This is a genomic window from Aeromicrobium sp. PE09-221 (assembly GCF_002174305.1).
Lineage (GTDB): Bacteria > Actinomycetota > Actinomycetes > Propionibacteriales > Nocardioidaceae > Aeromicrobium.
Window position 1 is genome coordinate 112334 of sequence record NZ_MIJB01000019.1, and the last position, 45667, is coordinate 158000.

Below are 45667 nucleotides of genomic sequence, written 5' to 3' on the forward strand. Positions count from 1 at the left end.
GGCTTCCATCTGACCTTCCTGGTCCAGCACTGGCTGGGTGTGGCGGGCATGCCGCGTCGTTACGCGGACTATGGGCCGAATGACGGCTTCACGACCCTCAACGAGATCTCCACGATCGGTGCCTTCCTGCTCGGCGCCTCGACGATCCCGTTCTTGTACAACGTCTGGAAGTCGCGCAAGGCCCCGCTCGTCGGCCTCGACGACCCGTGGGGCTGGGGCCGCACGCTGGAATGGGCGACGTCGTCCCCGCCGCCGCGGCACAATTTCACCCGTCTGCCGCGTATCCGCTCCGAAAGCCCGGCCTTCGATCTGCATCACCCCGAGCTCGCGGCCCTGGAGTTGAAGCAGAACCCTGATGAGAAGTCCGCGCTCGCCGATGCGCCGAATGTGGACAATCGCGAAGAGGCCCTCGGGCATCGCAAGGATGGTGAGTGATCGATGAAGGCCGAATTCTGGATGATGCTCGGCGTGGGCGTCTTCTTCGTCTTCGTCACGCCGGTCTACTGGGTGCTCTCGGGCGACCCGACGGGCACCACGGCCCTCGTCATGACGCTGCTGCTGTGCTTCATGCTGGCCCTGTATCTCGGGTTCGTCGCTCAGCAGGTCAATCCGCGTCCGGAGGACCGCAAGGACGGCGACATCATCGACGGTGCCGGTGAGCTGGGATTCTTCCCGCCCTTCAGCTGGTGGCCGCTGTGGTGCGCGCTGGTCTTCGGCGTGCTGATGCTGGGCATCGTGGTGGGCTGGTGGCTCTTCCTGTTGGCACTGCCGTTCGGCGCGATCGTCGTCGTGGGCTGGGTCTTCGAGTACTACCGCGGCGTTCACGCACACTGAGTGCTACGACCTGAGATCACCGTGACTAGAATGTCACGGTGATCTCGTCATTTTCGCGCATCATCGTCGCCCTGATCGCGGCGATCGTGTTGGTGGGCTGCAGCGACAGCGGTTCCTCTGCCCCCGAGCCCACGGCCAGCCCCGAGCCGGCGCTCGCCGCCAATATCGCCGATGGGCAGACCGATGTGCCGGTGGAGACGATCCTCACGGTCGACGTCGAGGATGGGGAGCTCGGCGAGGTGGTGGTCCGTGGCCCCGAGGACGACACCGTCATCGACGGCACCATCGACGGGACGCAGTGGACGGCGGCCGAACGTCTGGAGCCGGGTGTCGCCTACACCGTTCAGGCGACCGCGACGGGCGCGGACGGCCAGCAGAGCCGACTGGAGTCCAGCTTCACCAGCCAAGCGCTGAGCCTCGACGAGCAGACCTATCCCTCCGTCGCACCCTTGCAGGGTGAGACCGTCGGCGTCGGTATGCCCGTCATCGTGAACTTCGATCTGCCGGTGGAGGATCAGGCCACCTTCGAGCAGCACATGGCCGTGACCTCCGAGCCTCAGGTCGAGGGCGCGTGGAACTGGATCAGCGACCGGGTGGTGCACTGGCGCCCGAAGGAATACTGGCCCGCGGGCACCAAGGTCCACGTTGATCTGCAGCTGAACAGCCTGCCGGCCGGTCAGGGCATCTACGGCCAGCAGGATCAGGTCGTGGACTTCGAGGTCGGTTCGTCGGTGATCTCCACGGTCGACGTGAACGCCCACACGCTCACGGTCGATATCGACGGCCAGACGGCCCGGACCATCCCGGTCTCCAGCGGCGCGCCTCAGTGGGCCAGTCGGGAGGGCACCAAGATCATCATGGAGAAGTTCGACACGGTCGACATGGACGCTGCGACGACCGGGGTGGATTCGTCCGATCCGAACTACTACAACATGAAGGGCGTCAAGTGGGCCATGCGGCTCACGAACTCCGGTGAGTTCATCCACGCGGCGCCCTGGTCCGCCGGTTCCCATGGTCGCGCGAATGTCAGTCACGGGTGCGTCGGCATGGGCACTGAGGACGCCGCTTGGCTCTACCAGAACTCCAAGCGCGGTGACGTGGTCAACTTCGTCGGCAGCACCCGGGCCCTCGAGCCGCAGAACGGCTGGACGGACTGGAATGTCGATTGGGAGACCTGGCGGTCCGGCTCCGCGCTCGCCGGAGCCTAGGCCGTGTTGGGGGATGGCGAGGCATCCCGTGGATGCGGCGCTCGCAACGGTCCTGGACTACCAGACACGGCCTCGTCGCGCCGCCCGGCCGTGGCCGTCTCGGATCGCACGAGGGTTCTCCACCGGGACTTGAAACTGACGTAGCGTCAGGGTCTAGCGTCGATCTCGTCGCGCCGGCCGGTGCGGCCCAGGAGGACGAGCATGGACGAGACAGGACTACGAGTCGGCCAGGTGGCGGAGCGTTCGGGACTCACGGTGCGCACCTTGCACCACTACGACCGGCTGGGTCTGGTGTGCCCCAGCGATCGCACGAGCGGCGGCCATCGGCTGTACGGCCCGGCTGACCTCGAGCGGCTCTACATCGTGGTGGGACTGCGGGAGTTAGGGCTGAGTCTGGAGCGTGTCGGCGAGGTCGTCAGCGGAGCCCTGACGGTCGCGGAGACACTCGAACACCAGCGCGTGGCGCTCGACCTGCAGATCGCAGCGCTGACACGCGCGCGGGACCGAGTCCTGCACGCCCAGCGCGCCGATGGTGAGCTCGACCTCCTGGAACTCATGAAGGAGGTCGTCATGTCCAACACATTCGAGCAGTACTTCGACGCCGACCAGATCGTGCAACTGCAGCGTCGTCGCGCGGAGATCGGCGAACAGCGGATCGCCGAGGTCGAGAACGCTTGGCCCGAGCTGATGGCGCGGGTCGACGCAGCGATCGCCGCGGGCACCGAGCCGCAGAGCGAGGAGGGCCGAGCGCTCGCGGGGGAGTGGGCGGCGTTGCTGGAGGAATTCCACGGCGGCGACCCGGGCCTGCGCGACTCGCTGTTCCGCATGTACGAGGAGAACCGGTCCCAGATCGAGACCGAGTGGTCCGGGCCCTCTCAGAGGCAGCTGGACTTCATCTCCGCGGCTCAGCGCTGACGCCAACGGTCGGCCGGTAAGCCCTCAACCTCTCGTTCTCGAAGGACCCTCGTAGAGGTACGGCCTCGACGCTATCGGAGATCACGGGTTGACGGCCTACCGCCCCCTGAGGTCGATGGCCTGCCGCCACCCGGGCGTTAACGACGCGACGAGGGCCGCTCCCCGGGTAGGGGAGCGGCCCTCGCTCTGTGTCGTGCCAGCGGTCAGTGGACCCGCGGGACGCCCGTCTCCGAGACGCCCTGGAAGTCCTCGCCCAGGTCGACCGGGTGCTGCCCCGCATCGCGCAGATGCTCCTCGGCGTGCTGCATCTCCTCGACCGTCGGCTTGTCGAACGCACCGGCGTAGTACCAGCGACGCAGACGCGCACGCAGCTTGGCCTTGCGGCCATTCGGCGCGTCCACACCATTGGCATCGACAAGCTCGGGTGCCTCGATCGCCACCGTGGCCGGCTTGGCGCTGGTGAGCGCGTACTGCGCGTCCACCGGCAGGGGAGCGTGCCGCTCGGAGTACCCGCCGTCGGGCGAGCGGTCGATGACGCCCGTCTCGAAGCCGTGGGTCAGCACCTCGTGATCCTTGCGCTGCAGGCTGATGCAGATCCGCCGCGTGATGATGAACGCGATGATCGGGCCGAGGAAGAACATCACCCGCAGGAAGTACGTGATCGCGTTCAGATCCAAGCCGAAACGCAGCGCGATGACGTCATTGCCGCCGCCGATCCAGAGCAGGCCGAAGGCCGTCATGCCGGCGACGCCCAGCGCGGTGCGCGTCGGAGCATTGCGCGGACGGTCGAGCAGGTGATGCTCGCGGTCGTCACCGGTGATCCAGCGTTCGACGAAGGGCCAGGCGCCGAGCAGCGTGAACAGGATGCCCAGGGCACCGAGGCCCGGGATCAGCACGCTCAGTGGCCAGGTGCTGCCGAAGATGTTGAACTCGAGCGGCGGGAAGATGCGCAGCGCGCCCTCCGCGAAGCCCATGTACCAGTCCGGCTGGGATCCCGCCGTCACCTCGGCCGGATTGTAGGGGCCGTAGATCCAGATGCCGTTGACCGTGAAGGTCGCCGACAGGAAGGCGATCACGCCGAAGACGATGAAGAAGAAGCCGCCCGCCTTGGCCGCGTACACCGGGAGCATCGGGTAGCCGACCACGTTCTCGTTGGTGCGTCCGGCGCCAGGGAACTGTGTGTGCTTGTGGTAGACGAGCAGCAGCATGTGCGCCGCGATCAATCCCAGCAGAAGGGCCGGGATCAACAGGATGTGCGCCATGTAGAGGCGCGGGATGATCTGATCGCCGGGGAACTCGCCGCCGAAGAGGAAGAACGAGATGTGCGTGCCCACGAGCGGGATCGACTTGATCATGCCGTCGGCGATACGAAGACCCGTGCCCGAGAGCAGGTCATCGGGCAGCGAGTAGCCGCTGAAGCCGGCCAGGATGCCGAGGGTCAGCAGACCCAGGCCGATGAGCCAGTTGATCTCGCGGGGCTTGCGATACGCGCCGGTGAAGAACACGCGCAGCATGTGCACCATCATCGCGGCGATGAACAGGTGCGCGGCCCAGTGATGCATCTGCCGCAACAGCAGACCGCCGCGGACATCGAAGCTGATGTCCAGAGCCGAGGCATAGGCCACCGACATCTCGACGCCGTTGAGCGGACGGTACGAGCCCGTATAGACGGTCTCGGCCATGCTGGGGTCGAACCACAGGGTCAGGAAGACACCGGTGATGAGCAGGACGACGAAGGACCAGAGAGCGATCTCGCCGAGCATGAACGACCAGTGCTCGGGGAAGACCTTGCGCAGGTTCTTCTTGCCGAGGGCGGCCAGACCGAGGCGCTCGTCGAGCCAGCCGACCGGGCCGGCGAGCTTCTTGCCCGTCTTGGTGTCCTCGACGGGGGTATACGTGCTCATGCCGTCACCTGCCTGGAAGAACGCGTGATGGTAGGCAGAAGCCGGCATGAGGCCCCGCCGATGATTCGTTCGCTTCGCTCACTCATGCGTTCTCCTCGTCAAGCCGCTTCTGATCCCGGTCGAGGAAGGAGTACGAGGGGCCGACGATCTCGGGGAAGTCGCTCACCGCGATCAGATAGCCTTCGTCGTCCACCGCCAGTGGGAGCTGGGGGAGCGGCCGGTATGCCGGGCCGAACACGACCTTGCCGTTGTCGGCGAGGTCGAAGGTCGACTGATGACACGGGCACAGCAGGTGGTGGGTCTGCTGTTCCCACAGGCTGATCGGGCAGCCGACGTGGGTGCAGATCTTGGAATAGCACAGGATGCCGTCGATGCCCCAGTTCTCGCGGCCCTCGGCGGGCGTGATGTCCTCCGGGCGCATCCGCACCAGGATGACCGCGGCTTTGGCCTTGGCATTGAGGACATCGTGGCCGTGCATGACGGCGTGACCTTCGTCATCGGTCTCGTAGAAGATCGCGGGCTGGCCGTTGACCAGCTGTCCGACCTCGATATCGGCGGGACGCAGCGGCTGCCCCGAGACATCGTTGACGACCCGCATGCCGGGCTCCCACACCGTGTGCGCGAGCGTGTCGCCGGGCAGCGGACCCATATCGCGCAGCATGACGATCGCCGGGAGGCCCATGGCGCCGAGGGCACCGAGCAGGCTATTGCGGATCAGCGGTCGGCGCCCGATGCCGGACTCCTCGATGCCGTCGTTGACGGCCGCCATGGTCGCCGTGCGGTCCTCGACCGAGGAGGCCGCCGGGTGACGCATCTCGATCATCTCGTGGTCGCCCATGAGCTTCTTGGCCCACTGGATGATGCCGACGCCGATGAGCAGCAGGGCACCGGCGAGGGTGATGCCGAGCGTGAAGTTGAGGGCCGACCAATTGGTGCCCGGAATGACGATCAGCTGGTCCTTGCCGATCGTGAAGTAGGCGACGCAGAAGCCGATCAGCAGCAGTGTGGCCACGCCGAACATGCCGGCGATCTGACGCTCCGTGCGCTTCTCCTGTGCCGGATCGACGTCCTGCGGACGGTACTGGTGCGCCGGCAGGCCGGGGTCGGCGATCGGGTCGCTGACAGGGGTGCGCTGTTCGATGTCGCTGCTCATGCCGCCACCGCCGAGGAGAAGACAGGGTATGCCGGTGTCGGCATGAGGTGCCTCATCATTCTCTCGCTTCGCTCGTTCATGCCTTCTTCTTCTTCGTTCTCGTGCCGTGCCAGCCGATCCAGGTGGCGAATCCGACCAGGCCGCCGATGCCGATGACCCATACGAACAGGCCGTCGCTGACCGGTCCGAAGTTGCCGCCGCTGAATCCGCCGTAGTCGGGCTCGGTGCTCATGGCCCGGACATAGCCGATGACCGCGAGCTTCTCCTCGGGCGTGATGACATCATCGGAGAAGACCGGCATCTGCTGGGGACCGGTCTGCATGGCCTCGTAGATGTGCTTGGCCTCGACACCGTGCAGGCTGGGCGCGTAGCGGCCGTTCGGCAGCGCGCCACCGGCGCCGACGGAGTTGTGGCAGGCCGTGCAGTTGGTGCGGAAGAACTCGCCGCCCCGCGCGATCTCCTCATCGGAGAGGCTCTCGTAGTCCAGGTAGCGCTCGTCGGGGATCTGCGGCCCGGGAGCCAGCGACGCGATGTATGCGGCGACCTGCGAGATCTCCTCCTCGGAGTACTCGATCTTCTTGCGGGGAGCCTGTGGCGCGGTCTGGGCCATCGGCATCCGGCCGGTACCCATCTGGAAGTCCACCGAGGCAGCGCCGACGCCGATCAACGAGGGTCCATAGTTGCCCGGCTGGTCATCGGTACCCTCGGTCACGATGCCCTGCGCGTTGACGCCGTGGCAGCTCGCGCAACCGACCAGGAAGAGCTGACGCCCCGCCTCGATGTCGTCGATCGACGTCGTCTCGGCCGTCGCCGCCTTGGGGGCCACCGCGGCGTACAGGCCACCTGTGATGAGCAGGCCCACCGCGAGAACTAACAGGCCCGCCAGCGGGTGGCGGCGTCTGGTCGACAATGTGCGCACCGAGAACCTCATTCCTCAACGATTTTCGTCAGCGTATCGGTGATAACGCGGGGATGTGACGGTTAGGTGAGCCTTGCTCACTGGATCAGGTAGATGGCCGCGAACAGCGCGACCCAGACGACATCGACGAAGTGCCAGTAGTACGAGACGACGACCGCCGAGACGGCCTGTTCGTGCGTGAACTTGCGGGCCGCATAGGTGCGCCCGATGACCAGCAGGAAGGCCAGCAGACCACCGATGACGTGGATGCCGTGGAAGCCGGTCGCCAGGTAGAAGAGGCTGCCGTAGGCCGAACTCTGGATGGTCAGGCCGTGCTCGACCAGCTCGGCGTACTCGAAGGCCTGGCCTCCGATGAAGATGGCGCCCATGATGTAGCTGAGGATGAACCACTCGCGCATGCCCCACTGGCCGATCTGCAGCAGTGAGCCCTCGCGTCCGGCGCGGCCGCGGACAGCGGCGAAGACACCGAACTGGCAGGTGAACGACGACAACACCAGGATCGTGGTGTTGGCGGTCGCGAACGGCAGATTGAGGAGCGCGGTCTCCTGCGCCCACAGCTCCGGAGCCGCGCTACGTACCGTGAAGTACGCAGCGAACAGCGCCGCGAAGAACATCAGCTCGCTGGAGAGCCAGACGATCGTTCCGACCGTCACATACGACGGCCGTCCTTCGACGCCGTGGAGCCGGGACGCGGGGATCGCAGAAGTAGTCGCCACACCCTCATTATGTACGATTCGATTGTGACCGGTCACGACACCCTGCGGGTCCTTCTGTACAGCGATGATCGCGACGTTCGGATGGCGGTCAAAACCGCCATCGGGGAGCGTCCGCACCCCGATCTCCCGGCCGTCGAATTCGTCGAGGTCGCCACCGAGCCGGTGGTGCACCGACGGCTCGACGAAGGGGGCATCGACCTCGTCATCCTCGACGGCGAGTCGGTCCCCGCGGGCGGCATGGGCATCGCCCGGCAGATCAAGGACGAGATCTTCCACGCGCCTCCGGTGATCGTCATCACCGCCCGCGAACAGGACGCCTGGTTGGCGACGTGGTCGCGGGCGGAGGCGGCCGTACCGCAGCCGATCGATCCGCTGCGCATGGCCGACGTGTTCTGCGAGGTCGCCCGCGGCCTCGCCACCGCTCCGCGATGAGCCACACCTGGCCGCGGGTCCTGGCATCGCTCGTCGCCGGCACCGATCTGGACGCCGACACCGCGCAGTGGGCGATGGGACAGATCCTGTCCGGTGAGGCGTCCGCCGCTCAGATCGCCGGCTTCGCGGTCGCGCTGCGTCAGAAGCAGGAGACGCTGCCGGAGGTCGAGGGCCTCGTGGCGGCGATGTACGCCGAAGCCACCACTCTGCGGATCGACGATCGAGTCGTCGACATCGTCGGCACCGGGGGCGACATGGCCAAGACGGTCAACATCTCCTCGATGTCGGCGGTCACCATCGCCGGTGCCGGTGTCGGCGTCGTCAAGCACGGCAATCGTGCCGCGTCGAGTCAGTCGGGGACGGCGGACGTGTTCGAGCGGCTGGGCATCCGTCTGGACGTTCCCGCGGAGCGGATCGCCGATGTCTACGCCGAGGCCGGCATCACCTTCTGCTTCGCCCCGGTGTTCCATCCGGCGCTGCGGTTCGCGGGTCCGGTGCGCCGGGAGATCGGGATCCCGACGATCTTCAACTTTCTCGGGCCGCTGACCAACCCGGCCCGCCCGGCCGCATCGGCGATCGGCTGCGCCGACGCGCGCATGGCTCCCCTGATGGCCGGCGTGCTGGCGAGCCGGGGCTCCGAGGCCTTCGTCTTCCGCGGTGATGACGGTCTTGACGAGATCACGGTATCCACCACCACGCGCGTGTGGCTGCCGGGACCCGATGGGGCGATCGTGGCCGAGACCTTCGATCCCCGCGATCTCGGCTTCACGCTGGCGGCCCCCGACGCGCTGCGCGGCGGCGATCCGGGCTTCAATGCCGATGTCTTCGCCCGTGTCATCGATGGCGAGACCGGGCCGGTGCGCGATGCGGTGCTGCTCAACGCGGGTGCGGGGATCGCCGCGCACGCCGCGGCGCCCGGCACTTTCACCGAGCGGCTCACCGACGGTGTTCGACGCGCCGCCGAGTCGATCGACTCCGGTGCCGCGCGTGCCACGCTGGATCGTTGGAGTCGGGTCACCCAGCGTCTCGCCGGCTGATCTTCTCCGGCCCTCTGGAATCGGGGTCCGCGCCGGGTGGGTGTTAGTCGAGGCCGATGGAGAAGGCGTCCTCGAGATCGTGCCGGCTGAACGCACGGTAGGCGATCTGGGTCTGGGTGCTGAGCACGCCGGGCACCTTGTTGATGCGGTCGGGGACGACACGGGCGATCTCGTCGTGGGAGCGCACCCGCACCATCGCGATGAGATCCAGCTCGCCGGTCACGGAGTAGACCTCGCTCACCCCGGAGATCTCAGCGATCTGCTGGGCGATCTCGGAGATCTGCGAGACCTCGGCCTCGATGAAGACAATCGCGGTGATCACACAGTGAGCATAGATCGATCGACCTCATAGCGGTCGAGGTGACGTGCCGTGCTCCAACGCGGAGACGCCCAGGTCCCCTCGATGAGCCGCACCCCGGGCTGCTCGAGCCAGCGGAGCACCGCCTCGGACTCCTCGATGAGGGCCGATGGCGCCGGCCCCGTGGGGGCGGCGACCGATTCGGCGGTGGCCACGAGAGCCTCGATCCACGGCCAGGTCGCCGCGCCCCGGGGGAGGACTCCCGCAGCCGCCAATCGGCCATGACGGACGACATGCACCTCCCAGCCGTCGGTGCGGGGGGCCGCCGCGATCAGCTGGGGGATGCCGGCGACTCCCGCGAGCCGCTGGGCTCGCCTGCTCCCGCGCAGGAAGGCCGTGAGCCGATCGCGCCAGACTCCGGCCTGCTCGTATCGCTCGCGCTCAGCCTGCTCGCGCATCTTGGCATCGATCCGCTCGACGACAACGGCATGCTGATCGCCACGCAGGGCGTCTCGCAGCCGCTCCACCTCCCCGGCGTACTCCGCTGCGCCGACCGAACCGTCGCAGGGAGAGAGGCAGCGACCGATGTCGGCGAGGGCGCACGGTGACCGGCGCGGCTCTTTGCCGAATCGCGTGGCGCACTGGCGTACGCGGAAGGTCTCGTGCAAGGCGGCGACGGCCGCCTCGGCGGCGGCCCGGCGGAAGGGCCCGATGTAATCGGCATCATCGCTGACCCGGGTCACGATCGACAGCCGCGGCCAGGGCTCGCGGGTGAGCTTGATCCAGGATTGCCGCTCAGGGAATTTGGAGCGCTTGTTGTAGGGCGGGCGATGCGCGTCGATGAGCCGCAGCTCCCGGACAGCCGCCTCGAGCGCGGTGCTGCACGACACCGTGTCGACGCGCTCGGCGATCGCGAGCATCTCGCCCATGCGTGAGCGGGTCTCAGAACGGGTGAAATAGGTTCGCACCCGCTTGCGCAGGGATCGTGAGGTGCCGACATAGAGGACGCGGTCGTCGCGATCGCGGAAGAGGTAGACGCCGGGGCCGTCGGGCAGTCCGTCGGCGAGGTGGCGCCGTCGACGCTGTGCCGGGGCGACGGCGGCGGTGAGATCGCGGACCTCCTCGAGCGTGTCCACGCCGAGCGAGCCGAGCCTCTCGAACAGCGTGTGCAGGACGTCGACGGTGGCCCGTGCGTCGGTGAGCGCACGGTGATCGGGCACGACATCGGAGAAGCGCGCCGCGAGGGTGGCGAGTTTGACATTGGGGACCTCGTCGCGCAGGAGTGCGCGTCGAGCGATCACCGCGGTATCCAGGACCTCGAAGCGGGGCCAGGGTAGCTCGAGCTGGGCGGCCGCGTGCTTGAGGAAGCCCGTGTCGAAGGGAGCGTTGTGGGCGACGAGCACACAGCCCTGTGCGAACTCCAGGAAGCTCGGCAGGACCTCGGCGATGCGTGGCGCGTCGATGACCATCTGATCGGTGATGCCGGTGAGCACCGTGATGAACGCCGGGATCGACTCATCGGGGTTGACGAGGGTCTGGAACTCTCCGAGAACCTCACCGCCGCGGACCTTGACCGCGCCGACCTCGGTGATCTTCGCGCCCTTGGCGGGGGAGCCGCCGGTGGTCTCCAGGTCGACGACACAGAAGGTGACGTCGTGCAAGGGACGGCCGAGGTCCTCGAAGCTTGGTTGGAACACGCGGATCACCCTAGGGTCGGCCACCGTCAATTCCGCGTGGGCCGCGGGAGGGCCACCTCCTGCGACACGCCGGACCGAAAGTGTCAGTGGGTCTGCTTAGTGTCGGGCACATGAAGGACATGAGCTTTGCCACACCGCTTCCTGGGCCAGGTGCGGACCCGCTCGTCGTGGACTGCGACAGCTGCGTCGTGCGCAGCCCCGGGGCCTGCGGCGATTGCGTCGTCAGCGTCTTGCTGGGTCCGCCACAGGATGTCGTCGCCCTCGATGACGCCGAGCGTTCCGCCCTCGGCGCCCTCGCCGATTCCGGACTCGTCCCCCCACTTCGGCTGATGACCCTCGATGATCCGCCGACGCACCGCGACGCGAGTTGAATCAGCCCCGCTCGTTGCCTAGAGTGAGGCCTTGTGTCATCGATGAACTCCGTCGACCGATGGGGGCGATGGCACCGCCGAATCGCCCTCGGGCGGACCGGGGAACCAATCAGTGTGGGGTGAATCCTCGCCGGACATGTCCGACGAGGTAGGGCAGCCTTGAGCCCGAATCCGTCAGCTCACCCGGTAGGCGTCGAGGTATCGAGCAGGAGTTGATCCGTGCCACGCACGCATCGCACGACGCGCCTTCGCGCGTTCGCCGTCGGAACGACGTCATTGGGCCTCGCGGCCGTCATGTCTCTGACGTCGGCCCAGGCTGACCCTCAGGTCACCGCCGACGACGTCGAGAAGGCCTTCCACGCCGCTGAGGCGGCCAATGAGGAGGTCAACCAGCTCACCGAGGACCAGGAGACGCTGCAGCGCCGCATCGACGCGCTCACCCAGGAGATCGAGCAGGTCCAGTCGCAGTACGACGCGCAGCGCACCGAGCTCGAGTCCGCCATCGTCCAGCAGCATCTCGATGCTCCGCTGGGCCCGACGGTCAACCTCATCGCGAGCAAGGACGCCCAGGTCTTCCTCGACGGCCTGAGCGCCGTCGACGCGCTCAACACCTCGCGCTCGGAGGCCCTCGACGCGTTCTCCGACACCCATCGCGACCTGAAGAACCGCCAGAAGCAGCTCGAGCAGCATCGCGCCAAGCTCGAGGCCGCGGTGGCCGAGGCCGAGGAGAAGCAGGCCGAGGTCCAGAGCGCCTACGAGCAGGCCCAGGCCGATCTCGAGCGTCTCGATGCCGCGCAGCAGGAGCAGATCAACGCGCCGGGTGAGACCGAGGCGCCCGATGTCGAGATCCCTCCGGGGAGCGGCAATGCGCAGGCCGCGATCGAGTTCGCCCTCGCCCAGCTGGGCGACCCCTACGCTTACGGCGGCACCGGTCCCGACAGCTGGGACTGCTCGGGTCTGACCCAGGCCGCGTGGGCCGCCGCCGGCGTCTCGCTGCCTCGCGTCGTCGGCCCGCAGATCAATGCCGGCACCCGGATCCCGCTCAGCGAGGTCCAGCCTGGCGATCTCGTGGCGTACTCGAGCATGTCGCACATCGGCATGTACATCGGTAACGGCCAGGTCATCCACGCGCCGCGTCCAGGTAAGACCGTTGAGATCGTCGGTCTCGGCGGATTCGACGTCGCCGCGCGCGTCGGCTGATCGACCGACGCCATGCCTGAGGGGCCCGCAGCGGGCCCCTCGCGGGTGGTGCGAGCCAATGTGTTCGCCCTCGCCGCGCTGATCGTGATGGGCGCCGGGGTGCTGCTATGGCAGCAACCCTGGCGCCCTTCCTCGTCTGCGGACGAGGTGTCGTATCCCGATGCCCCTACGCGAGTCATCGATCAGCAGCTGCGGGCGATGAGCGATACCACCGGGGAGGAGCTCATCGCCGCTGCCGGCCGTACGGGGACGGCGAAGCGAGCCGTGGAGGTCCTCGATCTCCTCGGCGGCAGGGAGGTCCGCTTCGGCTATGTCGACGGGGGACAGGCGCCCACGCGCGACGACGGTTCGACGACCGTCACCGTCCGGGTCACCTGGCAGACCGATGGCTCGGTGCTCCCCGCCGCGGAACGTGCCAGTGAGGTCGAACTGGTGATGCGCCCCGACGGGGATCGCTTCGCCTGGACCGGCACGGATCGCCGGGACGGCGAGCCGCTCCCGCTGTGGCTGGCCGGGGAGATCAGCGTGGACGTCAGGGGGGAGGCGGTGGTCGTCGCGGTCGGGGACGCGCGGTCCGAGGAGATCGCCCCGTCGGCCGTAGACGCCGCGCGACGCGCGCGAGAGGAACTCGGGGACACCGCGGGAGACCGGCTCGTCCTCGTCGTCCCCGCGACCGACGCGGGGCTCGGGCGTCTCGCCGGACGGGCTCCCGACGAAGCCGCCGCGATCGCCGCGGTCACCACCCGGCTGGACGCCACCTCGGACGCGGGGGCGGTCGTCGCCCTCAACCCCGCGGTCTTCGCCGAGATGGACGAACGCGGCCGACGCATCGTCTTGGTCCATGAGGCCGTGCACCAGCTGACGCAGGTCGTCGGCGCGCGTGTGGAGATGTGGGTGGCCGAGGGCTATGCCGATGAGATCGCCCTGCGCGGAGATACCGCGGACGTGGACACGAGTGCGGGACGGATCCTGGGCCAGGTGCGACGTGAGGGGCCGCCCTCGGCCTTGCCCGGCCCCCAGGACTTCGGCGATGCCGAGCGGGTCACCGCCGTCTACGAGTCCGCTTGGCTCGCGGTGCGCATGCTCGTGGAGGAGTACGGCGACGCCCGGGTACGGGAGTTCTACGATGCCGTCGTCGCCGGGTCACCGGTGGACACGGCCCTGGCGGACGTCCTCGGCACGGACCTGGACACCGTGACGACGCAGTGGCGGGACTACCTGGTCACGCTCGCCTCCTGACGGACCGCCGCCGGATGAGGGCGCTCAGCGGACGTACAGGGACTCGACCAGATCGTGGAAGTCGCGCAGCACGACGGGCCGCTTCACCTTGAACGAGGGTGTCAGGTAGCCGTTGTCCTCAGTCCAGTCCTCATCGAGGATCACGAACTTGCGGATCGACTCCGCCCGCGAGACCTGGGTGTTGGCCTCGTCGACGGCGCCCTGGATGGCGTCGCGCAGCTCATCATCGTCCAGCGAACCCTCCCAGTGCTCCTGGTCGATCGTCACGAGGGCACCGATGAACGGCTTGCCATCGCCCACCACGAGGCACTGGCTCACATACGGATGGGCCCGCACGCGATCCTCCAGGACGCTCGGGGAGACGTTCTTGCCGCCCGCTGTGACGATGATCTCCTTCTTGCGCCCGGTGATCCGGATGAAGCCGTCGTCATCGATCTCACCCAGATCGCCGGTGTGGAACCAGCCGTCCTCGGTGAGCACCTGCGCCGTGGCCTCCGGGTTGTTCCAGTAGCCGCCGAAGATCTGCGGCCCGCGGAAGAGCAGCTCGCCGTCCTCGGCGACCCTCACCTCGGTATCGGGGAAGGGCAGCCCGACGGTGCCCATGCGCTGCCGCTCGATTCGGTTGGCCGCGAGGGCGGCGGTGCTCTCGGTCAAGCCATAGCCCTCCAACACGATGACGCCGATGCCGCGGTAGAAATGGCCGAGTCGGTCACCCAGCGGGGCGCCTCCGGAAATCGCATAGCGGGCCTTGCCGCCGAGCGCGTCGCGCAGCTTGCCGTACACGAGGCGGTCGAAGAGCGCGTGCCGCAGACGCAGTCCGAGGCCCGCGCGACCGCCGTCCTCGGTGGCACGGCTGTAGGCGATCGCCGCCTGCGCGGCGCGATCGAAGATCCTGCCCTTGCCCTCCGCATAGGCCTTGGCGCTGGCTGAGTTGAAGACCTTCTCGAACACGCGGGGCACGCCGAGCACGAAGGTGGGCTGGAACTCGCCCAGATGCTCCACGAGATCGGGGATGTCGGCGGTGTGGCCGAGGACGGCGCCGGAACGGATCGCGCCGATCTGGATGATGCGCGCGAAGACGTGGGCGAGGGGCAGGAAGAGGAGGGTCGAGGCGTCGGGCTCGGCGAACATCTCCGGCAGCACCTCGATCGCGCCGCCCAGCTCCGCCCGGAAGTTGCCGTGCGTCAGCTCGCAGCCCTTGGGACGTCCGGTGGTGCCCGAGGTGTAGATGAGAGTGGCGATCGACTCCGAGGACAAGGTCGCGAGGCGCTCGTCGACGGTGGCGTCGTCGATCTCCTCGCCCGCGGCGGGCAACGCCGCGAGGACATCCTCGATGGGGCGGATGCTGCGGACGGCCGGGGCCTCGGTCCGCGCCTGCTCGACGCGGTCGCGATGCTCCTCGGTCTCCACGAAGACGTGCGTGGCACCGGAGTCAGACAGGATCCACGCGATCTGCGAGGCCGAGGAGGTCTCATAGACCGGCACGCTGACAGCACCCGCCCACCAGATCGCGTAGTCGAGGACCGTCCACTCGTAACGGGTCTTGGCGATGATGGCGACCCGGTCGCCGGCTTGCACGCCCTCGGCCACCAGGCCCTTCGCGGCGGCTACGACCTGCGCGTGGAACTCGCGGGTGGTGACCTCGGTCCAGGCTCCGTCGATCCGGCGGCGCAGCGCTATCTCGTCGGGTGCCTCGACGACTCGGTCCAGCAGGTCGTGCGAGAGGTTGCCGAGGTCACTGGCGGGTGCTGCAGTACTCACAGTCCGTCACCCTACCTCCGGCGACCACTAGGCTGTACGGGGAGCGATGCTCCCCGCCGTTCACCACTGACCCAGGAGGATCGATGGCGCGCACCGAGAGCAGCATCGTCGTGGCCGCGCCGGCGGCCGATGTCATGGCCGTCATCGCCGACTTCGAGCACTATCCGCAGTGGGCCACCGGCATGCAGGAGGCCGAGGTCGTCGCCGATGGTCCTGCCGGTCGCGCCCGCGACGTGCGCTTCGTGCTCGCCGCCGCACCGATCAGCGATGAGTTCACCTTGCGCTACGACTGGGACGGCGACCGCGGTGTCTCCTGGAGTCTGCACGGTGATGCCTCGATGCTCACCGCGATGGACGGTGCCTATCTGCTGCGCCCGGTCGACGACGGCACCGAGGTGACCTACCAGCTGCGCGTCGACGTCAAGGTGCCGCTGCTGGGCATGTTGAAGCGCAAGGCGGAGAAGGTCATCGTCGACACGGCGCTCAAAGGCCTGAAGAAACGTGTCGAGGGGATCGCCGGGGCGAGCGATGGCTGACCGGCTCGCGATCGGCATCGACATCGGCGGCACCAAGATCGCCGCCGGGGTCGTCGACGAGGATGGCCGCCTGCTGGCGCAGAGCCGACGTGAGACGCCCACCACCGATCCGGTCGCGATGGTCGACGCGATCGCAGAGATCACCGCGGCGTTCCGCGACGACTGGCCCGTGCGGGCGCTCGGGGTCGGAGCGGCCGGCTATGTCGATGCCTCGCAGTCCACGGTCGTGTTCTCCCCGCATCTGGCGTGGCGGCATGAGCCCTTGCGCGATGCCATCGCCCGGCGGACCCGCTTGCCGGTGCTCGTCGACAACGACGCGAATGCGAGCGGCTGGGCCGAGTGGCGGTTCGGCGCCGCCCAGAACGAGGCCGATCTGGTGATGGTGACCCTCGGGACCGGTATCGGCGGGGCGATCGTCATCGATGGCCAGCCCTATCGGGGCCACTTCGGCATCGCGGGAGAGTTCGGGCACATGCAGGTGGTTCCCGAGGGCCGGCCCTGCGAATGCGGCAACAGAGGCTGCTGGGAGCAGTACGCCAGCGGTCGCGTGCTCCAGCGGCACGCCCGGGCAGCGGTCGAGGAGGCGACGCCCTTCGGCGCCGCGCTGCTCGCCGCGGCGGACGGCGACCCCGCGCGGGTCGACGGTGCGCTGGTCGGTCGCTTCGCCGCGCAGGGCGAGGAGGAGGCGGTGTCCTGGCTGACGGAGGTCGGAGACTGGCTCGGAGTCGGGCTGGCCAATGTCGCCGCCGCCCTCGATCCGGGGGTCTTCATCGTGGGCGGGGGAGTGAGTGCGAACGGAGACCTGCTGCTGGGTCCGGCGCGGGCTGCCTTCGCGAGGAGCCTGACCGGACGCGGCTACCGCGCCGAGGCGCGCATCGTCGGGGCGCATCTGGGGCCCGAGGCCGGTCTCATCGGCGCCGCCGACATGGCCCGGATCACAGCTCGGCGCCGTCGTCTGGCCAGTCCCGGTGCGAGGGTCCGCGTTCGGGGAGCCGCCAGAACAACCAGGCCACCGAGACGATCGAGGCGACCGTCAGCAGAGCAATGAGCCAGCTGGCGACCCAGAAGTCGAAGAGGAAGGACGCGACGACCAGGACGGGCGCCGCGAGCACGCCGGCCCAGGCCAGTCCGGTGCCCGGTGCGGGGCGGACACGGGCGGGAGGCACCTGGCGGTAGAACGGCACCTCGTCGTCGCCCTCGTCCTCGCGCAGCTCCGGGGGGAGATCGTCATCGAGGTCGGCGGGACCGGCAGGGACAGCGTCCTCCGTCTCGCGTTCGCGGGCATGACGTTCGGCGGCCTCGTCGAGGTCGGGAAGGTCGCTGAGATCCAGATCCAGTCCCTCGACGATCCGATCGAATGCGTCGCGCTCGTCGCGCTCGTCCATGGCGACATCTTCGCACCAGTGGGGCCGCGCGGGCCAGGGGAGGTATGGTTCCGTCGTGCTCTACTGGTTCTTGAAGTACCTGGCGTTGGGCCCGCTGCTGCGCGTCATCTTCCGTCCGTTCGCCGAGGGGCTCGAGAACGTGCCGTCCGAGGGCCCGGTGATCCTGGCCGTCAACCACCTCTCCTATAGCGACTGGCTGTTCATGCCGCTCGTGATGCCCCGCCGGGTGACCTTCGTGGCGAAGGCCGAGTACTTCGAGGCGCCGGGCGTCAAGGGTTGGCTGCAGAAGAAGTTCTTCGGGGGCACGGGCCAGGTCCCCATCGACCGCACGAGCGGATCTTCAGCCGCCGGGGCGCTCAAGACGCAGCTGCGGCTGCTGTCTGAGGGAGAGGTCTGCGGCATCTTCCCCGAGGGCACGCGCTCGCACGACGGCAAGCTCTATCGCGGGCGCACGGGCGTCGCCCGGGTCGCGCTGGAGGCCAAGGTTCCGGTCATCCCCGTCGCGGTCATCAATACCGATGTGATCGCCCCTCCGGGCAAGATCTTCGGACGCTTCGCCAGGCCCGGCGTGCGTTTCGGCGAGCCCCTCGACTTCAGCCGCTATGAGGGACTCGAGGGCGATCGCTTCATCCTGCGCGCGGTCACCGACGAGATCATGTACGAGATCATGAACCTGTCCGGACAGGAGTACGTCGATCTCTACGCGCAGGACGCCAAGAAGCGCGACAAGGAACGTGCCGATGCCGAGCGTAAGGCCGAGGAGAAGGCCGCCGTCGACGAGGTCTGGGACGAGATCGCCGAGTAGCCGAAACCGTGATTCGGGCGCCGATGGCGACCGCGTATCCTAGTGCGGTGAGCATTCCCAGCCTTGACGACCTGCGCGCGATCGGCGCCGCACAGCAGCCGACTTATGCCGATTCGATCGACCGTGACCGCACGGTCGACACGCTGCGGAAGATGCCGCCGCTGGTCTTTGCGGGCGAGTGCGATGCCCTGCGCGACAAGATGGCCGCCGTCGCTCGCGGCGAGGCTTTCCTGCTGCAGGGCGGGGACTGCGCTGAGACCTTCGAGGGTGTGACGGCCGAGAACACCCGCAACAAGTTGCGGGTGCTGCTCTCGATGGCTGTCGTGCTGACCTACGCCGCGAGCGTCCCCGTGGTCAAGGTCGGCCGCCTGGCCGGCCAGTTCGCCAAGCCGCGCTCGAGCGATGCCGAGACCCGCGACGGCGTCACGCTGCCCGCCTACCGCGGTGATGCCGTGAACGGCTTCGAGTTCACCCCCGAGGCCCGTCGCCATGATCCCCAGCGCCTGCTGGACGTCTACCATGCGTCGAGCTCCACGCTGAACCTCATCCGCGCCTTCACCACCGGCGGCTACGCCGACCTGCGGCAGATGCACGAGTGGAATACCGACTTCGTGCGCAGCAGCCCCGTCGGCGAGCGGTACGAGCGGGTCGGTGCGGAGATCGACCGCGCCCTGGCCTTCATGTCGGCCATCGGAGCCGACCCGGCGGAGCTGCACACGGTCGACTTCTACTCCTCGCACGAGGCCCTCGTGCTGGAGTACGAGCATGCGCTCACGCGCATCGACTCGCGCACGGACCGTCCTTACGACGTCTCGGGCCACTTCGTGTGGATCGGGGAGCGCACCCGCCAGCTCGACGGCGCCCATGTGGAGCTGCTCAGCCACATCGCCAATCCCATTGGCGTCAAGCTCGGCCCCACGTCGACGGCCGATGACGCGATCGCCCTGTACGAGAAGCTCAATCCTGAGCGCACGCCCGGCAAGGTCACCTTCATCACGCGCTTCGGCGCGGAGAAGATCCGCGATCTGCTGCCGCAGCTCATCGAGAAGGTCGGTGCGGCGGGCGTCGAGGTCGCTTGGGTGACCGATCCGATGCACGGCAACACCTTCGCCACCGATAACGGCTACAAGACCCGCGACTTCGATGCGGTCATCGACGAGGTCCGTGGCTTCTTCGAGGTGCACCGTTCGCTCGGCACCTGGCCCGGGGGCCTGCACGTCGAGCTGACCGGAGACGATGTCACCGAGTGCGTCGGCGGTGGCTCTCGGCTCTCGGCCGCCGACCTGGAGACCCGCTACGAGACGCTGTGCGATCCCCGCCTCAACCGGGCGCAGTCGCTCGAACTGGCCTTCCTCGTCGCGGAGATGCTCGGCCACAACTGAGCCTCACCCGTCGGGGGCGGTGAGTTACGCCCCCCTCGCCGGGTGGGCGGTGACGTACGCACGTCTCGCTGCTGGGGGCGGTGACGTACGCACGTCTCCCGGCCCGTGAGGCGTGCGTACGTCACCGCCCCACGCGGCGCGAGGGACCGGCTCAGCTGAAGAAGACGGTGACGGTGTCACCGCGCTCGCGCTCGGATCCGGGACTGGGGCTCTGGAAGCGCACCTTCGGATCGTCGCCGGCGAGCGGATTGCGCGTCGCGTTGATCTCCAGGCCGAGATCCTCCAAGGCCTTGCGCGCCTCGTCCTCGGTCATGCCCGAGAGGTCCGGAACCTCGATGATCTCCGGGCCCTGCGAGACGACGATCGTCACCGTGTCGCCACGGAAGGCGCTCCCGCCCTGGGGATTCTGGGAGATCACGATCCCCTCGTCGACCTCATCGCTGAACTGCTCCTCGACCCTGACCAGGAATCCGGCTTCCTGCAGACCGGCCTGGGCCTCATCGGCGGTCTTGCCGGTGAAGTCGGTGATGGCGATCGGCTCCCGGCCCTTGCTGATGACGAGGTCGAGCGAGGTGTCGCGCCTGACCTGCTCACCGACCTCATGGTTGGCGATGCGGATGACGCTGCCCTCGGGGATCTCCTCGTGGAACTCCTCGGGGGTCTCACCGATCCGCAGATTGAGCGAGCCGACGATCGTGCGGGCCTCGTCGAGTGTCTTGCCGGCGAGGTCGGGGACCTCGTAGCGTTCCTGGCCCTTGGAGACCGTGATCGAGATGAGCGTCCCGGGCAGCACACGCTCGCCGGGCTCCGGGTCGGTCGAGATCACGTGATCGGCCGGGATCTCCTCGTGGAAGGCGTCCGGGGTGAACTCGACCTCGAAGCCCGCGGACTCCGCCGCTGACACCGCGTCCTCGCGGCTCATGCTGGTGAGATCGGGGGCGTCGGTGTAGCGGCCGTCCGCGACGTACCAGCCCGCGAGGGCGACGACCGCGAGGGCGACGAGGGCGGCCAGGAGCAGGACCGCGCCGCGTCGCGGACGCCGCCGGGAAGGGGGCGCTTCCTCAGCCGCCTCGTTCTCGGCAAGGCCTGCCGCGGCCGGAGCCCAGGCCATGGTGTGCTCGGGCACGGCTGCACGGGTAGCCACGGTCGCGTGCTCGTCGGCATCGAGGGGATAGCCCGTGAAATCGACCTGCTGCGTGGGCTCGCCGTCAGTACCGGGGCGACGGGACGGGCGCAGGTCGGCAGCCAGCTCAGGGTCATCGGGCAGACCGGCGGCAAGGGCGTGCCGGACCTGGCGGACCTGGTGCAGGAGCGCGCGGGCATCGGGGGAGCGACGCTCGGGATCGCGAGCCGTGGCCCGTGCCACCAGTGCGTCGACATAGTCGGGGAGCTCGGGTACCAGGGTTGACGGCGGGGCGACGTCCTCGTTGACGTGCAGATAGGCCACCTGGATCGGCGTATCGGCCGCGTGCGGCTTGTCGCCCGTAAGCATCTCGAAGAGCATCGCCCCGCAGGCGTAGACATCCGCACGCGGATCGGCGCCGCGGTGCAGGACGACCTCGGGGGCCAGATAGGAGACGGTGCCGATCAGGGTACCGCCGGAGTGCGTCGTGGAGGTGTTGACGGCGCGAGCCAGGCCGAAGTCGGCGACCTTGACATCGCCCGCGGGTGTGATGAGCACGTTCTCGGGCTTGACATCGCGGTGGATCAACCGGGCGGTGTGCGCCTCGGACAGGGCCTGCAGGATCGGGTCGAGGAAGGCGAGAGCCTGCTGCGGGGACATCGGCGCGGTGTCGCGGATGACATCGCGCAGTGTGCGGCCCGGCACGTACTCCATCACCAGATAGGTGATGTCGCCATCGGTGCCCTGGTCGAATACGGCCACGACATGGCGATGGTTGAGCTTGGCCGCGGCTTTGGCCTCGGCGACGAAGCGCTGCCGGAAGTCGTCGGCGTCCCCGAGATCGGCGTGCATGATCTTGACTGCGACCACGCGATCGAGCCGTAGATCCGTGGCCCGGAAGACGCTGGCCATGCCTCCGCGAGCGATGCGCTCATGGATCACGTAACGCCCGTCGAGCGTGTGCCCGACGAGCGCCTGATCTCCGGCGACGCTCACGTCAGTCCTCCTGAACCTGGGGAAGGGGCTCGTCGAGAGCCCCTTCGAGTGTAGAGAACCGCACGGAGAGGACGGCTGATCTGCCCTGTGATGGCGTGCCCGCGGTCAGCGTACGCGGCGTGTCGTGGCCCGGGCGAGCGGACCGAGGATCGCGACCGCATGGTCGCCGAGTGCTGCCAACGCCGCATCGGACTGCGCCTCGAGCCGGCCGATCTCCGCCTCGACATCGGCCCGCGCTCCGCTCTGGTCGATGAGCACGGTCAACTCGTCGACCGTGTCATCGCGTCCCAGCAGTGAGAAGAGGCGGCGGGCCTCGCCGCGTTCGGCCGCGCGAGCGATGAGCACGGTGCGCTTGCCCTCGCGCAGGTCGTCACCGGCCGGCTTGCCCGTGGTCTCTGGATCGCCGAAGACGCCGAGGACGTCGTCGCGCAGCTGGAAGGCCTCGCCGAGCGGCAGGGCGATCGCCGACAATCCTTCGATGAGCTCGGGAGACGCGCCGGCGAGGGCGGCGCCGATGTGCAGGGGTCGTTCCACGGTGTACTTCGCGGACTTGAACCGGACGACCCGCAGGGCGTCATCCGCGTCGAGCCGGTCGCGGGTCTGTGCCACGACATCGAGGTACTGTCCGGCGATGACCTCGGACTTGGCCAGGTCCCAGTACTCCAGGGCGTCCGTGAGGTGCCAGTCGGCCTGTTGAGGCACCGAGCGGATCACATCATCGGCCCAGCTGAGCAGGAGGTCGCCGAGCAGGACCGCGACCTGTTCCCCGAAGCGTTCCGGATCGCCGACACGTCCCTCGCCCCGGTGGACCTGCTCGAACGCACGGTGGACACTGGGCCGCCCGCGGCGGGTATCGGAGCCGTCCATCAGGTCGTCGTGCACCAGAGCACTGCCCTGGAGCCATTCGAAGGCCGAGGCCGCGCGGGCGATTCGGGCGTCGCCGGGGGTGCCGCCGCCGATGAGCCAGCCGGCGTAGCAGAACAGCGGACGTAGCAGCTTGCCGCCGCCGACGAAGTCCTCCGCGGCGTCCACCAGCCCGGCGACCTCGTCGTCGACCTCGGCGAGACGTCGGCGCTGCAGATCCGCGAAGCGCTCGAGTTCGCGGCCCACGCTCTCTCGGAATGTGGAATCGTCGAGGGGGCTGGTCACGCCGACGACGATACCGTGGAGTCGTGTCCGCACCCGATCGCTCCCTCATCGACGCTCTCCGCAGCGACCGTCCCACCACGTCCTTCGAGTTCTTCCCGCCGAAGGATGATGAGGGTGAGGCGCAGCTGTGGCAGACGATCGCCGATCTCGAACCCCTCGATCCCACTTTCGTCTCCGTGACCTACGGGGCCGGCGGCACGCATCAGGACCGCACGATCCGGGTCACGGAGCGGATCGCGCGGGAGTCCTCGATGAAGCCGGTCGGCCACCTGACCCTCGTGGGTCAGAGCACGGCGGAGATCGAGAACGTGCTCAAGCAGTACCTCGCCGCCGGTGTCGATCACGTCCTGGTCCTGCGTGGCGATCCCCAGGGCGGCCCTCGTGCACCGTGGGAGCGCCACCCCGAGGGCATGGACCATGCGCTCGAGCTGGTCGAGCTCGCGGCGCGTCTCGGCGGGCTCACGGTCGGCGTGGCGGCGTTCCCTGAGGGACATCCCGATGCCGCCGATCGCGAGGCCTGCGCCGATGTGCTGGTGTCGAAGGCCGAGGCTGGTGCGGAGTTCGCGATCACCCAGCTGTTCTTCCGGGCGAGCGACTACGTCGATCTGGTCCGCCGGCTCGATGTGCGCGGATGTGATCTCCCGGTGATCCCGGGGATCATGCCGATCCTGAACTTCTCGCAGGTCTCCCGCATGGCCGAGCTGTCCGGTGCCGCGTTGCCCCCCGAGGTGCTCGAGCAGATCGAGCCGCTGGCCGATGATCGTGCGGCAGTGCGGGCGAAAGGGATCGAGCTCGCCACCCAGCTCTGCCGCGATGTGCTCGCGGCCGGGGCGCCCGGTCTGCACTTCATGACGTTGAACCGCTCGAAGGCCACCCGTGAGATCTTCCGGTCTCTGCGCGACGAAGGCCTCATCTGACCCCCTCCCCGCCAGGGCGGTGAGCAGTCAACCGATGGCGGTGCGTGGTCAACCATGCGGCGACAACCATGCGCAGCGGGCTGCCAGCGGCGCCGGGTGACACCGTAAGCTGCCGCCCATGGCGCGCGTCGTGGTCGTCGGTGGTGGCTTCGCCGGTCTGAGTGCTGCGGCGAGACTCGCCAAGCTGCGCCATGAGGTCATCCTGATCGAACGGGCCGACGAGCTCGGCGGGCGCCTGCGCGGTTTCCGTTGGGACGATCACGTCTGGCAGTTGTACCCCGAGACCGTGACGCTCCCGGGGGTCTTCCGTGATCTCTTCCGTAAGTCCGGACGTCAGCTGGATCGCGTGCTCGATCTGGCTCCGGCGCCCCCCCGCCGTCATGTGTTCGTGCGTGGCCGTCGGCGCGACGTGCTCGATCTGCCCTTCGGCATGCGCGGTGACCAGAGCGCGGCGATCGAGCAGGCCTTCGGCGCCGATCAGTGGTCGCCTTGGGTGGACTCGCTCGCCCCACGGTGGGACGCGCTGCGACGGCGGGTCCTCGACGAGGTCTACGACGGCGTCCTCGAACCGGGGTACCGGCGGCAGATCCGTCCGCGGCGATCCCTACGGAGGGTCGCACGGCGCGAGCTGCGGGATCGGCGACTGCGGTCGCTGGTGCTCGACGCCGCCAGCCTCGAGGGTGATGACCCGATGCACACGCCGGGCGTCACGGCCGTATGGCACTACGTCGAGCGGAACTTCGGCCGGTGGAGCTTCGACGGCGGTCTCCCTGCTCTCGCCGATGCGCTGGCGCGGCGGATGGGGGAGCGGAAGGTCGACCTCAGGATGACGACCACGGCGACGGATGTGCGACGTGGACCGGCTGGCCGACTGATCGGCGTCGAGACCGATGCGGGGCCGGTGGACGCCGATGTCGTGGTCTGGTGCGCACCCGATCTGCCGTCCTCGACACCCGAACCGGCCCTCGTGCGGCGCATCCCTGCCCCCCGGACGCTGCTGACCCTTTCGGAGGATCCCGGGATCCTCGACGACATGGTGCTCCATGCCGAGCGTCCGGTGCGGGTGTGGAGGTCGGGACCATCGCACTGGGTCGTGGAAAACCGGGCAGGTGGGGACGCGCTCGACGCGCTCGCCGAAGGAGGCCTCCGTTGGCGCGGGTTGGTCGAGTCGCGTCGCGACCTGGCCCCGCGCGAGCTGGTGCTGCTCGGACACGACGGGTGGGCATGGCGTGGCTGGCACGCCACGGCCGAACGACCTGGATCCGATACGAGGGGTGGTCTCTTCTTCGCCGGAGCACACGCCCACCCCGGCACCTCGCTGGAGATGATCGGCCTGGCGACCGCCGCGATCGCGACCCACCTCGGCGAGGTCCCGCGCCGCTGAGACCTCCCCAGGCGGTGAGCTATCCCGCACTTTCCACATCGAACTGCGTGATGGCTCACCGCTCGCGATGGGGTAGGGGATGGGTGCGCGATGGCTCACCGCCCACGGCATCGCGGGCGACGAGGCGCGAGGGCCTGGGGAACCTCTAGGGTGGAGCCATGGGACCGGTGCGTGCGGAGGTCATGTGGCAAGCGGTGCGCGATGCGCTCGAGGCAGCGGCCACGGACGAGGACAGGCCCCTGCGGGTTCTCGATATCGGGGGAGGCACGGGCGGTGACGCGGTTCGTGTGGCCGCCGAGGGTCACGAGGTCGTCGTGGTCGACCCGAGTCCGGACGCCCTGGCCGCCCTGGCCCGCCGTGCCGACGACGCGGGGGTGCCCATCTCCCAGCTGCTCGGTGACACCGAGGACCTGGCCGAGCACATCGAGTCCGCCTCCATCGATCTCGTGCTCTGCCACGGCGTGGTCGAGCATGTCGACGATCCCGTCACCGCTCTGCGCGAGGTGGCGCGCACCCTCGCGCCGTCGGGGCGCCTGAGCATCGTGGTGCCCGGGCGGGTGAGCGCGGCGATCGCCCGGGCCGTCGCGGGCGACTTCCAGGCGGCCCAGGCACTCGTGGAACGTCCAGTCGCCCACTGGGATCCCGACGAGCACGGTCCTCGACGCTATTTCAGCGAGGAACTCGATGCCCTGCTCGCGGCAGCGGGGTTCCGCCCGGCGGCGACCCGCGGGCTGCGGGTTTTCGCCGATCTCGTTCCGAGCGCGGTCGTCGACGTCGAGACCGGTGCGCGTGAATCCCTGTTCGCACTCGAGAGGGCCGCTCGGGAGCGTCACGAATTCGCAGCCTGCTCGGGTGGTCTCCAGCAGATCGCCTGCCTAGAATTGTCCTAACCACCGAGCAAGGAGTCCATCGTGCCGCTTTCAGACGAAGAGGCCCGCCTGCTGGCCCAGCTGGAGCAGTCGCTGGCCGAGGAAGATCCCGACTTCGCCTCGACCCTACGGGGATCGAAGCTGGCTGCCCGCCACCGCAAGATCGTCGCCCTCGCGGCTGTCGCCTTCGTGATCGGCATGGGCCTGCTGCTCGGCGGTGCCGTGACCGCGTCCACCTGGCTGGGCGCGATCGGTTTCGTGGTCATGGTCGGGGCGTCGTATGCCTTCATCCGCACGTGGCGTCAGGGCATGATCGGCGGCGATGAGGCACCGGCCGGGGGCGGAGGTCCGCGTGGTGGCAAGCCGCAGTCCGGCTCCTTCGTCGACCGGATGGAGGAGCGCTGGAACCGCCGCCAGGACGACGGACGCTGATACCACTCCACTGACGCACCACTCTCCACCACCAGCCGCCCCACCGTGAGGTGAGGGCGGCTTTTTCATTGGCTCCACAGGCTTTTCGCCCGTGGAGCCTTTCTCATGTCCACGGGGCGACACGGGAGCGATCATCCCCATCGGGGGAGAAAGGTGGTGCATAGTGGGTTAGAGTGGTGCAAAATGGTGGAGCGAGTGAAGGAGCAGCCGCCCATGGGGCTCGAGACGCGAGGTGAGGAGGGCCGTGGTGAATCCCGACGTCACCAACTTCTTCGGCACCTACACTCCGCGTCTGGACGACAAGGGGAGGCTCTTCCTGCCGGCGAAGTTCCGTCCGCGGCTCGAGCAGGGCGTGATCCTCACGCGTGGCCAGGAGCACTGCATCTACGGCTGGACGACCGAGTCGTTCAACGAGTTCACCGATCGGGTGCGCAACACGCCCTTCACCAATCGCCAGGCGCGCAACTTCCTGCGCATGCTCTTCTCCGGCGCCTCCTCGGAGACTCCGGACAAGCAGGGGCGGATCTCGGTCCCTCCGGTGCTGCGCGAGTGGGCGAGCCTCGAGCGCGAGTGCACGGTCGTCGGCGCGATGGATCGCATCGAGATCTGGGACTCGCGTCGCTGGGACGAGTTCTCCTCCGAGCAGGAGGACGAGTTCGCGGACATGTCCGACGAGGTGATGCCGGGCATCTTCTGACCGTTCTCGCGGGTGGCGATGCCCGCCTGGGTGGATCTGACATCCCTTCCCCGGTGTCAGAACCATGCGGGCGGGGATCGGCGCTCGTGAACACCGGTCCGCGGCCCGACCCACGCATCCGCGTGCAGATCGCCCAGCGTCTCGCCGTCATGGCGGTGTCGCTCGGCGCGAGCACCACGGTGGTGCTCGTCCTCTCCGCCGCTCTGGGGGCATGGTGACGGCGCCGCGGCACATCCCGGTGGTGGCCGACCGCGTGCTGGACCTGCTGGAGCCGGCTGTGCTGGCGGCCGACACCCCGGTCCTGGTGGACACGACCCTCGGTCTCGGTGGCCACAGCGAGGCGATATTGGAGCGGTTCGGCGAAGTGAGGGTGATCGGCATCGATCGCGACGGCGACGCCCTGCGGCGTGCGACTGCGCGGCTAGAACCCTTCGGCGACCGGTTCACGCCGGTGCACGCTGTCTACGACGAGATCGCCGAGGCCGTGCGCAGTGTCGGGGTGGCCCGGGTGACCGGTGTGCTCTTCGACCTCGGCGTGTCCTCGATGCAGCTCGATCAGGCCGAGCGGGGCTTCGCCTATGCCCAGGACGCGCCGTTGGACATGCGGATGAATCCGCAGGATCCGCTGACGGCGGCCGAGGTCCTCAACAGCTATGAGGAGAGAGAGCTCGCGCGCGTGCTCCGTGACTACGGTGAGGAGAAGTTCGCTCGCAAGATCGCCCGCACGATCGTGCGCGAACGGGAGCGCGAGCCCTTCGAGCGCAGCGCCCGGCTGGTCGAGCTGGTCCGGGACGCGATCCCGGCGCCCGCGCGCCGCACCGGTGGCAACCCGGCCAAACGCACCTTCCAGGCCTTGCGGATCGAGGTCAACGACGAGCTCGGCGCCTATGAGCGAGCGTTACCGGCAGCGCTCGGGCTCACGGAGATCGGTGGGCGGGTCGTGGTGCTGTCCTATCACTCCCTGGAGGACCGGATCACCAAGCGGACCTTCGCCGCGGCCACGACGAGCACCGCCCCGCCCGGCCTCCCGGTCGTGCCACCTGAACATGAGCCGCGGTTCCGGCTCCTCACCCGGGGAGCGGAACGCGCCTCGGAGACCGAGATCGCCGAGAACCCCCGTGCCACCTCTGTCCGCCTGCGTGCCGTCGAAAGGATCGCCCATGATCAGCGTTAACGCCTTGGCGATCGAACGCCCGTTGCCGCGTCCGTCCGGTCCGCGTCCCTCCGGGCGGTGGCGATGAGCCGGGGGAGCGCGGTCGCGAGTCAGGCCGGTCGCGCACTCGTCGCGCGGGGACATGAGGTCCGTTCGGCCGGTCTGCGCCTCGTCGCGCCGGTGCGCCAGCGAGCGAAGCGGGCGCCCTTCGTCGTCGTGCTGTTGACGGTGCTCGGCGTCGGCCTCGTCGGCCTCATCATCATGAGCACGATCATGCAGAGCCAGTCCTTCGTGCTCTCCGATCTCACCCGGGAGAACGAGAGCCTGCGGATCGAACGTGAGGGTCTGGCCCGTGAACTGCAGGACCTGCAGTCACCGCAGTCCCTTGCGGACAAGGCGACCAATGCCGGCATGGTCCCGCCGGCCAACCCGGTCTTCCTGCGATTGGCCGATGGCACGGTGATCGGTCAGCCGATCCCCGCTGGAGAGGGAGGTCAGTGATGATCACCGCGATGACCCGGCGCCGGGTGCGGGTGTGTCTCGTGCTCGCGCTGGCGGTCTTCCTCGTGTTCGGCCTGCGGTTGTTTCAGATCCAGGGGGTCGATGCCAAGGCCTATGCGGCGATGGCCGTGCAGAACGGCACCGCGACGACCACGGTGCCCGCGCCTCGCGGCGCGATCGTCGATCGCAATGGCGTGGAGCTGGCCTCCAATACCGACGGTCTCACCATCACCGCCGATCCCAGCATGACGTCCGAGCACGCCCCCCAGATCGCGCGTATCCTCTACGAGCAGCTACCGGCCGAGATCGACTACTTCGACACGATCGAGAAGCTTCGCACGCCCGATTCGCGATTCGTCTACGTCGTCCGCGACATCCCCGCATCGGAGGCCTCCGATGCGGTCAAGGCCGTGCGCGATGCGCAGTACACCGGCGTCTTCACCGAGAAGGAGAACCTGCGCAGCTACCCCGGCGGGTCGCTCGCGGCGAATCTCCTCGGTTTCACCGACAACTCAGGCAAAGGCGTGCAGGGCATCGAGCAGATGTTCGACGATCAACTCACCGGCACCGACGGCTCCAGCACCTATGAGGTGTCCTCGACAGGTCAGCGCATCCCGATGGCCGACAACACCGTCGAGGAGATGGTGCCGGGCACCGCCGTCAAGACCACGATCGACCGCGACCTGCAGTGGTTCGCCGACCGGAGGCTCTCGGAGGTGGTGTCCTCGACCGGCTCCGCCTGGGGGCTCGCGATCACGATGGACGTCAAGACCTGCCAGATCCTCCAGATGTCGCAGGCACCCACCTTCAATCCGGACACCCGCCAGGGCATCACCGATCAGAACACGGTCTCACGGGCCACCCAGACGGTCTACGAACCGGGCTCGGTCATGAAGCCGGTGACGATGGCCGCTCTGGCCGACCAGGGGCTCATCAATGCCGACTCGAAGGTGCGGGTGCCCGAGGGCATGACGATCGACGGCTTCCGGATCGGCGACCACTGGGATCACGGCGTGCTGCAGATGACGGCGGCTGGGGTCATCGCCCAGTCCTCCAACCTCGGCACGATCGTCGCGGCCCAGCAGATGGACGATCAGACCTTCTACGACTACCTGCGCAAGTTCGGCTTCGGCGAGCAGACCGGGGTCGGCCTTCCCGGCGAGTCCGCGGGCATCGTGGAGGATGCGGACAGTTGGACCCGCGCGAAGCACGCCACGACCTCCTTCGGACAAGGCATCTCGGTGACGGGCGTGCAGATGCTGCGGGCCATCGGCGTCATCGCCAACGACGGCATGGGCTGCGACCCGACCGTCGTAGAGTCGACGATCGCACCGGACGGCACGGAGAAGAAGGTCGAACAGGACGAGCCGGATCGCGTCGTGTCCCCGGAGGCGGCTGCGCAGGTCACCCGGATGATGGAGGCTGTCACGGCCGATGACGGGACAGCACCCGCGGCGCAGGTCGAGGGCTACCGCGTCGCCGGCAAGACCGGTACCGCGTGGCGCGTCGATCCCGACACGGGACGCTACCTGCGGGGTCAGAACCTGGTGTCCTTCGTGGGCTTCGCCCCGGCGGACAAGCCGCGCTTCGTGACCTATGTCGTGATCGACAAGGCGCCCGGCGGTGCCGGTGGTGGCTCGCTGGCCGCTCCGATCTTCCACGACATCATGTCGATGGCGCTCGAGCGTTTCGGCGTGATGCCGACCGGCTCGCCATCGCCCGAGGTCGCGCAGTACTGGTGAGCACCACGACACCTCGCGCGCCTGCTCGCCGCCTCGGTCCGGGGCACTAGGTTGGGAGGCGTGGTTGATGAGTCCATGCGGGTTCGGCCGACCGAGCCTCCGCATCGTTCACTGCGTTCGCTGGCCCACCGGCTCGGCGTCCGTCCGCACGGCGAGGCCGAGGTGACGGGACTGAGCCTGAACACCGCGGACGTGCGGCCGGGAGATCTCTACGCCGCGCTGCCGGGGGCGAGTACACACGGAGCGCGCTTCGCCGACCAGGCCGCCGCCTCGGGCGCAGCGGCGGTGCTGACCGATGCGCGAGGCCTGCAGTGCGTCCCCGACGGGCTCCCGTATCTCGTGGTGGAGGATCCGCGTCGAGTCCTGGCTGATCTCGCGGCCGATGTGTACGACCATCCCAGTGAGGCGTTCACCACGATCGGCATCACGGGCACCCAGGGCAAGACCACCAGCACCTATCTGGCGGAGGCGGCACTCAGCGGAGAGCGGCCGGCGGTCATCGGCACGATCGGCACCCGGATCGCGGGCGTGCCTGCGGCGTCGAGTCTGACGACCCCCGAGGCGCCTGCCCTGCAAGCGCTCTTCGCGGTGATGCGCGAGGAGCGGGTGACCGCCTGCGCCATGGAGGTGTCGAGCCATGCCCTCGTCAAGGGCCGGGTCGACGGCTTCGTCTTCGATATCGGCGTCTTCCTGAATCTCGGTCGCGACCACCTGGACTTCCACACCGACATGGAGGACTACTTCCGGGCCAAGGCGAGGCTTTTCACGCCCGAGCACGCCCGTGCGGGCGTCGTGCTGGTCGACGACGATTACGGCCGCCGGCTCGCCGCTGAGGCCGAGATCCCCGTCACCACAGTCTCGACCGGGGGTGAGCCCGCCGACTGGCGGGTCACCGATCTCGAGGCGCAGTCACTAGGGTCGCGGGCAGTACTGCAGACCCCCGATGGCGATCAGGTCGAGCTGGTGGTCCCGCTGCCCGGGGCCTTCAATGTGGCCAATGCGGCCGCCGTCGTCGCCGCCCTAGCTGCCACGGGACGCGATCCGCGGGAGGCCGCGACCGGGATCGCACGGAGCCCGGGCGTGCCCGGACGGATGGAACGCATCGACTCCGGACGAGATGTGACGGTGGTGGTCGACTACGCGCACAAGCCGGATGCGATCGTGGCGGTGCTGGAGGCCCTGCGACCGGTAACGGAAGGACGGCTCATCGTCGTGCTCGGCGCTGGCGGAGACCGGGACCGCGGCAAGCGATCCGTGATGGGCGCTGCTGCGGCCGAGCGCGCGGACGTGCTCGTGGTCACCGACGACAATCCGCGTTCGGAGGACCCTGCCCACATCCGGGCCGCGGTCATCGAGGGGGCGCGTGATGCCCAGGCGGAGGTCGTCGAGGTCGCCGGCCGGCGCGCGGCGATCGCCGAGGCGCTCTCGATGGCACGGGCCGGGGACACGGTCGTCATCGCGGGCAAGGGACACGAGCGCGGACAGGAGATCGCCGGCGTGGTCCACCCCTTCGACGATCGCGAGGTCGTCCGCGAGTGTCTGGAGGCACTGCGATGATCGGGGGACTCACCGCCGCCGATATCGCCGAGATCACCGGTGGTGCCCTGCGTGCCGATCCCGGCCTCGCGGTGCCCGGACCGGTCGTCATCGACTCGCGCGAGGCGGCAGCGGGCGTGATCTTCGCCGCGATGGCAGGGGATCACGCCGACGGACATCGCTTCGTGCCGGGGGCGCTGGATGCCGGCGCCGCGCTGGCACTGGTGACCGCTGAGGTCGAGGGCCCGTCCGTGGTGGTCGAGGACGTCCCCGCGGCCATGGCCGCGCTCGCCCGGCACAGCCTCGGAGCCCTGCGCGAGCGGGGTGAGATCGCTGTGATCGCCGTCACCGGATCGCAGGGCAAGACGAGCGTCAAGGACATGCTGGCCGGTGTGCTCGGCGACCAGGCGCCCACCATCGCCCCCCGGGGCTCCTTCAACAACGAACTGGGCGTTCCCCTCACCGTCCTGCGGGCCGATGCCGACACCCGCTATCTCGTCGTAGAGATGGGCGCCCGAGGTGTCGGCCACATCGCGTATCTGTGCGGAATCGCCCCGCCGGACATCGGCGTGGTCCTCAATATCGGCTCCGCTCATCTGGGCGAGTTCGGCACGCCGGAGATCACGGCACTGGCCAAGGGTGAGCTGGTCGAGGCCGTCGGCAGGGGGGGAGTCGCGGTGCTCAACGCCGATGACCACCGCGTCGCCGCGATGGCGTCCCGGACGGCGGCGCGTGTCGCCACCTTCGGATTCGCCGGCGAGGACGTCCGCCTAACCGGCGAGGTCAGCGCCGATGCCGCCGGATATCCGCATGTCACGGTCCAGGTGGACGGAGCCGACCACGATCTCACGGTGGCGCAGCTGGGCCCGCACCAGGTGCTCAACGCGGCAGCAGCGCTCGCCGCCGCCCGGGCCGCGGGCGTCGCGACCGAGGAGGCCATCGCCTCACTGGCGACCGCCGGACCGCGCTCGCCCATGCGGATGGAACGCCATGAACGCGCCGACGGGGTCATCATCGTCAACGACGCGTACAACGCGAATCCCGAGTCGATGGAGGCGGCGCTGCGCGCCCTGGCGGGTCTCGCCGATACCGCCGACTCGGTCGCCGTCCTGGGCAGCATGCTGGAGCTCGGAGAGCGGGCGCGCGAGGACCACGAGGCGGTCGGTGCCCTGGCAGCCCGCCTGGGAATCGGACGCGTGGTCGCGGTCGGTGATCACGCTGAAGACATCGTGCGCGGAGCGGGAGCGATCGCCGAGGTCGCCGCGACGCCCGACGACGCCATCCGTACACTCGACAGGAGCCTGCGGCCCGGTCACGTGGTGCTCGTGAAAGCATCGAGGGGCGAACGGCTCGAGCGTGTCGCCGACGCGTTGCTCGCCGCCGACCGATGACGATGACCTGTCTTCGAAAGGAACCCGCCCCGTGCTTGCTGTCCTGATCGCCGGTGCCCTCGGACTCCTGGGCACACTCGTCGGGACCAAGTGGGCGATCTCCGTGCTCGTCGCCAAGGGCTACGGGCAGCTGATCCGCGACGACGGTCCGACCTCCCACCACACCAAGCGCGGCACGCCCACCATGGGCGGCATCGTCATCATCTTCTCCGTGGTGTTCGCCTACGCGGTGGCCAAGCTGGCCACCGGTTTCTGGCCGAGCCCCTCCGGCTGGCTGCTGCTGTTCCTGTTCGTCGGCCTCGGCCTCATCGGCTTCCTCGACGACTACATCAAGATCTCCAAGCAGCGTTCCCTCGGCCTGCGCAGTAAGGCCAAGATGATCGGGCAGGTCTCGGTGGGTCTGATCTTCGCCGTGCTCGCGATCGGCTGGGAGGATGACCGCGGGCAGACGCCGATCACGCATGCGATCTCCTTCGCCCGCGACATCCCGGGATGGACATTGCCGACGGTGGCCCTGATCATCTGGGTGCTGCTGCTCATCGCGGCGACCTCCAATGGCGTCAACCTCACCGACGGTCTCGATGGTCTCGCGACCGGCGCCTCGGTCATGGTGTTCGGCGCCTATGTCGTCATCAACGTGTGGCAGTACAACCAGAACTGTGCGTACGACCTGGCGGCCGGATGTTACGAGGTCCGCGACCCGATGGACCTCGCGACGATCGCCGCGGCGCTCACCGGCGCCTGCTTCGGATTCCTGTGGTGGAACACCTCGCCGGCCAAGATCTTCATGGGCGACACCGGCTCGCTGTCGCTCGGCGGCGCGATTGCCGGCCTCGCGCTGATGACCCGCACCGAGCTGCTGCTGGTGCTGCTGGGCGGCCTGTTCGTCATCATCACGCTCTCGGTGATCATCCAGGTGGGTTACTTCAAGTTGTCCGGGGGCAAACGCGTCTTCCGGATGGCCCCGCTGCAGCACCACTTCGAGCTCAAGGGCTGGGCCGAGATCACCATCGTGGTCCGGTTCTGGATCATCTGTGGGTTGTGCGTTCTCGCTGGAGTCGCGGTCTTCTACTGGGATTGGATCAGCCGCCAGTGACCGGGATCGACCTGGACGCGCTGGGGCGAGACGACTCCTGGGAGGGTGTGCGGGCCCTCGTCGCGGGCTTCGGGGTGAGCGGTTTCGCCGCGGCGGACACCCTCACGCATCTCGGTGCCGCGGTCATCGCGGTGGATGCATCGGAAGGCGATGCCGCACGGCGTGAGCAGGCAGTCCTGCTCAGGATCCTGGGCGCCGATGTCCGCCTCGGACCCGGCGCCACCGACACCCTTCCCGATGACATCGACGTCGTGGTGACCTCGCCGGGATGGCGTCCGGACACGCCGCTGCTGGCCGAGGCCGCCGAGCGCGGCATCCCGATCTGGGGCGAGGTCGAGCTCGCCTGGCGGCTGCGCGGCCCGGATGCCGCGCCGTGGCTCGCCGTGACCGGCACCAATGGCAAGACCACGACGGTCCAGATGCTCGAGCAGATCCTGCTCGCCGCTGGACTGCGGGCACGGGCGGTCGGCAATGTCGGCACGCCGGTGCTCGAGGCCGTCATGGATCCCGAGGGCTACGACGTGCTGGCGGTCGAGCTCTCCAGCTTCCAGCTGCATTGGATCTCGTCGATGTCCGCTGAGGCGGCGGCCGTCCTGAATATCGCTCCCGACCACTACGACTGGCACGGGGGAGCGGACGCCTACGCGACCGCCAAGGGCCGCGTCTACGAGAACGTGCAGCGGGCCTGTGTCTACAACGTGGCCGATCCCATGACGCGGCGACTCGTCGAGGATGCCGATGTGATCGAGGGGGCACGGGCGATCGGCTTCACCCGCGGCGTGCCCGGGCTCAGCGAGCTGGGAGTCGTCGACGACCTGCTGGCGGACCGTGCCTTCGTGGAGAACCGCGCTGAGCAGGCGGCCGAGCTGGGGTCGCTCGACGATCTCTACGACGACGCGCCCCATGTGATCGAGAACGCCCTCGCCGCGGCCGCGCTCGCCCGGGCTCACGGGGTCGAGCCCGCCGCGGTCAGAGCGGGTCTGCGTGCCTTCCGTCCAGGGCCGCATCGCGTCGCGGAGGTCGGCCGGATCGGCGGCATCCGCTATGTCGACGACTCCAAGGCCACCAACCCGCACGCGGCCGCTGCGGCGTTGTCCGCGGTCGAGAGTGCGGTGTGGATCGCCGGTGGACTCGCCAAGGGCGCGACCTTCGACGACCTGGTCGCGGGTGCCCGCGACCGTCTGCGCGCCGTCGTGCTGATCGGCCGGGACCGTGCTCTCATCGCCGAAGCGTTGGCGCGACACGCGCCCGAGGTGCCGGTCGTCGAGGTCGAGACGAGCGAGGATGACCTCATGGATCGTGTGGTCGAGGTCGCGTCGTCGTTCGCCGGCGACGGTGACACGGTGCTTCTCGCTCCGGCCTGCGCGTCCATGGACCAGTTCACCGACTACGCGCAGCGTGGCGAGTCGTTCGCCGAGGCGGTCCGACGTCTCGCCGACCGCACGTAGTCCCTACCAGCTCTCTTCCTTCCCCGATCTTCCCCGCCTCGCCGAAGGACCCGACCATGAGTGAGCGCAGCGAGCGAATCATTCAGCGCTTTGTCATGCCGGCATCGCCGTATTCTGTTTTTCTTCTGGTGGTGGCGGCATGAGTGAGCGCAGCGAGCGAATCATTCAGCGCTTTGTCATGCCGGCATCGCCGTATTCTGTTTTTCTTCTGGTGGTGGCGGCATGAGTGAGTCTCGTACGAGCACTCGACCCAGAGGCAGCGCTGCGCCGCGCCGTGCCTCCGCGGCCATGGAGTCGGTGCGCCAGGTGCTGGCGCGACCGCTCGCGTCCTATCAGCTCGTCCTGGGTCTCACGGCGATCCTGCTGGGCCTCGGACTCATCATGGTGCTGAGCGCCAGCTCGGTCTTCGCGCTGCGCACCTACGGGGACTCCTTCTACATCGCGATCCGGCAGGTGATCTTCGCCGCGCTCGGCGTGGTGGGCTTCCTGATCGTGCTGCGGATGCCGCTGAGCAAGCTGCGGATGCTGATCCGCCCCGTCCTGTTGATCGTCGTCGTGCTCATCGGCCTGACCTTCACTCCACTGGGCCTGGAGATCAACGGCAATCGCAACTGGCTGCCGCTGTTCGGCGGATTCAACCTGCAGCCCTCCGAGCTCGCCAAGCTGGTGCTGGTGCTGTGGATCGCCGACCTGTACGACCGACGGCACAAGTACCTCGGCACGCCGCGCTACATCCTCACGCCGATGCTCCCTGTGGCCGGTGCGGTGGCGGCGATGGTCGTCGCGCAGGACGACCTCGGAACCGCCCTCGTGCTCTTCGCGGTGATCGTCGGGATGCTGTGGGTGGCCGGTCTGCCGGCCCGGTACATGTGGTTCCTGGGCTTGGTGATCGGCGTCGTTTCGGTGTTCTTCGTCGCCACGGCTCCTCACCGCGTGACGCGCATGCTGAGTTTCCTCGACCCGACCGCGGATCCCGAAGGCGCCGGTCATCAATCGATCAAGGCGATGATGGCCTTCGCCCGCGGTGGATTCGGCGGGGTGGGGCTCGGCCAGAGCCGGCAGAAGTGGGGCGCGTTGCCTGAGGCGCACAATGACTTCATCCTGGCTGTGATCGGTGAGGAGCTCGGCCTGGCCGGGACCCTCGTGCTCTTGGCGCTTTTCGTCATGCTGGGCTTCGTCGGCTTTCGGATCGCCATGCGCGCCCGCGATCGCTTCGCGCGGTACACGGCGGCGGGCATCACGATCTGGCTGCTGTCGCAGGCGATCATCAATGTCGGCATGGTGGTCGGCCTGCTGCCGGTCATCGGCATCCCGCTGCCGCTCATCTCGTACGGAGGGTCCAGCCTGCTCGCCACACTCGTCGGACTCGGCTTCCTCGCCAAGTGCGCCACCACCGAACCAGGGGCGGCGCGTGCCCTGGCCACCAGCCGTCGTCGCAAGGCGGCGGTGTGACGATGCGCGTGCTGCTCGCCGGCGGGGGGACCGCCGGACACACCTCGCCTTTGTTGGCCACGGCGGCCGTGTTGAGTGCCGCCGGCGATGATCTGGTGTGCCTCGGCACTCCGCGTGGTCTGGAGGTCGAGCTCGTGCCGGCCGCCGGCTATGAGCTCGAGTTGGTGCCTCCCGTGCCGCTCCCGCGCCGTCCGGGCGCCGACCTCGTCAAGGTGCCCGTCCGGCTGCGACGCACCGTGAAGGCCACGCTTGACGTGATCGACCGGTTCTCGCCCGATGTCGTGGTGGGTTTCGGGGGCTATGTCTCCGTACCGGCGTATCTCGCGGCGCGGCGCCGCAAGCTGCCGATCGTCGTCCACGAGGGCAATGCGCTGCCGGGCATCGCCAACAAGCTGGGAGCCCGGTTCACCCAGCATGTGGCCACGAGCTTCCCGGACACGGTGCTGCCGCGTGCGCAGTATCTGGGCCTGCCGATCCGGCGCGAGATCGCCTCACTCGATCGGCGCGCCGAGCGCGATGAGGCCCGGCGGTTCTTCGACCTCGATCCTGAGCGTCCGACCATCCTGGTGACGGGCGGGTCGCAGGGCGCGCGCCGTATCAACCAGGCGATGGCGGGTGCCGCCCCGGCCCTCGCCGCGGCCGGTGTGCAGGTGCTCCATGCCGCCGGCCGGCCCGAGGAGGTTCCGGTCGAGCCCGAGCCCGGTGCCCCGCCCTATCGGGTCATCCCGTTCATCGAGCGCATGGACCTGGCCTACGCCGCCGCGGACTTCACGGTCTGCCGGTCGGGGGCCAATACGGTCACCGAGGTCGCCGCGGTGGGTCTTCCGGCAGCCTTCGTGCCCCTGCCGATCGGCAACGGGGAACAAGCCCTGAACGCCCATCCCGTCGTCGAGGCCGGGGGAGGCGTGCTGATCGACGATGTGGCGTTCACCTCGGCCTGGGTCGAACAGGCCGTCATCCCGCTGGTGACCGACCCCGCCGCACTCGATCAGATGTCGGCGGCGGCATCAGATATCGTCCGCGCAGATGCCGCCGAGCGGCTCGCCGAGCTGATCCACCTGGCGGGAGGGGAGAGCCGGTGAGGATCCCGGTCCCCGAGCACGTCCTGCCGGCCGCGGAGCTCGGCACGGTGCACTTCATCGGCATCGGCGGTGCCGGGTTGTCGGCCATCGCACGGATCATGGCGCAGCGAGGCCTGCGGGTGCAGGGCTCGGACGCACGCGACTCGGAGATCCTGGAGGCCCTGCGGGCCGAGGGCATCGAGTGCTTCGTCGGCCAGAGTGACGAGCACATCGCCGGTGTCGACACGGTCATCGCGAGTACCGCGGTCCGTGAGGACAATCCGGAGATCCTGGCCGCCCAGCAGCGTGGCGTGCGGCTGTGGCCGCGCTCGGCGGGTCTGGCCGCGCTGATGACCCCTCCCACCGTCACCGTGGCGGTGGCCGGCACGCACGGCAAGACCACCACCACCGCGATGCTGACCTGTGCGCTGCAGGGTGCCGGCGCGGATCCGTCGTTCGCGATCGGGGCCCAGATCCCCTCGCTCGGCACCAACGCCCGGGCGGGCTCCGACGATGTCTTCGTGGTGGAGGCCGATGAGAGCGACGGCGCCTTCCTGCACTACCACCCGCAGGTGGCCCTGGTCACGAATGTCGATGCCGACCATCTCGACGTGTGGGGGAGCGTGGAGGCCTATGAGCAGGCCTTCGCCGACTTCATCGCGACGGTCGAGACCACCGTGGTGCTGGGCGTCGATGATCCGGGAGCCGGCCGGCTCGCGGAGCTGGCTCGTTCGGTCGGGCTGCGGGTGGTGACGGTCGGACTCGACGTCCCCGCCGATGTCACCGCCCACGACCTGCGGGTCGAGCGGGGCCGCACGCTGTTCACCGCCGCGGTCGGCGGTGTTCTGGTGCCGCTCGAGCTGGCTGTGCCGGGCCATCACTACGCTCAGGACGCGCTGCTGGCGTTGGCGGCGGGCTGGGTGCTCGGCCACGAGCCGTCGGCGCTGGCCCGCGGGCTCGGCGACTATGCGGGTGCCGCGCGACGCATGGAGTACAAGGGCGAGGCCGGAGGAGTGCGGGTCTACGACTCGTACGCGCATCATCCGACCGAGCTCGTGGCCGACCTGGCCGCGGCGCGGCAGGTGGCCGACGGTGCGCGTCTCGTGGCGGTGTTCCAGCCCCATCTGGTCAGCAGGACCCGCATCTTCGGCTCGTTGATGGGTCAGGCCCTCTCCGCGGCCGACGAGGTCGCGGTGGTCGACATCTACCTGGCCCGCGAGGATCCGGACCCGGAGGTCACGGCTCAGCTCGTCGCCGATGCCGTGACGGGGGTGCCGGCCCAGGCGATCGGTCCGGTCGACGAAGCCGCCGACCGGCTCGCGGCGCTGGTACGCCCAGGTGACGTCCTGGTGACGCTCGGTGCCGGAGACATCACCGAGGTCGGGCCGCGGTTGCTGGCGCTGTTGGAGAGCCGGTGACGAGGACCGCCTTCGAGGAGCGGATGCGTCAGCGGCGCCGCCGCCGTTGGAAGCGTGGGCTGCTGGCTGTGCTGGTGGTCGCGCTGGTGGGGGTGGCGGTGTGGGCGGTCTGGTTCTCCGATCTGCTGGTGGCGCAGAAGGTCCGGGTGAGCGGCGTCGAGCAGCTCACCGAGGAGCAGGTGATCCAGGCCGCGGAGGTGCCACTCGGCACGCCGCTGGCCCGACTCGACGCCGAGACGATCGAGGAGCGCGTGACCGATGCGTTGCCCCCGGCCTTGACGGTGGATGTCTCGCGCGGCTGGCCCGATGCGGTGAGCGTCTCGGTCACCGAGCGTGAGGCGGTCGCCTGGGTCCAGCAGGGGGCCGGGCCATGGCTGGTCGACGGCGATGGGGTGGCCTTCCTCCCGGCCGATCCGCCGCCGGAGGGCCTCCTGGAGCTCCAGGCCGATACCGACGACGAGGCCGTGCTCGCCTCAGCGGCTCAAGTCGCCGACGACGTACGGAGCATCGATCCGGCGCTCGCCGGCGGCGTGGCCCAGGTGCGGGCCGAGACCGTGGACTCCGTGGAGTTGGCACTGGCCGACGGCCGGATGATCGTGTGGGGGAGCGCGGGGGAGGCGAAGGCCAAGCTCCGGGTGCTCAAGGTGCTGCTGAACCTCCCCGCGAGCGTGTACGACGTGAGCGTTCCCACGCGGCCCACCACGCGCGAGTGAACTCTTCCTCGGGGAGCGGAACACGCCACTCGGCACCGTCTCAGGCCTTCAGGTCGACGTGATCGCAGAGATGCGGTGTCGCCCGGCGTGTTGGCGGGATCGACCGCCGGACGGCACCTAGAGTCTTCTTCATCGAGAGGTTGACATAACTATAAACCTCGACCTGAGGGTTAAGGTTCACAGTCTCACTCACGGCAGTCAGCGAACGAAGGGCAAGGCAGATGGCGGTTCAGAACTACCTCGCGGTGATCAAGGTGGTCGGCATCGGCGGCGGCGGCGTCAACGCCGTCAACCGCATGATCGAGGTCGGTCTCAAGGGTGTCGAGTTCATCGCCATCAACACCGACGCCCAGGCGCTGCTCATGAGCGATGCCGATGTCAAGCTCGACGTCGGCCGCGACTCCACCCGTGGTCTCGGAGCGGGGGCCAACCCCGAGATCGGCCAGAAGGCCGCCGAGGACCACGCCGACGAGATCGAAGCGGCCCTCAAGGGTGCCGACATGGTCTTCGTCACCGCGGGCGAGGGCGGCGGCACCGGCACCGGCGGCGCCCCGGTCGTCGCCCGGATCGCCCGCTCGCTCGGCGCGCTGACCATCGGCGTCGTCACCCGGCCCTTCAAGTTCGAGGGCCGCAGCCGGTCCAATCAGGCCGACAACGGCATCCAGCGGCTGCGCGAAGAGGTCGACACCCTCATCGTCATCCCCAATGACCGCCTGCTCTCGATCAGCGATCCCAATGTCAGCCTCCTCGACTCCTTCCGCCAAGCCGATCAAGTGCTGTACCAGGGCGTCTCGGGCATCACCGACCTCATCACCACGCCGGGCCTCATCAATCTCGACTTCGCCGACGTCAAGTCGGTCATGAGCGATGCCGGTTCCGCCCTGATGGGCATCGGCTCGGCCCGTGGTGAGCAGCGCGCCGCCGTGGCAGCCGAGATGGCCGTGTCGAGTCCGCTCCTGGAGGCATCCATCGAGGGCGCCCGCGGCGTGCTGCTGTCCATCGCGGGCGGCTCGGATCTCGGGCTCTTCGAGATCAACGAGGCAGCCGGCATGGTCAGCGACGCCGTGCACCCCGAGGCCAACATCATCTTCGGCGCCGTCATCGACGACTCGCTCGGAGACGAAGTGCGCGTGACTGTCATCGCCGCCGGCTTCGACGGTGGCGAACCCAAGGCCCGGGATGCCTCGCAGCCCGCGCTGCTGCGCGGTGAGCCCGCGCAGCCGGCGGCCACGGAGCAGCCTCGGCAGACTCCCGCCGCACCGTCCTCGCAGCCCGGCAGCGCGGCACCCCGTCAGGAGCCGCCGCGTCATCAGGCGCCCCCGGCGACCTCCCCGGAGCCCGCCCCACGCCCGGAGCCTGAGCCGGCCTCGCAGAGCGATTTCAACGACGGGCTGGACGTCCCGGACTTCCTGCGCTGACAGTGTTCTCGCATCGCGAGCGCCACGGACGGGCCGAGTTCGCGGTCACCGATGCCCGCAGCGATCTGCGTACGGGGGATCCGGCCGCCCTCGAGCGCCTCTCGGGGGCCTTCGCCGGGCTCCCGATCGCGCTCATGCATCAGGTGCACGGTGTCGAGATCGCCCCCGCGGACCCAGCCGCGACACCGACCGCCGATGCGCTGCTCGTCGAAGGTCCCGGTGTGGTCGCGGCCGTCCGAGTCGCCGACTGCGTGCCGATCGTACTGGCCGACGATCGCCTCCCACTGGGAGCGGTGGTCCACGCCGGCCGCTCCGGCACCGCCGAGGGCATCGTCCCGGCCACCATCGCGCGTCTGCGGTCCGAGGGCGCCGCATCCCTCCGCGCGTGGATCGGACCGCATGTGTGCGGCCGCTGCTATGAGGTGCCCGCCGCGCTGGCGGCGGAGGTCGAGGGGCGCGTTCCCGGGTCCTCCTCGACCACGTCGTGGGGGACCCCCTCGATCGACCTCGGCGCGGCCGTGACGTCCCAGCTCAGCGCCGAGCAGGTGACGATCACCGATCTCGGCACCTGCACGCTGGAGGACGAGCGGTTCCACTCCTACCGGCGCGATGGCGATCGGGCGGGACGATTCGCCATGCTCCTGACGATGCACGAGGAGGACGAGTGACCGATCGATCCACGAGTCGGGACGACGAGCTGCGCCGGCGACTCTGCCTCGTCGAGGACGAGATCGCGGCGGCCTGCGTGGCCGCCGGACGCTCTCGCGAGGAGCTCACCCTCGTGGCGATCACCAAGACCTATCCGGCCTCGGATGTCGCATCGCTCGCCGCGCTGGGGGTCACAGACGTGGGGGAGAACCGACACCCCGAGGCGCGGGACAAGCGTGAGGAGCTCGAAGATGTCCTCCCCGGGGGCGCGCACATGCCCCGGCTCCACTTCGTCGGTGGGCTGCAGACCAACAAAGCCGGTCAGGTGGCCCGATACGCCGATGTCGTGCAGAGCGTCGACCGGCTCAAGCTGGCCCGATCGCTCTCGCGAGGGGCTGAAGCGGCTGAACGGGAGATCGAGGTCCTCGTGCAGGTCGACTTCGGCGGGGAGGACGCCGGCCGCGCCGGCGCCGAACCCGCTGAGGTGCCGGCGCTCGCCGACACCATCGCCGAGCTGCCAGGGCTTCGGCTCCGCGGTGTGATGACCGTCGCACCGCTCGGCGCGGACCCCGCCTCGAGCTTCGAGCACCTGGCGAGGATCGGCGAACGACTCCGCCAGGATCATCCGGCCGCCGACATCGTGTCGGCCGGCATGAGCGGCGATTTCGCCACGGCGATCGCCCACGGCGCGACACACCTGCGGATCGGTCGTTCGATCCTCGGGGAACGACCTCCATTGCAGTAACCTCGCACTAGACCACCCAACGCACGACACTGACGGAGAAGCCATGGCAGGCGCAATGCGGAAAGTCGGAGAGTACCTCGGCCTCGTCGAGCAGGCCGACTACGACGACGTCGACGTCGAGGAGTCGGGGCCCGTCCGGAATGCTCCCGTCCGCACCTCGCGTGCCCAGGCGCCCCGTGCCCAGGCGCCCCGTGCCCAGGCTGCCGAGCCCGAGCAGCAGACCTTCCGTCCGCAGGTGCGCCCGGTCGCCGATCTCGACGAGCGTCGCGCCGCGAGCTTCGTCGGCCCGACGGATCTCTCGCGCATCGAGACGGTCACCCCCCACACCTACAACGATGCCCGCACGGTCGGCGAGCACTTCCGCTCCGGCGTACCGGTGATCATGAACCTGTCGGATATCAGCGACGAGGACGCCAAGCGCCTGGTCGACTTCGCCGCCGGGTTGGTCTTCGCCTCGCACGGCTCCCTCAATCGCATCACCGCCAAGGTCTTCCTGCTCTCCCCGGAGAGCATCGTGGTGTCCGAGGAGGACAAGCAGGCCATCGTGGCCGGCGGCTTCTACAACCAGAGCTGATCGATGGGCTCAACGATCGCACAGGTCATCTGGATCGTCCTGCAGGTCGCCATCTGGCTGGTCATCGCCCGTTTCGTGGTCGACTGGATCCAGGTGCTCGCGCGTCAGTGGCGTCCGAGTGGCTTCGTGGCGGTGATCTGCGAGGTGATCTACACCGTCACGGATCCGCCGCTGCGTGCCCTGCGCAAGGTCATCCCTCCGATCCGCCTGGGTCAGGTGATGCTGGACCTCTCGCCGATGATCCTCATCATCGTCCTGGTCATCGCCCAGGGCGTGGTGCGCGGCCTGATGTACTAGGCTGGTGCGCGCCAACGACACCGATGCGGTAGGTGCGTAGCGGCCCTGCACTGCGACACAGTACGGTGGAGGGTGACACCGCCGGTCCCCGTCCGGCGCGGCCCAGAGATGGATACATACCTAGAGGTGAATCGATGCCCTTGACGCCGGAAGACGTGCGCGAGAAGCGCTTCACAGCCGTAAGGCTGCGTGAAGGCTACGACATGGGCGAGGTCGACCAGTTCCTCGACGAAGTGGAGGCCGAGCTCGAGCGTCTCCTCGCCGAGAACGCCGAGCTGCGCTCGAAGCTGGAGGCCGGTGGCGGTGCCGCTCCCGCGCCCGCCGAGCAGACCCGCCTGCAGGTGGCGCAGCCGGTCGAGCCGGTCAAGGAGCCCGAGCCCGCGAAGCCCGAGCCGGAGCCGGAGCCGGAGCCGGTCAAGGAGCCCGAGCCGACCCCCGAGCCCCAGAAGGTGGCCACGGTCAGCGAGGCCTCGGTGGCCGCCGCTCGTCTGCTGGAAATCGCTTCCACCAATGCCGACCAGCTCATGGACTCGGCCAAGGAAGAGGCCGACAAGCTGCTCAGCGATGCCCGCAGCGAGGCCGAGCGGCTCGAGACCGAGTCCAAGGAGAAGGCCGAGCGTGTCGAGGCCGTTGCGCGGATGCGCGCCCACAAGCTCGACGAGGAGACCAACCAGCGTCGGCAGCAGATCCTGGCCGATATCGAGCGTCAGCGACAGGAGCTGCAGACCGAGGTCGACCATCTGCGTGCCTACGAGCGCGAGTACCGTGCGCGCCTGAAGGCCTACTTCGAGAACCAGCTGAAGCAGCTCTCGGAGCAGGAGAACGTCGAGCCGACCTCGCAGGTGCGACGCGGTGGCAACCGCATACTGGCCGCCGACGACATCGCCTCGACGCCCGTCGACAAGGGCTGACACCAGGCATCACGTAGCAAGGGCCCCGCACCGATCGGTGCGGGGCCCTGTCTGTCTCTGGGCTCCTGATGCTCCCCACGAAGAGGAGTGCGTCGAGCCATGATGCGGCCGTCACCGCGACACAAAAAGACATCCACAAGACAGGTCCTACAACTGGACGCACAAGATAGTCTAACACGTACAGTAAGATAGCATTTTACACAA

General features: G+C 68.8%; 45 protein-coding genes, 1 pseudogene and 1 riboswitch (1 of these 47 only partly in view). Of the genes and pseudogenes, 36 read left to right on the top strand and 10 right to left on the bottom strand.

All coding sequences use genetic code 11. From position 1 onward, the window contains the following. The 4 genes from ctaD to BHE97_RS10580 form a co-directional block, all read left to right on the top strand. Nucleotides 1-435 carry the 3' end of a cytochrome c oxidase subunit I gene (ctaD, locus tag BHE97_RS10565; RefSeq protein ID WP_236757644.1) on the top strand. 1251 nt of this gene lie to the left of the window's left edge, so only the last 435 of its 1686 coding nucleotides appear in the window; its start codon lies off the left edge, out of view; its stop codon occupies nt 433-435. A gap of 3 nt (nt 436-438) precedes the next feature. After that, nucleotides 439-834, top strand: a complete 396-nt coding sequence (locus tag BHE97_RS10570; protein WP_080441261.1) for a cytochrome c oxidase subunit 4 — start codon at nt 439-441, stop codon at nt 832-834. Nucleotides 835-872: 38 nt separating this feature from the next. After that, complete coding sequence (locus BHE97_RS10575) at nt 873-2042, top strand: Ig-like domain-containing protein (RefSeq protein WP_236757638.1); 1170 nt, start codon at nt 873-875, stop codon at nt 2040-2042. A 201-nt stretch (nt 2043-2243) separates the two neighbouring features. Next, nucleotides 2244-2957: a MerR family transcriptional regulator gene (locus BHE97_RS10580; RefSeq protein WP_087623996.1), complete on the top strand. Its 714-nt coding sequence runs from the start codon at nt 2244-2246 to the stop codon at nt 2955-2957. Nucleotides 2958-3160: 203 nt separating this feature from the next. On the opposite strand, the gene BHE97_RS10585 is transcribed toward BHE97_RS10580, so the two are convergent. The 4 genes from BHE97_RS10585 to BHE97_RS10600 form a co-directional block, all read right to left on the bottom strand. Beyond that, a complete protein-coding gene (locus BHE97_RS10585) occupies nt 3161-4861 on the bottom strand; it encodes a cytochrome b N-terminal domain-containing protein (RefSeq protein WP_087624044.1) in 1701 nt (566 codons plus the stop codon). A gap of 82 nt (nt 4862-4943) precedes the next feature. Beyond that, nucleotides 4944-6014, bottom strand: coding sequence for a Rieske 2Fe-2S domain-containing protein (locus tag BHE97_RS10590; protein WP_087623997.1), 1071 nt, complete (start codon nt 6012-6014; stop codon nt 4944-4946). A 76-nt stretch (nt 6015-6090) separates the two neighbouring features. After that, nucleotides 6091-6933 (bottom strand): cytochrome c, encoded by an 843-nt coding sequence (locus BHE97_RS10595; protein WP_201791409.1) that lies wholly within the window; start codon nt 6931-6933, stop codon nt 6091-6093. 77 nt (nt 6934-7010) lie between these two features. Continuing rightward, on the bottom strand, nt 7011-7586 hold the full coding sequence (locus BHE97_RS10600; RefSeq protein WP_272896911.1) for a heme-copper oxidase subunit III: 576 nt from the start codon (nt 7584-7586) through the stop codon (nt 7011-7013). A 72-nt stretch (nt 7587-7658) separates the two neighbouring features. On the opposite strand from BHE97_RS10600, the gene BHE97_RS10605 reads away from it, so the two are divergent. Both BHE97_RS10605 and trpD read left to right on the top strand, forming a co-directional pair. Continuing rightward, nucleotides 7659-8081 (top strand): response regulator transcription factor, encoded by a 423-nt coding sequence (locus BHE97_RS10605; protein ID WP_087624000.1) that lies wholly within the window; start codon nt 7659-7661, stop codon nt 8079-8081. Next, entirely contained in the window at nt 8078-9118 is a 1041-nt protein-coding gene (gene trpD, locus BHE97_RS10610) for an anthranilate phosphoribosyltransferase (RefSeq protein WP_087624001.1), read from the top strand. Before BHE97_RS10605 ends, trpD begins: the two co-directional genes overlap by 4 nt. 43 nt (nt 9119-9161) lie before the next feature. Here trpD and BHE97_RS10615 read toward each other — a convergent pair whose 3' ends face one another. Both BHE97_RS10615 and BHE97_RS10620 read right to left on the bottom strand, forming a co-directional pair. Then, complete coding sequence (locus tag BHE97_RS10615) at nt 9162-9440, bottom strand: Lrp/AsnC ligand binding domain-containing protein (protein ID WP_087624002.1); 279 nt, start codon at nt 9438-9440, stop codon at nt 9162-9164. Then, the gene (locus BHE97_RS10620) at nt 9437-11113 is read right to left on the bottom strand and encodes a DEDD exonuclease domain-containing protein (protein WP_236757639.1); all 1677 of its coding nucleotides are present in this window, start codon (nt 11111-11113) and stop codon (nt 9437-9439) included. Before BHE97_RS10620 ends, BHE97_RS10615 begins: the two co-directional genes overlap by 4 nt. Nucleotides 11114-11223: 110 nt before the next feature. On the opposite strand from BHE97_RS10620, the gene BHE97_RS10625 reads away from it, so the two are divergent. The 3 genes from BHE97_RS10625 to BHE97_RS10635 all read left to right on the top strand — a co-directional run bounded on the left by BHE97_RS10625 (nt 11224) and on the right by BHE97_RS10635 (nt 13923). Beyond that, nucleotides 11224-11484 (top strand): hypothetical protein, encoded by a 261-nt coding sequence (locus BHE97_RS10625; RefSeq protein ID WP_236757640.1) that lies wholly within the window; start codon nt 11224-11226, stop codon nt 11482-11484. Between the two features lie 65 nt (nt 11485-11549). Beyond that, a riboswitch (cyclic di-AMP (ydaO/yuaA leader) is annotated at nt 11550-11692 on the top strand. Between the two features lie 11 nt (nt 11693-11703). Next, nucleotides 11704-12684, top strand: a complete 981-nt coding sequence (locus BHE97_RS10630; RefSeq protein ID WP_087624005.1) for a C40 family peptidase — start codon at nt 11704-11706, stop codon at nt 12682-12684. 12 nt (nt 12685-12696) lie between these two features. Then, nucleotides 12697-13923, top strand: a complete 1227-nt coding sequence (locus tag BHE97_RS10635) for a hypothetical protein (protein ID WP_140400093.1) — start codon at nt 12697-12699, stop codon at nt 13921-13923. 24 nt (nt 13924-13947) lie between these two features. Here BHE97_RS10635 and BHE97_RS10640 read toward each other — a convergent pair whose 3' ends face one another. Then, nucleotides 13948-15684 (bottom strand): long-chain fatty acid--CoA ligase, encoded by a 1737-nt coding sequence (locus BHE97_RS10640; protein ID WP_087624007.1) that lies wholly within the window; start codon nt 15682-15684, stop codon nt 13948-13950. An 83-nt stretch (nt 15685-15767) separates the two neighbouring features. Between BHE97_RS10640 and BHE97_RS10645 the strand changes: the two genes are divergently transcribed. After that, a complete protein-coding gene (locus BHE97_RS10645; RefSeq protein ID WP_087624008.1) occupies nt 15768-16220 on the top strand; it encodes an SRPBCC family protein in 453 nt (150 codons plus the stop codon). Then, complete coding sequence (locus tag BHE97_RS10650) at nt 16213-17268, top strand: ROK family glucokinase (RefSeq protein WP_087624009.1); 1056 nt, start codon at nt 16213-16215, stop codon at nt 17266-17268. The genes BHE97_RS10645 and BHE97_RS10650 overlap by 8 nt, the downstream gene beginning before the upstream one ends. Here the strand turns inward: BHE97_RS10650 and BHE97_RS10655 are convergent. Continuing rightward, nucleotides 17156-17605 carry a hypothetical protein gene (locus BHE97_RS10655; RefSeq protein ID WP_087624010.1) on the bottom strand — a complete coding sequence of 150 codons (450 nt, stop codon included), beginning with the start codon at nt 17603-17605 and terminating at the stop codon, nt 17156-17158. The genes BHE97_RS10650 and BHE97_RS10655 overlap by 113 nt on opposite strands. Before the next feature lie 55 nt (nt 17606-17660). Between BHE97_RS10655 and BHE97_RS10660 the strand changes: the two genes are divergently transcribed. Together BHE97_RS10660 and BHE97_RS10665 are read left to right on the top strand one after the other, a co-directional pair. Beyond that, on the top strand, nt 17661-18410 hold the full coding sequence (locus BHE97_RS10660) for a lysophospholipid acyltransferase family protein (protein WP_087624011.1): 750 nt from the start codon (nt 17661-17663) through the stop codon (nt 18408-18410). A 23-nt stretch (nt 18411-18433) separates the two neighbouring features. Continuing rightward, nucleotides 18434-19792: a 3-deoxy-7-phosphoheptulonate synthase class II gene (locus BHE97_RS10665; protein WP_087624012.1), complete on the top strand. Its 1359-nt coding sequence runs from the start codon at nt 18434-18436 to the stop codon at nt 19790-19792. A gap of 151 nt (nt 19793-19943) precedes the next feature. On the opposite strand, the gene pknB is transcribed toward BHE97_RS10665, so the two are convergent. Both pknB and BHE97_RS10675 read right to left on the bottom strand, forming a co-directional pair. Further along, the gene (gene pknB / locus BHE97_RS10670) at nt 19944-21911 is read right to left on the bottom strand and encodes a Stk1 family PASTA domain-containing Ser/Thr kinase (protein ID WP_087624013.1); all 1968 of its coding nucleotides are present in this window, start codon (nt 21909-21911) and stop codon (nt 19944-19946) included. A gap of 105 nt (nt 21912-22016) precedes the next feature. Then, nucleotides 22017-23060 carry a polyprenyl synthetase family protein gene (locus BHE97_RS10675; RefSeq protein ID WP_170931364.1) on the bottom strand — a complete coding sequence of 348 codons (1044 nt, stop codon included), beginning with the start codon at nt 23058-23060 and terminating at the stop codon, nt 22017-22019. Nucleotides 23061-23083: 23 nt separating this feature from the next. On the opposite strand from BHE97_RS10675, the gene metF reads away from it, so the two are divergent. The 23 genes and pseudogenes from metF to BHE97_RS10785 all read left to right on the top strand — a co-directional run bounded on the left by metF (nt 23084) and on the right by BHE97_RS10785 (nt 45463). After that, nucleotides 23084-23977: a methylenetetrahydrofolate reductase [NAD(P)H] gene (gene metF, locus BHE97_RS10680; RefSeq protein WP_087624045.1), complete on the top strand. Its 894-nt coding sequence runs from the start codon at nt 23084-23086 to the stop codon at nt 23975-23977. 118 nt (nt 23978-24095) lie between these two features. Next, the gene (locus BHE97_RS10685; protein WP_087624015.1) at nt 24096-25361 is read left to right on the top strand and encodes an FAD-dependent oxidoreductase; all 1266 of its coding nucleotides are present in this window, start codon (nt 24096-24098) and stop codon (nt 25359-25361) included. A gap of 158 nt (nt 25362-25519) precedes the next feature. After that, nucleotides 25520-26251: a methyltransferase domain-containing protein gene (locus BHE97_RS10690; RefSeq protein ID WP_087624016.1), complete on the top strand. Its 732-nt coding sequence runs from the start codon at nt 25520-25522 to the stop codon at nt 26249-26251. Between the two features lie 21 nt (nt 26252-26272). Beyond that, nucleotides 26273-26662 carry a DUF3040 domain-containing protein gene (locus BHE97_RS10695; RefSeq protein ID WP_170931366.1) on the top strand — a complete coding sequence of 130 codons (390 nt, stop codon included), beginning with the start codon at nt 26273-26275 and terminating at the stop codon, nt 26660-26662. Nucleotides 26663-26909: 247 nt separating this feature from the next. Beyond that, nucleotides 26910-27359, top strand: coding sequence for a division/cell wall cluster transcriptional repressor MraZ (gene mraZ, locus BHE97_RS10700; RefSeq protein ID WP_087624046.1), 450 nt, complete (start codon nt 26910-26912; stop codon nt 27357-27359). 86 nt (nt 27360-27445) lie between these two features. Further along, nucleotides 27446-27577: a hypothetical protein gene (locus BHE97_RS20985; RefSeq protein WP_272896909.1), complete on the top strand. Its 132-nt coding sequence runs from the start codon at nt 27446-27448 to the stop codon at nt 27575-27577. Further along, nucleotides 27571-28533: a 16S rRNA (cytosine(1402)-N(4))-methyltransferase RsmH gene (gene rsmH, locus BHE97_RS10705; protein ID WP_087624018.1), complete on the top strand. Its 963-nt coding sequence runs from the start codon at nt 27571-27573 to the stop codon at nt 28531-28533. Before BHE97_RS20985 ends, rsmH begins: the two co-directional genes overlap by 7 nt. Nucleotides 28534-28596: 63 nt before the next feature. Continuing rightward, on the top strand, nt 28597-29013 hold the full coding sequence (locus tag BHE97_RS10710) for a hypothetical protein (RefSeq protein WP_087624019.1): 417 nt from the start codon (nt 28597-28599) through the stop codon (nt 29011-29013). After that, the gene (locus tag BHE97_RS10715; RefSeq protein WP_087624020.1) at nt 29013-30755 is read left to right on the top strand and encodes a penicillin-binding protein 2; all 1743 of its coding nucleotides are present in this window, start codon (nt 29013-29015) and stop codon (nt 30753-30755) included. The genes BHE97_RS10710 and BHE97_RS10715 overlap by 1 nt, the downstream gene beginning before the upstream one ends. Before the next feature lie 60 nt (nt 30756-30815). Beyond that, a complete protein-coding gene (locus BHE97_RS10720; RefSeq protein WP_236757641.1) occupies nt 30816-32312 on the top strand; it encodes a UDP-N-acetylmuramoyl-L-alanyl-D-glutamate--2,6-diaminopimelate ligase in 1497 nt (498 codons plus the stop codon). Further along, nucleotides 32309-33682 (top strand): UDP-N-acetylmuramoyl-tripeptide--D-alanyl-D-alanine ligase, encoded by a 1374-nt coding sequence (gene murF, locus BHE97_RS10725; RefSeq protein ID WP_087624022.1) that lies wholly within the window; start codon nt 32309-32311, stop codon nt 33680-33682. The genes BHE97_RS10720 and murF overlap by 4 nt, the downstream gene beginning before the upstream one ends. 31 nt (nt 33683-33713) lie before the next feature. After that, on the top strand, nt 33714-34778 hold the full coding sequence (mraY, locus tag BHE97_RS10730) for a phospho-N-acetylmuramoyl-pentapeptide-transferase (protein ID WP_087624023.1): 1065 nt from the start codon (nt 33714-33716) through the stop codon (nt 34776-34778). Next, a complete protein-coding gene (gene murD / locus BHE97_RS10735) occupies nt 34775-36226 on the top strand; it encodes a UDP-N-acetylmuramoyl-L-alanine--D-glutamate ligase (protein ID WP_236757642.1) in 1452 nt (483 codons plus the stop codon). Before mraY ends, murD begins: the two co-directional genes overlap by 4 nt. 222 nt (nt 36227-36448) lie before the next feature. After that, entirely contained in the window at nt 36449-37678 is a 1230-nt protein-coding gene (ftsW, locus tag BHE97_RS10740; RefSeq protein WP_087624024.1) for a putative lipid II flippase FtsW, read from the top strand. Nucleotides 37679-37680: 2 nt separating this feature from the next. Next, on the top strand, nt 37681-38760 hold the full coding sequence (gene murG, locus BHE97_RS10745) for an undecaprenyldiphospho-muramoylpentapeptide beta-N-acetylglucosaminyltransferase (protein ID WP_087624025.1): 1080 nt from the start codon (nt 37681-37683) through the stop codon (nt 38758-38760). After that, nucleotides 38757-40157 carry a UDP-N-acetylmuramate--L-alanine ligase gene (gene murC, locus BHE97_RS10750; RefSeq protein WP_087624026.1) on the top strand — a complete coding sequence of 467 codons (1401 nt, stop codon included), beginning with the start codon at nt 38757-38759 and terminating at the stop codon, nt 40155-40157. The genes murG and murC overlap by 4 nt, the downstream gene beginning before the upstream one ends. After that, nucleotides 40154-40870: an FtsQ-type POTRA domain-containing protein gene (locus BHE97_RS10755; RefSeq protein WP_087624027.1), complete on the top strand. Its 717-nt coding sequence runs from the start codon at nt 40154-40156 to the stop codon at nt 40868-40870. The genes murC and BHE97_RS10755 overlap by 4 nt, the downstream gene beginning before the upstream one ends. A 215-nt stretch (nt 40871-41085) precedes the next feature. After that, a pseudogene (gene ftsZ, locus BHE97_RS10760) lies at nt 41086-42288 on the top strand (cell division protein FtsZ); the annotation flags it as partial. A gap of 2 nt (nt 42289-42290) precedes the next feature. Continuing rightward, nucleotides 42291-42956, top strand: coding sequence for a polyphenol oxidase family protein (locus BHE97_RS10765; RefSeq protein WP_236757643.1), 666 nt, complete (start codon nt 42291-42293; stop codon nt 42954-42956). Continuing rightward, nucleotides 42953-43681: a YggS family pyridoxal phosphate-dependent enzyme gene (locus BHE97_RS10770; protein WP_087624030.1), complete on the top strand. Its 729-nt coding sequence runs from the start codon at nt 42953-42955 to the stop codon at nt 43679-43681. The genes BHE97_RS10765 and BHE97_RS10770 overlap by 4 nt, the downstream gene beginning before the upstream one ends. Nucleotides 43682-43724: 43 nt before the next feature. After that, nucleotides 43725-44255 carry a cell division protein SepF gene (gene sepF / locus BHE97_RS10775; protein ID WP_087624031.1) on the top strand — a complete coding sequence of 177 codons (531 nt, stop codon included), beginning with the start codon at nt 43725-43727 and terminating at the stop codon, nt 44253-44255. Nucleotides 44256-44258: 3 nt separating this feature from the next. Then, a complete protein-coding gene (locus BHE97_RS10780) occupies nt 44259-44552 on the top strand; it encodes a YggT family protein (RefSeq protein ID WP_081085349.1) in 294 nt (97 codons plus the stop codon). A gap of 134 nt (nt 44553-44686) precedes the next feature. Then, entirely contained in the window at nt 44687-45463 is a 777-nt protein-coding gene (locus BHE97_RS10785; RefSeq protein WP_087624032.1) for a DivIVA domain-containing protein, read from the top strand. Nucleotides 45464-45667 lie beyond the last annotated feature (204 nt).

Bases quoted from the DNA above. Each gene is read 5' to 3' on its own strand.
- BHE97_RS10570 (WP_080441261.1), top strand. From the start codon at position 439: ATGAAGGCCGAATTCTGGATGATGCTCGGCGTGGGCGTCTTCTTCGTC.
- BHE97_RS10580 (WP_087623996.1), top strand. From the start codon at position 2,244: ATGGACGAGACAGGACTACGAGTCGGCCAGGTGGCGGAGCGTTCGGGA.
- BHE97_RS10585 (WP_087624044.1), bottom strand. From the start codon at position 4,861: ATGAGCACGTATACCCCCGTCGAGGACACCAAGACGGGCAAGAAGCTC.
- BHE97_RS10590 (WP_087623997.1), bottom strand. From the start codon at position 6,014: ATGAGCAGCGACATCGAACAGCGCACCCCTGTCAGCGACCCGATCGCC.
- BHE97_RS10605 (WP_087624000.1), top strand. From the start codon at position 7,659: ATGTACGATTCGATTGTGACCGGTCACGACACCCTGCGGGTCCTTCTG.
- trpD (WP_087624001.1), top strand. From the start codon at position 8,078: ATGAGCCACACCTGGCCGCGGGTCCTGGCATCGCTCGTCGCCGGCACC.
- BHE97_RS10625 (WP_236757640.1), top strand. From the start codon at position 11,224: ATGAAGGACATGAGCTTTGCCACACCGCTTCCTGGGCCAGGTGCGGAC.
- BHE97_RS10635 (WP_140400093.1), top strand. From the start codon at position 12,697: ATGCCTGAGGGGCCCGCAGCGGGCCCCTCGCGGGTGGTGCGAGCCAAT.
- BHE97_RS10645 (WP_087624008.1), top strand. From the start codon at position 15,768: ATGGCGCGCACCGAGAGCAGCATCGTCGTGGCCGCGCCGGCGGCCGAT.
- BHE97_RS10650 (WP_087624009.1), top strand. From the start codon at position 16,213: ATGGCTGACCGGCTCGCGATCGGCATCGACATCGGCGGCACCAAGATC.
- BHE97_RS10655 (WP_087624010.1), bottom strand. From the start codon at position 17,605: ATGGACGAGCGCGACGAGCGCGACGCATTCGATCGGATCGTCGAGGGA.
- BHE97_RS10665 (WP_087624012.1), top strand. From the start codon at position 18,434: ATGGCGACCGCGTATCCTAGTGCGGTGAGCATTCCCAGCCTTGACGAC.
- BHE97_RS10685 (WP_087624015.1), top strand. From the start codon at position 24,096: ATGGCGCGCGTCGTGGTCGTCGGTGGTGGCTTCGCCGGTCTGAGTGCT.
- BHE97_RS10690 (WP_087624016.1), top strand. From the start codon at position 25,520: ATGGGACCGGTGCGTGCGGAGGTCATGTGGCAAGCGGTGCGCGATGCG.
- rsmH (WP_087624018.1), top strand. From the start codon at position 27,571: ATGGTGACGGCGCCGCGGCACATCCCGGTGGTGGCCGACCGCGTGCTG.
- BHE97_RS10710 (WP_087624019.1), top strand. From the start codon at position 28,597: ATGAGCCGGGGGAGCGCGGTCGCGAGTCAGGCCGGTCGCGCACTCGTC.
- BHE97_RS10715 (WP_087624020.1), top strand. From the start codon at position 29,013: ATGATCACCGCGATGACCCGGCGCCGGGTGCGGGTGTGTCTCGTGCTC.
- murF (WP_087624022.1), top strand. From the start codon at position 32,309: ATGATCGGGGGACTCACCGCCGCCGATATCGCCGAGATCACCGGTGGT.
- ftsW (WP_087624024.1), top strand. From the start codon at position 36,449: ATGAGTGAGTCTCGTACGAGCACTCGACCCAGAGGCAGCGCTGCGCCG.
- murG (WP_087624025.1), top strand. From the start codon at position 37,681: ATGCGCGTGCTGCTCGCCGGCGGGGGGACCGCCGGACACACCTCGCCT.
- sepF (WP_087624031.1), top strand. From the start codon at position 43,725: ATGGCAGGCGCAATGCGGAAAGTCGGAGAGTACCTCGGCCTCGTCGAG.
- BHE97_RS10780 (WP_081085349.1), top strand. From the start codon at position 44,259: ATGGGCTCAACGATCGCACAGGTCATCTGGATCGTCCTGCAGGTCGCC.
- BHE97_RS10785 (WP_087624032.1), top strand. From the start codon at position 44,687: ATGCCCTTGACGCCGGAAGACGTGCGCGAGAAGCGCTTCACAGCCGTA.